45 protein-coding genes (2 of these 45 only partly in view) are annotated in these 53,628 nt (G+C 49.4%); 39 read left to right on the top strand and 6 right to left on the bottom strand.

Going from position 1 to position 53,628, the window contains the following annotated elements:
• The 3 genes in view from ACUUHJ_RS24635 to ACUUHJ_RS24625 are tightly spaced (each overlapping or abutting the next) and all read right to left on the bottom strand, a layout consistent with a single transcriptional unit that may run on beyond the window.
• Nucleotides 1-844, bottom strand: partial view of an NAD(P)/FAD-dependent oxidoreductase gene (locus tag ACUUHJ_RS24635; protein ID WP_472300177.1) — the 5' portion only. 362 nt of this gene lie to the left of the window's left edge; the window shows 844 of its 1,206 coding nt (coding positions 1-844); its start codon is at nt 842-844; the stop codon falls past the left edge of the window.
• Complete coding sequence (locus ACUUHJ_RS24630) at nt 841-1,176, bottom strand: (2Fe-2S)-binding protein (protein ID WP_188069611.1); 336 nt, start codon at nt 1,174-1,176, stop codon at nt 841-843. Before ACUUHJ_RS24630 ends, ACUUHJ_RS24635 begins: the two co-directional genes overlap by 4 nt.
• Nucleotides 1,173-1,445, bottom strand: a complete 273-nt coding sequence (locus ACUUHJ_RS24625; RefSeq protein ID WP_289674219.1) for a (2Fe-2S)-binding protein — start codon at nt 1,443-1,445, stop codon at nt 1,173-1,175. The genes ACUUHJ_RS24630 and ACUUHJ_RS24625 overlap by 4 nt, the downstream gene beginning before the upstream one ends.
• Nucleotides 1,446-1,594: 149 nt before the next feature.
• Here ACUUHJ_RS24625 and ACUUHJ_RS24620 point away from each other — a divergent pair, with 149 nt between their 5' ends.
• The 3 genes from ACUUHJ_RS24620 to ACUUHJ_RS24610 all read left to right on the top strand — a co-directional run bounded on the left by ACUUHJ_RS24620 (nt 1,595) and on the right by ACUUHJ_RS24610 (nt 4,979).
• Nucleotides 1,595-2,662, top strand: a complete 1,068-nt coding sequence (locus ACUUHJ_RS24620) for a M24 family metallopeptidase (protein WP_472300176.1) — start codon at nt 1,595-1,597, stop codon at nt 2,660-2,662.
• Nucleotides 2,663-2,882: 220 nt separating this feature from the next.
• On the top strand, nt 2,883-4,538 hold the full coding sequence (locus tag ACUUHJ_RS24615) for a peptide ABC transporter substrate-binding protein (protein ID WP_472300175.1): 1,656 nt from the start codon (nt 2,883-2,885) through the stop codon (nt 4,536-4,538).
• Between the two features lie 21 nt (nt 4,539-4,559).
• Entirely contained in the window at nt 4,560-4,979 is a 420-nt protein-coding gene (locus tag ACUUHJ_RS24610; RefSeq protein ID WP_472300174.1) for an ABC transporter substrate-binding protein, read from the top strand.
• A 605-nt stretch (nt 4,980-5,584) separates the two neighbouring features.
• Here the strand turns inward: ACUUHJ_RS24610 and ACUUHJ_RS24605 are convergent.
• Nucleotides 5,585-7,285, bottom strand: a complete 1,701-nt coding sequence (locus ACUUHJ_RS24605) for a sigma-54 interaction domain-containing protein (RefSeq protein ID WP_472300173.1) — start codon at nt 7,283-7,285, stop codon at nt 5,585-5,587.
• Between the two features lie 193 nt (nt 7,286-7,478).
• On the opposite strand from ACUUHJ_RS24605, the gene ACUUHJ_RS24600 reads away from it, so the two are divergent.
• The 17 genes from ACUUHJ_RS24600 to ACUUHJ_RS24520 all read left to right on the top strand — a co-directional run bounded on the left by ACUUHJ_RS24600 (nt 7,479) and on the right by ACUUHJ_RS24520 (nt 31,226).
• Complete coding sequence (locus tag ACUUHJ_RS24600; RefSeq protein WP_472300172.1) at nt 7,479-8,672, top strand: NAD(P)/FAD-dependent oxidoreductase; 1,194 nt, start codon at nt 7,479-7,481, stop codon at nt 8,670-8,672.
• The gene (locus ACUUHJ_RS24595) at nt 8,669-9,694 is read left to right on the top strand and encodes a 4-hydroxyproline epimerase (RefSeq protein WP_472300171.1); all 1,026 of its coding nucleotides are present in this window, start codon (nt 8,669-8,671) and stop codon (nt 9,692-9,694) included. The genes ACUUHJ_RS24600 and ACUUHJ_RS24595 overlap by 4 nt, the downstream gene beginning before the upstream one ends.
• A 33-nt stretch (nt 9,695-9,727) precedes the next feature.
• Nucleotides 9,728-10,612, top strand: a complete 885-nt coding sequence (locus tag ACUUHJ_RS24590; protein ID WP_472300170.1) for a dihydrodipicolinate synthase family protein — start codon at nt 9,728-9,730, stop codon at nt 10,610-10,612.
• Between the two features lie 14 nt (nt 10,613-10,626).
• A complete protein-coding gene (locus ACUUHJ_RS24585) occupies nt 10,627-12,066 on the top strand; it encodes an aldehyde dehydrogenase family protein (RefSeq protein WP_472300169.1) in 1,440 nt (479 codons plus the stop codon).
• 43 nt (nt 12,067-12,109) lie between these two features.
• A complete protein-coding gene (locus ACUUHJ_RS24580) occupies nt 12,110-13,114 on the top strand; it encodes a proline racemase family protein (RefSeq protein WP_472300168.1) in 1,005 nt (334 codons plus the stop codon).
• 152 nt (nt 13,115-13,266) lie between these two features.
• Nucleotides 13,267-13,632 carry a YisL family protein gene (locus tag ACUUHJ_RS24575; RefSeq protein WP_016741391.1) on the top strand — a complete coding sequence of 122 codons (366 nt, stop codon included), beginning with the start codon at nt 13,267-13,269 and terminating at the stop codon, nt 13,630-13,632.
• Between the two features lie 162 nt (nt 13,633-13,794).
• Nucleotides 13,795-20,349, top strand: a complete 6,555-nt coding sequence (locus ACUUHJ_RS24570) for a carboxypeptidase regulatory-like domain-containing protein (RefSeq protein ID WP_472300166.1) — start codon at nt 13,795-13,797, stop codon at nt 20,347-20,349.
• Nucleotides 20,350-20,468: 119 nt separating this feature from the next.
• The gene (locus ACUUHJ_RS24565; protein WP_289674207.1) at nt 20,469-21,362 is read left to right on the top strand and encodes a MurR/RpiR family transcriptional regulator; all 894 of its coding nucleotides are present in this window, start codon (nt 20,469-20,471) and stop codon (nt 21,360-21,362) included.
• 44 nt (nt 21,363-21,406) lie between these two features.
• On the top strand, nt 21,407-22,171 hold the full coding sequence (gene nagB / locus ACUUHJ_RS24560; protein ID WP_289674206.1) for a glucosamine-6-phosphate deaminase: 765 nt from the start codon (nt 21,407-21,409) through the stop codon (nt 22,169-22,171).
• Between the two features lie 120 nt (nt 22,172-22,291).
• Complete coding sequence (gene hemQ / locus ACUUHJ_RS24555; protein ID WP_015892794.1) at nt 22,292-23,044, top strand: hydrogen peroxide-dependent heme synthase; 753 nt, start codon at nt 22,292-22,294, stop codon at nt 23,042-23,044.
• A gap of 121 nt (nt 23,045-23,165) precedes the next feature.
• Complete coding sequence (locus tag ACUUHJ_RS24550; protein WP_472300164.1) at nt 23,166-24,833, top strand: YcdB/YcdC domain-containing protein; 1,668 nt, start codon at nt 23,166-23,168, stop codon at nt 24,831-24,833.
• 141 nt (nt 24,834-24,974) lie between these two features.
• Nucleotides 24,975-25,964 carry an aromatic acid exporter family protein gene (locus tag ACUUHJ_RS24545; RefSeq protein WP_472301240.1) on the top strand — a complete coding sequence of 330 codons (990 nt, stop codon included), beginning with the start codon at nt 24,975-24,977 and terminating at the stop codon, nt 25,962-25,964.
• A gap of 223 nt (nt 25,965-26,187) precedes the next feature.
• Nucleotides 26,188-26,565 (top strand): DUF2642 domain-containing protein, encoded by a 378-nt coding sequence (locus ACUUHJ_RS24540; protein WP_472300163.1) that lies wholly within the window; start codon nt 26,188-26,190, stop codon nt 26,563-26,565.
• Nucleotides 26,566-26,579: 14 nt separating this feature from the next.
• A complete protein-coding gene (locus tag ACUUHJ_RS24535; protein ID WP_015892790.1) occupies nt 26,580-26,777 on the top strand; it encodes a hypothetical protein in 198 nt (65 codons plus the stop codon).
• Between the two features lie 29 nt (nt 26,778-26,806).
• Nucleotides 26,807-28,300 carry a glycosyltransferase gene (locus ACUUHJ_RS24530; protein ID WP_472300162.1) on the top strand — a complete coding sequence of 498 codons (1,494 nt, stop codon included), beginning with the start codon at nt 26,807-26,809 and terminating at the stop codon, nt 28,298-28,300.
• Nucleotides 28,301-28,330: 30 nt separating this feature from the next.
• Nucleotides 28,331-29,038, top strand: a complete 708-nt coding sequence (locus ACUUHJ_RS24525; protein WP_289674202.1) for a glycosyltransferase family 2 protein — start codon at nt 28,331-28,333, stop codon at nt 29,036-29,038.
• 4 nt (nt 29,039-29,042) lie between these two features.
• Nucleotides 29,043-31,226: a polysaccharide pyruvyl transferase family protein gene (locus ACUUHJ_RS24520; protein WP_472300161.1), complete on the top strand. Its 2,184-nt coding sequence runs from the start codon at nt 29,043-29,045 to the stop codon at nt 31,224-31,226.
• 83 nt (nt 31,227-31,309) lie between these two features.
• On the opposite strand, the gene ACUUHJ_RS24515 is transcribed toward ACUUHJ_RS24520, so the two are convergent.
• Entirely contained in the window at nt 31,310-31,498 is a 189-nt protein-coding gene (locus ACUUHJ_RS24515; protein WP_289674198.1) for an H-type small acid-soluble spore protein, read from the bottom strand.
• Nucleotides 31,499-31,643: 145 nt separating this feature from the next.
• On the opposite strand from ACUUHJ_RS24515, the gene ACUUHJ_RS24510 reads away from it, so the two are divergent.
• The 6 genes from ACUUHJ_RS24510 (at nt 31,644) to ACUUHJ_RS24485 (ending at nt 36,011) form a co-directional block, all read left to right on the top strand.
• Nucleotides 31,644-32,120, top strand: a complete 477-nt coding sequence (locus ACUUHJ_RS24510) for a MarR family winged helix-turn-helix transcriptional regulator (protein ID WP_289674197.1) — start codon at nt 31,644-31,646, stop codon at nt 32,118-32,120.
• Nucleotides 32,121-32,196: 76 nt separating this feature from the next.
• Complete coding sequence (locus ACUUHJ_RS24505; protein WP_472300160.1) at nt 32,197-33,381, top strand: ArsA family ATPase; 1,185 nt, start codon at nt 32,197-32,199, stop codon at nt 33,379-33,381.
• A gap of 67 nt (nt 33,382-33,448) precedes the next feature.
• Complete coding sequence (locus ACUUHJ_RS24500; RefSeq protein WP_289674195.1) at nt 33,449-33,799, top strand: DUF6463 family protein; 351 nt, start codon at nt 33,449-33,451, stop codon at nt 33,797-33,799.
• A gap of 92 nt (nt 33,800-33,891) precedes the next feature.
• Nucleotides 33,892-34,635, top strand: coding sequence for a YwqG family protein (locus ACUUHJ_RS24495; protein WP_472300159.1), 744 nt, complete (start codon nt 33,892-33,894; stop codon nt 34,633-34,635).
• Nucleotides 34,636-34,656: 21 nt separating this feature from the next.
• Nucleotides 34,657-35,208, top strand: a complete 552-nt coding sequence (locus ACUUHJ_RS24490) for an NADAR family protein (protein ID WP_064203275.1) — start codon at nt 34,657-34,659, stop codon at nt 35,206-35,208.
• Nucleotides 35,205-36,011, top strand: coding sequence for a metallophosphoesterase family protein (locus ACUUHJ_RS24485; RefSeq protein ID WP_289674193.1), 807 nt, complete (start codon nt 35,205-35,207; stop codon nt 36,009-36,011). Before ACUUHJ_RS24490 ends, ACUUHJ_RS24485 begins: the two co-directional genes overlap by 4 nt.
• Nucleotides 36,012-36,174: 163 nt before the next feature.
• On the opposite strand, the gene ACUUHJ_RS24480 is transcribed toward ACUUHJ_RS24485, so the two are convergent.
• Complete coding sequence (locus tag ACUUHJ_RS24480) at nt 36,175-36,342, bottom strand: hypothetical protein (RefSeq protein ID WP_289674192.1); 168 nt, start codon at nt 36,340-36,342, stop codon at nt 36,175-36,177.
• A 213-nt stretch (nt 36,343-36,555) separates the two neighbouring features.
• Here ACUUHJ_RS24480 and ACUUHJ_RS24475 point away from each other — a divergent pair, with 213 nt between their 5' ends.
• The 13 genes from ACUUHJ_RS24475 to ACUUHJ_RS24415 all read left to right on the top strand — a co-directional run.
• Complete coding sequence (locus ACUUHJ_RS24475) at nt 36,556-37,278, top strand: amino acid ABC transporter ATP-binding protein (RefSeq protein ID WP_289674191.1); 723 nt, start codon at nt 36,556-36,558, stop codon at nt 37,276-37,278.
• Between the two features lie 217 nt (nt 37,279-37,495).
• Nucleotides 37,496-38,308: an ABC transporter substrate-binding protein gene (locus tag ACUUHJ_RS24470; RefSeq protein ID WP_472300158.1), complete on the top strand. Its 813-nt coding sequence runs from the start codon at nt 37,496-37,498 to the stop codon at nt 38,306-38,308.
• A 64-nt stretch (nt 38,309-38,372) separates the two neighbouring features.
• Nucleotides 38,373-39,062 carry an amino acid ABC transporter permease gene (locus ACUUHJ_RS24465; protein WP_472300156.1) on the top strand — a complete coding sequence of 230 codons (690 nt, stop codon included), beginning with the start codon at nt 38,373-38,375 and terminating at the stop codon, nt 39,060-39,062.
• A 30-nt stretch (nt 39,063-39,092) separates the two neighbouring features.
• Nucleotides 39,093-39,824 carry an IclR family transcriptional regulator gene (locus ACUUHJ_RS24460; protein WP_289674189.1) on the top strand — a complete coding sequence of 244 codons (732 nt, stop codon included), beginning with the start codon at nt 39,093-39,095 and terminating at the stop codon, nt 39,822-39,824.
• Nucleotides 39,825-39,954: 130 nt separating this feature from the next.
• Complete coding sequence (locus tag ACUUHJ_RS24455; protein ID WP_289674188.1) at nt 39,955-41,004, top strand: ornithine cyclodeaminase family protein; 1,050 nt, start codon at nt 39,955-39,957, stop codon at nt 41,002-41,004.
• 33 nt (nt 41,005-41,037) lie between these two features.
• Nucleotides 41,038-42,159: an aminotransferase gene (locus ACUUHJ_RS24450; RefSeq protein ID WP_289674187.1), complete on the top strand. Its 1,122-nt coding sequence runs from the start codon at nt 41,038-41,040 to the stop codon at nt 42,157-42,159.
• Nucleotides 42,160-42,346: 187 nt separating this feature from the next.
• Complete coding sequence (locus ACUUHJ_RS24445; RefSeq protein WP_289674186.1) at nt 42,347-43,228, top strand: LysR family transcriptional regulator; 882 nt, start codon at nt 42,347-42,349, stop codon at nt 43,226-43,228.
• Between the two features lie 661 nt (nt 43,229-43,889).
• On the top strand, nt 43,890-44,168 hold the full coding sequence (locus ACUUHJ_RS24440) for a hypothetical protein (RefSeq protein WP_015892771.1): 279 nt from the start codon (nt 43,890-43,892) through the stop codon (nt 44,166-44,168).
• 1,827 nt (nt 44,169-45,995) lie between these two features.
• On the top strand, nt 45,996-47,174 hold the full coding sequence (locus tag ACUUHJ_RS24435; protein WP_289674183.1) for an ROK family protein: 1,179 nt from the start codon (nt 45,996-45,998) through the stop codon (nt 47,172-47,174).
• A gap of 23 nt (nt 47,175-47,197) precedes the next feature.
• Nucleotides 47,198-48,322, top strand: coding sequence for an extracellular solute-binding protein (locus tag ACUUHJ_RS24430; protein WP_289674182.1), 1,125 nt, complete (start codon nt 47,198-47,200; stop codon nt 48,320-48,322).
• 124 nt (nt 48,323-48,446) lie between these two features.
• Nucleotides 48,447-49,523, top strand: coding sequence for an ABC transporter ATP-binding protein (locus ACUUHJ_RS24425; protein WP_199928392.1), 1,077 nt, complete (start codon nt 48,447-48,449; stop codon nt 49,521-49,523).
• 14 nt (nt 49,524-49,537) lie between these two features.
• Nucleotides 49,538-51,265, top strand: a complete 1,728-nt coding sequence (locus ACUUHJ_RS24420) for an ABC transporter permease (RefSeq protein WP_472300153.1) — start codon at nt 49,538-49,540, stop codon at nt 51,263-51,265.
• Nucleotides 51,266-51,318: 53 nt separating this feature from the next.
• Nucleotides 51,319-53,628 carry the 5' portion of an NEW3 domain-containing protein gene (locus ACUUHJ_RS24415; protein WP_472301239.1) on the top strand. The gene runs 210 nt beyond the window's last position, so 2,310 of the gene's 2,520 nt are visible here — the first part of the coding sequence; the start codon lies at nt 51,319-51,321; its stop codon lies off the right edge, out of view.

The raw sequence follows: 53,628 nt of genomic DNA, 5'->3' as shown, positions 1-53,628 counted from the left end.
CGATACAGACGAAATCAGCTGGAATGACTTGTTCGGTTCCAGCTATGGGTGAACCATCGGCTGCAACTCGGGCGATACGGACACCCTCGACTTGAAAGGTTCCGACGATTTCCAGTGCTGCTGTTCGCAGTTGAATCGGGATGTCCCACATAGAAAACCCGTTGGAGGGATAGAGGGAAACTGCCAGTTTTTGCATCCATGGACTTCCCATCAGTTTGCTCCCCAGTCGAATCATCAAAGAAGGGGCAAGATGGGCGACGCGCAATAAGGATTGCATCACGGCTTGTGGTTGCCCTGCAGTGCCACTGATAGCCGTACTAGGTGGGAGAATCATTCGATCCACCGTAATTCCAGCCAACTGCAATTCCCGGGATATCGCCACCGATAAGATATTGATTCCAATGACAACTCCGCGCTGTCCTACTCGCACGCGCTGCACATTCGTCATGACTTGAGCCGCTCCGATGGACATCACACCAGGTAACGTCCACCCTGGCACGGGTACGGCTGCCTCAGAAGCCCCCGTTGCGATCAGGAGCAACGGGGTTATCATTTCCCCCACTGTGGTAGAAACAATCCAGCCATTTTGAGATTGGGTCAAATGGAACACGGAAACGCCGCAACGGATCTCTACGCCAAGCCCAATCGCTTCTTGCGTGAGACGAGCAGCCTCATCCAGTCCATTCCACCACACACCGTCCGGTTCTTCGTGAAGCTGTCCAAGCAAGCGGCCCCCAGGGCGATAAAACTCATCGACTACACGAACAGCCAATCCCTGCCTTGCACTAGCAATTGCTGCGGATAAGCCCGCGGGTCCAGCCCCGATGATGAGAAGGTCGATCATGTACCATGACCTCCTTTTTTCAAGGGAGTCGGAAGGAGAGAACCCGCATTTACTTGCATGCCTTCCTGCACAAGCGTCATACAAGCACGCACGGTTGGAACACCGTCTACATGGACGCGACATTCGTAGCAGTGACCGATATTGCAGTAAATGCCTCGCGGTGTTCCTTTTTCCTCGTGCACCCGAAGCGTACGGACCCCTGCGGCCAATAGGGCTCCCGCAATCGTTTCGCCTTCGAAAGCCGTATAGACAGAGCCGTTATAATAAAAAGGAAGCTGCTTTCTGTCCCCGAGTGAACCGAGGACCGGATGGTGATCAATTCGTTGATTCATGCCCGTTGCCCCCCAAGCGTTTGAAATGAGACAGGACGGATAGGCGGTTGGTATCCAAGAGGTACAGTATGAGAAGGCACTTGGCCAGTTACTTGCTGAATGACCTGATCGATCAATGTACGGCAGGTTCTCCCACCGCAGCAGCCCATGCCGGCTCTGGTCCGTAGCTTCAGCTCGCGTGCGGTACATTGGTAGGTTTGGGCGGTCGCTACCAATTCAGCGAGAGTTACTTCTTCACAACGGCAGATAATCAATGGATGCGATTCCATGATGATGCCTCCTTTCATTCTTGCTTGATGAAAAATGCAAGTGTCGTGCCATAGGAAAGAGACTGAGATCGTCCTGGCTGGCACAATACTTGCTGAATATTCTTAAAGAAATAGCCGAATCACGACAAAACAAAAGAGGGATGACAGAGATGGAAAAAGTAACAAGACTGCGTGAGCAATTCGATTCAATGGGGATTGACGGAATGTTGATCACCAATGGACAAAACCGCCGATACCTCACAAACTTTACAGGTACATACGGAGTTGTCCTCATTTCCAGAGACCAGGCCAAGCTCTTCACAGATTTCCGTTACACAGCCCAAGCGGAAGCACAAGCAACGGGGTTTGAGATCGTTTATTTGCCGACAAAAGAATCCGTTTACAGCGAAGTAGCGCGTCAAGCGGAAGCGATGGGAATTAATCATCTCGGCTTTGAGGAGGAGAATGTCTCGTTTGCCTTACATCGTAAATACAGCGAGGCCGTCCAAACAGCATTCATTCCGACGTCAGGTGTCATTGAGGGATTGCGGATGATAAAGACAAAGGAAGAACTGGCGATCATCCGAACGGCTGCGCAAATCGCCGATGCGGCATTTTCCCATATAACGTCCTTCCTGCGTCCTGGGATCAAAGAGCTCGCGGTGTCTAATGAATTGGAAATGTTCATGCGAAAGGAAGGCGCGTCGGGCTCTGCTTTTGACATCATTATTGCTTCTGGCTATCGTTCCGCACTTCCTCATGGCGTAGCGAGTGAAAAAATGATTGAAGCGGGCGATATGGTTACGATGGATTTTGGGGCATTGTACCAAGGCTATCGCTCAGATATTACCCGTACGGTTGCTGTTGGCACTCCGGATGAACAACTCAAAGCCATCTACGAGATCGTTTTGGAAGCACGCAATTGGGCTGTTGCAGGCATTCGTCCCGGCATTACCGGGAAAGAGGCAGACGCCTTCGCGCGGGACTACATCACGGAGCACGGTTATGGCGAGCGTTTTGGACATGGAATGGGGCATGGAGTGGGTCTCGATATTCATGAGGAGCCATTTATGTCCACACGTTGCACCGCTGTTCTCCAAGAAGGCATGATTTTGACCGTAGAGCCGGGGATTTATATACCAGAGCTTGGTGGAGTCCGTATCGAAGACGATCTGGTTGTCACAGAGAGCGGCAATGAGGTGCTTACACATTCACCGCGCGAATTGATCATTTTATAAATCGAGAGACAAAGTCTTGGCCGAGTAAGTGGGCTGAGGCTTTTTTTGTCTAACAGCAGTGTCTAAGATTTGAAACACGATAAGTAATGCTGTGTACAAAAAAGTTTACAACAACCAACTCTAGAACGAAGCTACTGCCGCTTTCATTTTTGGCACATCTTTTGCATTCTGATAATTCTGAAAACCAACACATAACGACTGAATAATGGGGGTTGATCCAATGAAAAAAAGTGTGTTTGCGGTAATGAGTAGCGTAGCAGTCATGGGATTATCGTTGGCAGGATGTGGAGGAGGACAGCCAGCCGAGCAAGCAGCACAGAGTGGACAGTCGAGTACGCAGACAGCACCTGCCACCACGGCTAAAGAACCAGCAAAAGCACAAGTCCTCCGCTGGAATCTACACTCCGTACCACCTACAGGTGATCCTGGACTTGCGGAAGACACGACTTCTGCTGCCATCGTTAAAGCAGTTTTTGATGGACTGACACGCATCGGGCCTTCGGGCAAGCCAGAGAAAGCAGTAGCCGAGAAGATTGAAGTATCGAGTGATATGAAAACATATACCTTCAAACTGAGAGATTCCAAGTGGAGCAACGGAGAACCAGTAACAGCCCACGATTTCGAATACGCGTGGAAACGAGCTCTCGATCCGAAGACAGCGTCGAATTACGCCTATCAGCTCTATTACATCAAGAATGCGGAGAAGGCCAACAAAGGGACTGGCAGCTTGGATGATGTCGGCGTAAAAGCATTGGACGACAAGACCCTCCAAGTAGAGTTGACGAATCCAACTCCGTTTTTTCTGGAGCTAACGGCCTTCCAAACTTATTTCCCGGTAAATAAAAAGGTAATCGAGACTCGTGAAAAATGGGCCGGAGATGCTAAAACACACGTAGGAAATGGTCCATTCAAAATGGAGTCATGGGAACACAAAAGCAAAATGATACTCGTGAAAAACAACAACTACTGGGACAAAGATAGTGTCAAGCTGGACAAGATCGAGTTCTCGATGGTGGGGGATGAAAACACAGAGCTGTCCATGTTCGAAAACGGAGAGATTGATTGGGCAGGCAGTCCGTTAAGCTCGCTGCCAACAGATGCAATGCCAGCGCTTAAAGATAGCGGTAAGCTGCAAGTGAAGCCTGTCGGTGCTACCTACTGGTACAAGTTCAATACAGAGAAATCCCCGTTCAATAACGTGAAGATTCGTAAAGCCTTTGCCTACGCCATTAACCGTCAAATCTTGATCGACAACGTACTCCAAGCGAATCAGCAGCCAGCGATGGCAGCAGTTCCTCCGACAATGGGACTCAATACGGGTGGTTATTTCAAAGACAATGATCAAGAGACAGCCAAAAAGCTGTTAGAGGAAGGAATGAAAGAGCTGGGCATTTCTAAACTGCCGCCGATCAAGCTCAGCTACAACACGTCCGAAGGGCATAAAAAGATCGCAGAAGCGATTCAGGACCAATGGCGCCAAAACCTTGGAGCAGATGTGAAGCTGGAAAATCAGGAATGGAAGGTGTACCTCGAGACCATGCACGAGGGCAACTATCAGGTCGGGCGTCTCGGCTGGTCGGGTGACTTCAACGACCCGATCAACTTTCTGGAGCTGTTCAAGGAAAAGGACGGAGGAAACAATGACACGCGTTGGGAGAATCCGAGATTCAAAGAGCTGTTGAATCAATCCGCCACTGAGAGTGATCCGGAAAAGCGTAAGGCGATTCTACGTGAAGCTGAGCAAATCATGATGGATGAAATGCCGATTATGCCGATCTACTTCTATACGCATACATGGGTGAAGAATGACAAGGTAAAAGGAATTTTCCAGGACGGTCTAGGGGCAATCGACTGGAAATGGACATCAATCGAATAATATTCGAATGGGGGATGGGCAATGAAAAAATGGGGAAGTGTGATAGTGAATTTACCAGTAAATGGTAACAAAGCAACGGATGGAAAAGACATGCAAAACGCTATTGAAATGGCTGTCAAAAAAATAAATGACAGAGGTGGAGTGATTGGGAAAAAATTGAGGATTGAAGTGACTGATGATGGCTGTGATCCACAAATGGCGACGACAGCAGCCAACTCAGTCAAATTACCCGCCCAAGGCTATGACACCCTCTTTTTGATCAATGGTCTAACCCCAGATCAAGCACGAACCCCAGCAGATTACATGGCAGCGAACCAAGCGAAAAAAGTCGTGCTCATCCAGGACAATTGTGCCTACGCCCAAGCATCCGTTGAAAAATCCGGCGGAGCCGTCATTGCGTATGAAGCAATCAACCATGGAATTGATCCGTATTTTGTCTGAGGTGTTGCCGCCAAAAGAGGGGCGAAGGTTTCCAGATTTTTGTTCGCGTTGGCGTGCGTTTTTTGCGTGTAAAAAGCGGCTGTAGTGGAGGGAAGAAGCGGATTTCCAGTCTACGCTACGGCCTACGCCCCGCAAGAGGGGATTGACTGCTCGCTCCGAAATGAATGGCGGGAGCGCTTCAAACGTAGAAGTTTCGAAGAAGTATTCCATAAGTGAAGCTTAAATTCCCCGACATTCATTCCTCCGCTGGGATGGGCTCCAGAGGCGCTTGGACTGGAAATCCGCTTCTTCTTACGTAGCTTTTGTAAAACATGATTGTAAGTCGATCCAAGAAGGAAGATGAAGATGAACAACTCGCGATCATTTAGTCGTAAAAACGAAGCAAAAATGCTTCATAATCATGCTTCGATCACTCAAGATGATTAGCTAGTACAGAAAAGACACCTTGACCAACCCCAAAAACGGTTTAAAAGCCGCAAGAGCACTTACAGCTCGAAAGCCCTGTCACATGTTTGGAAGGAGACCGCCCGAACGAAGAGAGGATACAGGCGACTGGAAAACATGTGGCAGGGCTTCCCCAACACAACCGCTATGAGACAACATTTTTACTTCCCCAATTTGTTATACAGAGTGGCCCGCGATATGCCAAGTCTTTTCGCAGCGGCTTGCTTGTTGCCGTTTTCAAGCTCGATGGCTCGCAAAATGACACGGCGCTCATGCGCTTCGATTTCCTCTTGCAAGGAAAACAGATCAGGAGGAAGCTCAATCGGTACCTGTTTCGTCTGACCTTGCAAGGAATACGGCAAATCCTCTTCTTTAATAATACCGTCCGTCGCGAATACCACCAATCGTTCAATGGCATTTCGCAGCTCGCGAATGTTACCTGGCCAGTCGTATTGAAGCAGGTTTTGCATCACATTTTGCGAGATGGCATGAATGGGACGGTTGTAACGTAAAGAGAATTCATAGAGAAAAAAGTGGGCAAGCTCAATCGTATCTTCAATGCGTTCTCGTAGCGGAGGAATTTTCAGCGTCACGACATTGAGCCGATAGAACAGGTCTTGGCGAAACTTCCCTTCCTTCACTAACTCCTCCAGATTTTTATTCGTGGCAGCAAGCACGCGGAAGTCCGCCTCAATCTGCTTGGTCCCTCCGACCGAATAATACTTTTTCTCCTGAAGCACGCGAAGCAGCTTCACTTGCATATCGAGCGGCATTTCTCCTACTTCGTCGAGAAACAGCGTTCCTCCGCGAACCAGCTCAATCATTCCTTTTTTCCCTTTATGATCCGCACCAGAAAAGGCACCTTTTTCGTAACCAAACAGCTCGCTTTCAAACAAAGTAGGCGAAATCGCACCGCAGTTGATGGCGATAAAGGGAGCATTGGAGCCTTCCCGCACATCATGTACGGCTTTGGCGAAAAGCTCCTTGCCGACGCCGCTTTCCCCTGTGATCAAGACGGTTGCTTGCGTAGCGCTGAGCTTTTGGATCATGGACTTGATATGGCGAATGGGGAGACTCGTTCCCTTGATCTGAGCAAATGGATCGGGCGTCGGGCTGAGCTTTGCCATTTCCTGCTGCAAGTGATTCACTTTTTTATTGGCGTTCAACAGCTCCTGGTTCAGTCGGACTTGGCTCGTGATATCGGTTTCCGCCGCAACAGCACCGATGATTTTGTCATGCAAATAGATCGGATTCGTATTGATGAGAACGACGAGATCCTCCCGCGGCTGATGCTGATGGCGGTAGAGAGATTGTCCGATTTGCAGAGATTTGAGTGTTTCAAGCATTTCGAGTGGGAAAAATTCGGTGATCGGGTGACCAATCGTTTCTTTTGCTTTCAAGGAAAAGATTCGTTCAGCGCCTTCTGTCCAAACCATCACACGCGCTTTTTCATCGATGACGGATATGGATGCATCCATGGTTTTGATCATCGTCTCGAAATACGCTTCCAAGATCTCATACGAGGAAAAAATGGCTTGTATGACTGTACCTCGATGAAGGTAGCCGACAGGGATTCCAGGTTGTTTTTCGATTAGGAGATAGTTGTGAGTAGCTAGCAGGCGGATGGCATCGGCCAATGTTGAATCCCGTGTCGTCACAGCAGCTGGTTCCCAAGGGGCATGTGTGCAATCGAGCGTCAAATTGGCGGTGAAATGAGAGGAATCGGCGACATACCAGCTGGTTTGACGCTGGGCAAATACAGGAACGGTTTCGTCCAACTGAGGAGGGAGAAGCTCTTGATCGTTGAGAATCCGCATGTTTGTCTGGATCAATTCAGTTAAGGCAGGAAGTTTGTGATTCAACTCGATCATCCCTTTTTAAAGAGGTAGTTCAAGTGTATAAAATTTTGAACATTTTCTCATTTATTATACATTCACCCTTTTAATTGTCAAAGAATTTAGACGGAAATTTTGGAGTTCTTGCTTGGAACGATTGGCATGGCTTTTGCAAAAAAGAGTAAGCAAGTAGCAGAATACGCATTTGAGGAGAATCAGCATGACAGTACAAACCCATGCGCAGATTGCAGTAATCGGCGGTGGTATCATCGGCGCGGCGATTGCGTATTACGCTGCGAAGGCTGGATTGGATGTCGTTGTCCTGGAAAAAGGCGAGCTGGCATCAGGGACATCCTCACGCTGTGACGGGAATATTTTAGCGATCGATAAGGACCCCGGCTTTGACAGTCAGATGTCCCTGAAAAGTCAGATGCTCGTTGATCAGCTAAGCCGGGAACTGGACCATACGTTTGAATATCGGGCACCGGGGAGTATTCTCGTCTGCGAATCAGAGGCTGAGATGGAAGCCGCTCATGAATGGGTGCAACGGCAAAAAGAAGCAGGATTGCCGTTTCGGATGCTGGATAGGGCGGATATTCGGCAGGAGTCGCCTTACTTTGCCGACGACTTGCTGGGAGGCTTGGAGTGCGCCACCGATTCTACCGTCAATCCGTACATGCTGACCTTTGCCCTGTTTGAAGGCGCGAAAAAGCATGGAGCGAGGATCATGCGCCGTACTGAGGTCCAGTCGCTCAGACGTGATCAGGCGACGGGAACGTTTCACATTGGGCTTGGTACAGGCAGCATGACAGCCAAGCAGGTCGTCAATGCCGCGGGGGTGTGGGCGCCAGTCATTGGCAAAATGGTCGGAGTGGACATTCCGATCGTTCCGCGCAAAGGGCATTTGATCGTCGCCTCGAGACAGATGCCTGTCGGTGTACGAAAGGTGATGGAATTCGGCTATCTCATCTCGAAGTTTGGCGGCGTGCGACAAGTAGACGAGGAGACAGAGAAGTACGGAGTCGCGCTCGTATTTGAACCGACAGAAAGCCAAAACTTCTTGATTGGTTCCAGTCGTCAGTTCGTAGGCTTCGATACGCAGATTGACCTGAATGTCGTCAGGTGTATGGCGAGAAGAGCACTGCGCTTTTATCCGAAGATCGCCGACTTCGCTATCATCCGCACCTATTGCGGTTTGCGCCCGTGGACTGAGGATCACTTGCCAATTATTTCTCGCGTCGAGGAAGTACCCGGTTACTTTATCGCGGCTGGTCATGAAGGAGATGGAATCAGTCTGGCTGCGGTCACAGGCAAGCTGGTGTCCGAGTTGCTAGTCGATCAGACAGACACCATCATTCCGACAGAGCCACTGCGCTTGGACCGGTTTACGAAAAAAGGAGTGTTGCATCCATGAAAGCAACGAGGGTGTTTACCACCATTGACACGCATACCGGGGGAAACCCTACCCGCACAGTAATCAGTGGTCTGCCAAAGCTTACCGGAACCACGATGGGAGAAAAAATGCTCCAGATGAAGGCCGAGTACGACTGGATTCGCACGTTTTTGATGTATGAGCCGCGCGGGCATGATGTGATGTCCGGGGCCTTGATCGTTGATCCTTGCCATCCAGATGCCGATGTAGGAGTGATCTATATCGAGACGGGCGGATATTTGCCGATGTGTGGCCACGATACGATCGGTCTTTGTACCGCGCTGGTGGAGACAGGTATGATCCCTGTGACCGAGCCGGTGACAAAGCTTACGCTTGATACGCCGGCAGGATTGGTCGAGGTAGACATACAGGTAGAGGGAGGGAAAGCCAAGGAAGTATCGTTTGTAAACATTCCGGCCTTCCTCTATCAAAAAGATGTGACTGTAGAAGTAGAAGGGATTGGAGTCGTGACCTGCGATATTGCGTACGGTGGAAACTTTTATGCCATCACAGATGCACGCAAGCTCCATCTCGAACTGACGCCAGCCCATGCATCCACCATTGTTGATACGGCCGTTGCGATTCGAAAAGCGTTGAATCAGGCGATGGAGATCGTTCATCCAGAGAAGCCGTTTATACGCGGATTGACCCATGTGGAATTCTATACGGCCCCTGACAATCCGGGAGCGGATGTGAAAAATACCGTCGTCGTACCACCGGGAGGAATAGACCGATCACCATGTGGAACAGGCACTTCCGCCAAGCTGGCGACCTTGTTTGCCAAGGGGGAGATCGGGATAGACGAACCGTTTGTACATGAGAGCATCGTCGGTTCTCTGTTTACAGGAAGAGTACTGCAGGTGACGGAGGAAGGCGGGCTGCCTGCTGTCATCACCCGAATTGCAGGCTCAGCCTGGCTGATGGGCAAGCATACGATTTTTTATAATCTGGAAGACGAGCTGGCGAATGGCTTTTTGCTCATCCCAGCTGCAACTGATCACTAAAACAAAGCCCAAAATGGGAGAGGAGAATGAAAAATGGCAAGATTTGAAGGAGTGTACGTGGCGATTGTCACGCCGTTTACAAACGATTATGAGGTGGATTACAAGCGTTTGGGGGAATTGTGTGACTGGTTGATTCAGGAGGGAGTAGACGGACTGGTTCCGTCCGGTTCACTGGGGGAATACGCGACGATGACAGGAGAAGAGCGGGCCAAAGTCATTCAAACCGTAATCGCTGCTGCAAAAGGTCGAGTCCCGGTGGTCGTTGGCTCTGCTGCTCCGTCTACCCGTCAAGCAGTGGAATGGGTGCAATTCTCCAAGGATGCGGGAGCAGCAGGTGTGATGGCTTTGCCTCCGATTAACTACAAGCCATTGGAAAATGAAGTATTTGCCCACTATGAGGCACTGAACACCGTCGGGCTGCCGATCATTGCCTATAACAATCCTCACGACTACAAAATCGACCTGACACCGGACATTTTGGCAAGATTGGCGAAGTTCGAAAATATCGTCGCTATAAAAGAATTCTCCGGTGATGTACGCCGTATGCAGGACATTCTCGCGCAGACGGACCTGGAAGTTATGGTCGGTGTAGACGATCTCGTCATGGAGGGCGGCTTGATCGGGGCGACAGGTTGGATTTCGGGTGTGCCAAATGCACTGCCAAAAGAAGGAGTGGAGCTGTTCCGTCTGGCACAGGCGGGTAAGATCGGTGAAGCACAAGCGCTTTATCGTCGTTTGTTGCCACTGTTCCACTATGATGCAAGTCCACAGCTGGTACAGTCGATTAAATACATGATGGAGCTGGCGAATTTCCCTGTAGGACCGACTCGTCCGCCGCGTCTACCGCTGACTGAAGAATACTACGCAGGTATTAAAAAGGCGTTTGACTACGCTGTCGGCGCTGCAAGTGGACGATAAGGGGGATGGGCAAAATGCAAAGCAAAAACTGGATTGGCGGCGAATGGATGACGCCGTCAGGGAAGGAACTAACCGTCAAAAACCCGTCGCGTACCACAGAAGAAGTCGGTGTTCTGCATCTGTCTGATCGGTCACATGTTTTTGCAGCTGAGCAGGCAGCCCGTGCGGCACAGATCGGCTGGGCAAAACAAACGGGTGCGGCTCGTGGCGAAATCCTTTTTCAAATGGCTGCTGCATTAGAGGCAGAGGCAGACAGCTTGGCACAGCTGGCAAGCCGGGAAATGGGCAAGCAGCTTGGTGAGATGCGCGGAGAAGTGGCGCGTGGGGTCAGTCTGTTGCGCTATTATGCCGGAGAAGGGATGCGTTCCAACGGTAACCTGATTCCTTCTTCAGATACGAACGTGCTGCAATACAGCCGTCGTGTCCCGCTCGGAGTTGTGGCGGTCATCACACCATGGAACTTCCCGGTCGCGATCCCCATCTGGAAGATCGCCCCTGCACTCATTTGCGGGAACACAGTGATTTGGAAGCCAGCGGAAAATGGTTCGCTCACAGCGACACGACTAGCTGAAATATTTGCGGAAACAAAGCTGCCTGCGGGTGTGCTGAATCTGGTGATTGGCAAGGGCCGGGAGATCGGCAACACACTCACGAATGAAGCCGAAGTCGATGCCGTCAGCTTTACGGGTTCATCAGAAACAGGCAGACAGATTGCCATCGCATGCGCGGGTCGGAACATCAAATATCAAACTGAAATGGGCGGAAAAAATGCGGCAGTCGTTTTGGCTGATGCCGATTTGGATAAAACCATTCCGATTTTGCTCAGCGGCGCGTTTCGATCGGCTGGTCAAAAATGTACGGCTACCAGCAGGATCATTGTCGAAAAAGCGATCTACCAGCCACTTGTTGAGCGATTGCAATCGGCTATGGAGACATGCCGGGTAGGAGATGCCAGCGATCTGGAAGCGTATCTGGGGCCAGTTGCCTCGGCTGCACAGTATGAGACGGTTGGGCAATACATCGCCTTGGCGAATGATGAAGCGACAGTCATTGCCCAAAGCCCCTCCTATGCAAAAGAGGAGCAAGGCTATTACATCCGTCCCCAAATTGTTGAGGGTGTCGCTGCCAGTCATCGCCTCGTTCAGGAGGAAGTGTTCGGACCATTGGCTGTGCTTTTGACAGCAGACGGTTTTGAAGAGGCGGTGGAGCTGTGCAACCAGTCTATATACGGACTGAGTGCATCGCTGTTCACCCGAGATTTGGCGAGTGCCCATCGCTTCTTGGATGTGGTGCAGGCGGGCATGGTTCGGGTCAATCAGGAGACGGCGGGTGTGGAATACCAGGCTCCATTTGGCGGCATGAAGCTGTCCAGCTCGCATACACGAGAGCAGGGTCAGGCGGCGCTTGATTTCTACAGTACGACGAAAACATGCGCGATCAAATACGCGTGGTGATCCAACAAGCTTTTCGCCAATCGCATAAAAAGGTGAGGATGTCATGCACATCAATCAGTTGTTTACGACGATCGAGGCCCATACAGGTGGCGAACCGCTGCGTATCATAACAGGCGGCATCCCACCGCTCGCGGGCGAGACGATTTTGGAGAAGAGACGATACTTTCGGGAGGAGCTGGACCATATCCGGCGAGTACTCATGTATGAACCGCGCGGCCATCATGGGATGTACGGATGTGTCATGACAGAGCCCATCAGCCCAGATGCGGCATTTGGCGTGCTGTTCATGCATAATGAGGGCTACAGTACTATGTGCGGGCATGGAATCATTGCAGTTGTGACCGCTGCGATTGAGACTGGAATACTTCGGCTGGAAGGTCCGACAGAGCGAATTGTGATTGACAGTCCGGCAGGAACAATTATTGCACACGCCACTGTGAAAGAATCGCTGGTCCATTCCGTCTCGTTTGAAAATGTCCCTTCCTTTGTTTTGGCACATGACGTTCCCATTGAATGGGGAGGACGTACTTTTTCGGTGGACATTTCTTTTGGCGGCGCATTCTATGCAGTCGTACAGGCGGAAGATATCGGGGTTCAGGTGGAAATGGAGCAATTGGCCGAGCTGCAAGAATGGGGCAGACGAATCAAGGAACAAATCGAGGCGAAAATGGAGGTCGTTCATCCGTTAGAGCCTGAGCTCAAAGGAATTTACGGGGTGATTATCTCGGATAAGCCGAGAGTGGAAGGATCGGATCTGCGCAACGTGACGATTTTCGCCGATAAGCAGGTCGATCGCTCCCCATGCGGAACAGGTACTGCGGCTCGCGTAGCCACCTTGCATGCGCGAGGCAAGCTGGCTCTTGGAGAATCGTTTGTCCATGAAGGAATTGTCGGGAGCCAGTTTATCGGCAAGGTGGTAGCAACAACCCAGGTGGGAAGTTATCCGGCTGTCATTCCGAGCATAGAAGGCAAGGCGTTCATCACAGGTCTGCATCAATTTGTCGTTGACCCTACGGACCCGCTGAAAGACGGATTTTTACTGCGATAGGATCGTTTGCTAGAAAAAAGAGGTTGCCGATCACAGGCAGCCTCTTGTTCATCCCCAAAAAGCCTAGTCACAATACTGCCACGCATTGGGGCATCAGCATTTTTTCCCTTCTTCTGGTATAATGGACAAGATTGAATTTAGGAGTAAAGGGGTTGAATTTTTTGCCGTACAAAGCGTTAATTGAAGCGCATGTGGGTAGCTGGGAAGTTGCATTCGTGCTCTTGATCGTTGCCTACATTCTGTATCGCGTGGGCAAAGCAAAAGCAGGCAAGATCGTACATATGCTGCTCAGACTCATGATGGTCATCATTCTTGTATCGGGAGCTTGGATGCTTTTCGTGGGTCACGCAACAGATTTCTATTACTACGTGAAGGGCATTATTGCGGTTATCGCCTTTGGGTTGATGGAAATGTCCCTGGGTAAAGCAAAGAGACAAGAAGGCAGCATCGGCTTCTTCATCGGCTGTATTGTCGTTTTGGTGCTGGTTATTCTGCTTGGTTATCGCGTACTTATGTAAGATAGGCAATACGGAAAGGAAGAGGGTTTCCTCGCGAGAAATATTTGCGGGTGAAAGCCCTTTTTTGTTTAGATGGGCACAGACAAGCCAATTATCAAAGAGAGAGCGGGGGCCATATCACTCTATGTACATATGTTAGAGGAGAGAGGTGAGGAAAGAAAAATGGCCTATCCTTCTGACAGTCAATTCATCCCGTTTATGCTCGGGGGAAGTCCATTCGTAGACGTCCCGAACGATGAAAGTCCCGGCTCTGTCGACATGGTAGGAAACGCTACGTTTCCCGTTGCCTTTTTGGCGTACGATGGAACATATCTCTACTTTCGGATGAGAGTCAATGAAGATCCAAGAAATTCGCCAAAAACAGGGTTTCAAAACTTTGCTTGGGGATATTTGATAAATACAACCGGAGTGGCTGGCACATACCAATGGATGTTGGGCGTGCAAGGCTTGCGCAACCGAGTTGCCTTGATTCAAAACACCATTGTTGAATTTAACTCTTGGAACGATCCGGCAGAGGGCACAAACGGCAGTGGAGCACCCAACTGGCAAGCGCCGATTATCAATTTTGACACGGCTCGTGTTCGGCTGACGAATGACGGCTCTAATTTTAGCGGCACTCCTGATTACTTCATCGATCTCGTCATGCCGGCTGCTACTTTTTTTTCCACGATCGGTGTTACCTCCCTTACTTCCATTCGCTTCCTCCCTTTTACCTCTGCAAATGACAATAATTACAACAAAGACTCTCTGCGAATCAGTGAAGGCTTTAGCTTTGAAAATTCCTTGAGCAATACGACTACGGTGGCGACAGGAGACGTTCGGGCCAGCCTTGCCATCGATAAGCAAGTAACAGCAGGACCAACCGTCGTTACTACAGGACAACTATCGCAATGGACGGGATCGATCACTGTCACCAATACCGGGAAGAGCCAGGCAACGACAGTTGTTGTCAACGATTTGATCGAGCTGGATCAGGTAACGGCTTTTACGGTGAACGCAACAAGTATCGGCTCTGTCATCTACAATCCCCTCACGAAGGTGCTCAGCTGGACGATTGGCAATTTGGCCGCTGGTTCTACTGCCAGCTTGTCATTTGCGGTCAGTGGGGTTTTCGCAGTCTCTCCCGGCGGAACACGGCGCTTAAACACAGCGACAGTTACTGGCGTAGACAGCTTTTCTGGCGGGACGCTTTCTCCTGTTCAGGACAATATTGTCATCACGGTTAACTTGGCTGGTAGTGTTGCTGGCGTGGTGCTTGACCAGTCCACGAACTTGCCTGTTGCAGGTGCGCAGGTCGCGCTGTATGATTCGATTCCTGTCCTAATCGGAACGACGACAACAGACACAGATGGTGCCTATTCGTTTACCGGATTGGCTCCTGGTCTGTATTCTGTGTCGGTGACCGCGCCGACTTATGATCCCAAAATCCAATTCGTGAGCGTTTTGGCAGGGCAGACCACAAGAGCGGACATTTTGCTTCCTCCGAGTCCGGGTCAGGTGAACGGGACGATAACAGATACCGGTTTGGCCCCCATCGTAGGAGCAGTGGTAAAGCTAATAAATACGACAGGTGTGACAGTAAACCAGGCAGTGACTGGGGGCGGGGGGACCTATCAGTTTACGAATGTCGTGCCGGGTGCCTACACCCTGGCAGTCAGTGCGGATACATTCCAACCAGCAACCGTTGCAATCAATGTTATTCGAGCCCAGACGACTACACAAAATGTAGCGCTCCAAACATCCGTTGCCCAGCTCTCCGGACTTGTAACAGGTCCTGGCGGCATACCGATTGCCGGGGCATTGGTGGAAGTGCTGAACCAGACAGGAATTACGCTGACGGAAACGACTACAGATGGAGCTGGCACGTATCTGCTGACCAAGCTCGCAGGAGGTATTTATCAAATCCGTGTCAGTGCCGCGGGCTTTTCCACACAATTAGCTGGAATCAGTCTGCAAGCGGGCGATGCCAAGGTTCTTCATTTTTCTTTGATGACTTCATTTGGAACGGTAAGTGGAACCATTTTCGATGCGCAAACGGGTGAGGAAATCCCAAATGCGAGCATCAAGGTGGTAACTCGCTCGGGGATTGCTGTAGGAGAGACATTAACCGACGCGAATGGAGACTACACTTTATCCTTGCTTGGTCCAGAAAACTATGTCCTTACGGCTTCTGCAGAGGGGTATGCGGGGAAAACAGTTGGGATCGGGATCAATGTTGGAGCAACTACACCGGTTGACCTCCAATTGGAAAAACTGGCAGGGATATTGAATGGGACTGTCTCGGACACAGGGAGCAATCCGCTTGGTAATGCTACTGTCATTGTTATGAAGGGAATTGTTCCTGTGGCGCAGACCATTACCGACAGCACTGGCACCTTTTCCTTTCCGCACTTGGCCCCAGGCACGTATACCGTAACCGCTTCGGCTTCTGGTTATTCCACTATTGTGTTAGGGGCAACTGTACAGCCACAGGAAATATCGTCCCTTGCTTTTGTCTTACAAGCTTCTCCGGGATCAATCGCAGGACAGGTGGTCGACAGCGGCAATCAGCCGATTCAGGGTGCGGCTGTGGTCGTAAGGGATAATACGGCAGCAGGTGCTGTTGTCGCTACTGTATTGACTGATGGGAACGGACAGTATGTGGTACCTAACTTGCTACCGCAGGCGTACGTTGTCATCGTATCTGCTCCGAATAAAACGACAGTAAACACTGGGGCAATCGTCACCTCATTAACGACAACAATGGTGAATGTGCAACTGGCAGACTTGCCGGGAAGCATTTCAGGTTCGGTTTTTGATGCTACCTCTGGTCTGCCGATCACTGGTGCTTCGATAGCGGTTAGCGTGTTGAACCAAGCAGGGGCAATCGTCGCCCATGCAAATAGCGATCTGTCGGGCAATTACCAGATCACAGGGCTTGCACCCGGAGCTTATACCATTACGGCTCGTGCAACCAATTATGAAACAAACAGTGCTTCCGCTCCTGTGCTTGCCAACACAAATACGCCTGTCAGCTTGGCGTTGTTTGCGAGTCCGGGTGAGATCCAAGGACAGGTGCTTGCTGCAGGGACGTTACAGCCGATTGCCGGTGCACAAGTAAATGCACTCGATTTCAATGGCTCCGTCGTGCATTCGGTATACAGCGATAGTCAAGGAAGCTTTACGATCACGGGCTTGGCGCAAGGTCAATACGTCATCAGTGCTTCGGCGGATGGTTTTCAGTCCAATCATGTCGGAGCCATTGTATTCGCGAATACAACTACTCCTGTCCAGGTTCAGCTCAATCAGGATTTCGGCACAATTAACGGTACAGTAGTTCCTGTCGTACCGGGAACGACCATTCAATTGTTCGATAACAATAACCTGTTGAAAGATACATTCGTTGCAGATGGAAATGGGGCATTTTCATTTTCAGGGGTCGCACCAGGCTCTCATATCCTTATCGCTACCGCTCCAAGCTACGCTGTTCAATCTGTTGGAGTGATCGTACAGCCAGCGCAGACGACCATCGTTTCCTTTACGCTTATCCCGAATCCGGGCAGTATTTCTGGAACGGTGCAAGACACAGGTATGCAGCCGATTGTCAATGCCGTTGTTCGTATTCTGGATTTGAATGAGACGACAATAGGCTTTGGTTATACGGATTCAAACGGGGCCTATACAATTGGCAACCTGCCTGCCGGATCATTTGTCGTGGTGGCAAGTGCCCCCGAATATGTTACGGGCTCGGTTGGTGTTACTCTTGAACCCGGTGAAAATAAGACTGGAGTAGACTTTGCTCTTGAGGCGAATGCAGGCGGGATTAGTGGACAGGTGACGGACACGACGAATCCCACGGTATTCATTGCAGGCGCCGTTGTACTGATTCGTTCCATAAGTAACGGAAATGTAGTGGCTACAGCAAGCACCGACCAGACGGGCAGCTATTTAATTCAACATCTTTTGCCGGGTGCTTATACTGTCACAGTTAGTGCGCCTAGCTATGCAGATCAATCAGTAGGGGCCAATGTAGTCAGTGGAGAAACGACAGGGGCTAGTGTGGTGCTCTTGCCTTTGCCTGGGTCCATCGTGGGCAGTGTCATAAATAGTTTGGGTGTACCAGTTACGGGAAGCGAAATCAGCGTCAAGCTGTTGGATAGCAATCAAGCCGTCAAACAGAGCCTGCTCGCGAATCAATCGGGCGTATTTTTCATTGGGAGTGTTTCTCCTGGCGTTTATACCGTGATCGCATCAGCGTCTGGATATGCCGTAGGAACTATTGGCGTGATCGTTGCAGCCAATACCGCAACTCCGACGACAGTCACGTTACCTGACTTGCCAGCGGCTATTTCGGGTGTAGTGACCAATCAGATGACAGGATTCGGCATTCCGGGAAGCACCGTGCTCATTACAGATGGCCATGGCGTTGTGCTTGCTCAATTGTTGACAGATAATCAAGGCAATTTTTTGGCTGAGAAGCTTCCGCCGAGTGTTGTAAATGTAACTGTTTCTGCGCCGAACTTTGTATCCGTCTCGCAGGCGGTTATTTTGCAAGGGGGCATTACCACCACCTTTCAGCAGGCATTAGTTCCCAATCCCGGAAGTTTATCCGGCGTTGTGACTGATCAGGAGACGGGCTTGCCGATCATTGGCGCAACACTAATCGTCTTCGACAGCACTCGTGCCGCTGTGGGCTCCGTACTGACAGATGCAACGGGAAACTTTTCGCTTGATAGGCTGGCTCCTGGAGGGTACACCATCAATGTCAATGCAACTGGATATGCAAGCGATGTAGCTGGTGCACTAATACAAGCAGGGGCGGCGTCCGTACTTAGCTTTGCCTTAAACGAGTTGCCCGGTGGAATCGCTGGTACAGTGCGAGACGAAGGTACGGCTTCACCGATTGCCAGTGCGGTCATTACGGTTCGACAAGGAAGTCCGTCTGGAACGATACTGGCTATTGTCCTGACGAATGCGCAGGGTCAGTATATGGTGAGTGGACTATCTCCTGGGAGCTATACACTAATCGCAAGTGCGACGGGATTCGCTGCTGAGGCGTCAACAACTATGGTCGGGATGGGAGCGACTACCGGTCTTGATTTTTCTTTGCCGAGTCTGCCTGCAAGTGTCACAGGAAAAATTAGTGACGCCATTCTCGCCACACCCTTGCCGAATACGCTCATCCGTTTGCAGGGCAACAATAACACGATTCTCTTTGCAACGCAGACAGACGCCCAGGGGATATACTTCATGGATGGATTTGTGGCTGGAAATTACACCATTTTGGCAAGGAACGAAAGCTATCAGAGGGAGAGTGTTTCCTTTGATGTAGCCGCTGGAGGAACAGCTACAGTCAATATCCCACTGGACCCGAACCCTGGTGATTTGCTGGGCACCGTCAGGGATGCGCTTGATGGCACGCCACTGGTAGGGGCGGAAGTATTGATCTATTTTCCAGGCACAAACAACTTGTTGTCTCGGACGATTACAGACGGTCTCGGTCAGTTTAAAATCGACGGCTTGGCGCCATTAACTTATACGCTCGCGATAAGCGCTCAAAACTACACCACCCAGCCTGTTGGTGCGACGATCTTTTCCGGACAGACGACTGCGATTGATGTGGGGCTTCCTCCCTTTCCAGCTACGGTAACAGGTCAGGTTCAGGCTGCTGGTGGAGCTGTCGTTCCCAATGCATTGGTACAGGTGAAGGATTCACATGGAACATTGTTCGGCAGTGCAATTACAGATGACTTGGGCCATTTCTCAGTTGGTAACCTCCCGCCTGGGACATATTTGATTACCGCAAGTGAAAATAGCTACGCAACTGCAACACAAAGTATAACAGTGCCGGCTGGGCAGACAATAAGCGGAGTTATTCTCACGATGTCTCCTCTTCCAGGCAACATCTTCGGACAGGTAACCAATCAGTTGACGGGACTCCCGATCACAGGGGCGGCCGTTGCGATTCAGCTGTTTGCAAACGGCTTGTTTGTTGCCAACACCGTTACGAACCAGAGTGGGCAATTCCAGGTGAAAGGCTTGACGGCCGGAGAGTACAATGTCATCGCAAGCGCAGATGGCTTCGGTACACATTACAGTACCGTTACAGTAGCAAACGGGCAGACGACTGTGGCGACAGTCGAGCTATTGCCATTCGTCGGAACGATATCCGGGATTGTCCTCTTGCCAGACGGAAATCAAGCCAGTGGTAACAATATTCAATTGTCGCTATTCCATTCAAAACAGATTCGCCTGCAAAATATCCTGGCTGAGCCGGATGGCACATTCCATTTTGTCAATGTCGCTCCGGGGACGTATACCGTTATCGGGACCATCCCGGGCATTGGTACCGGTCAGGCAGAAGCAGTCGTTTTGCCGAACCAAACAACCTTTATCATCATCCGCCTTTCTCAAACGGGTACGATACAAGGAACGGTTCGATCTGGTTTAACAGGCTTGCCAATTGCTGGAGCGACTGTATATGTGCAAACGGTAAATCAATCGAACAGAACGACTGTAGTCGTTCAAACAGACAGCTTCGGCAGGTACAAGGTGACTGGTCTTACTCCTGGCACCTACTTGGTTGTAGCCAATGCGATGGGGAGTGGAGAAGCGAGAGGGACAGTAACGCTAGGTGCAGGGGAAGTCGTGACGCTCGATCTAGTTCTAGTTCCAGCAGCCATGAGCGGATCTTTTCGAGTCGCTACATGTCCGACCATTTTATTTACCCCATTTTGATGATTTGGAGAATTGCTCCACTTAAAAATATAAATATGGCGGATAACTCCTTTTTTGGTATAATAGCTGTAGAAATACGGCTATTTTGTTTTGGGTAAAAACAAGGGGGAGCGGGCCATATGATGAAACAGCAAGAGGAGCAGTCCCATCCATTGACAGCTACCATCACGAAGACAAATACGCTTTTGCATATTCAGAGTCTCCTTCCCTCCTTTACGAAATCGGAGCAAAAGGTTGCCCATATTGTCTTACAGCAGACAGACAGCGTGATTTATTCATCGGTGATTGACCTTGCCGAAAAGGCTGGAGTGGGTGAGACGACCGTTTTGCGATTTTGCAGGAAAATAGGCTTCCATGGCTATCAGGAATTCAAGCTGGCATTGGCGCAGGAATTGGTCAATCCGGTCAAAAACTTGCATGGAGAAGTAGGAGAAGACGATTCGCTGGACATCATCACGCACAAAGTAACCGCAACCAACCAACAGGCGATAGGGGATACCTCGGCGCTGTTTCAGTTCGAACAGCTGGAGCGCTGTGTAGACCTTTTGCAAAAAGCAAACACGATCCATTTTTACGGGGTAGGCACGTCTGCGGTAACAGCCCAGGATGCCAAGTACACGTTCTTGCGGATTGGGCTTCGCGTGGACGCTTTTAATGAATCGCATCTGCAAGCGATGGCTGCAGCGACTCTGGGACCAGGGGATGTCGCGATTGGTTTGTCTGTATCAGGCAGTACGAAAGACACGATCGATTCATTGAAAGTCGCTAAACAGGCAGGCGCAGCTTGCATTTGTCTGACGCACTATCGACGCTCGCCGATTACGAATGTAGCGGACATTACGCTTTTAACCGCAGCGCAAGAAGGTCCGTTACAGGGGGGCTCTCTCGCAGCCAAAATTGCTCAGCTGCATGTACTGGATGTTATCAGTACGACAATCACGATGCGCAACAAGGAAAAGGCCCTGTTATATAAAGAGAGAACAGCGAAGGCTGTCCTAGAGAGAAAATACTAACTGGTAGTTCAAAAAGTCGTCTTTTGAAATAGGAGTGGTTGGAAATGAAGCTCGTGATCGTGAAAGATTACGCGGAGCTCAGCAGAAAAGCTGCTGAAATGCTCGTAAGCGAAGTAAAAGCAAATCCGCAGACTGTCCTTGGCCTTGCAACCGGAGGCACGCCAGTAGGGATGTACCGTGAGCTGATCAAGCTGTCGCAAGCACAGAGCATCGATTTTTCACAAGCGAGCAGCTTTAATCTGGATGAATACGTCGGACTTTCCTCGACTCATCCGCAAAGCTATCGTTCGTATATGGAAGAAAACTTGTTCAATCACATCAACATTCCTGCGGAGAAAACACATGTGCCAGTTGGGAATACGACAGATCATTTGGCAGAGTGTGCACGCTATGAGGAAGCGATCCGATTGGCAGGCGGGATTGATATCCAGGTGCTGGGGATCGGCAATAACGGCCATATTGGCTTCAACGAGCCTGGCTCTCCTGCTGACTCATTGACGCGCGTGGTCCAGCTCACTGACAGTACGATTGAAGCAAATGCCCGCTATTTTGATAGTGTGGAACAGGTGCCGACTCAGGCGGTTTCCATGGGGATCAAGACGATTCTTGGCGCTAAAAAGGTTGTACTTCTCGCAAGCGGAGAGGCAAAAGCAGAAGCCGTGCGATTGATGCTAGAGGAAGAGCCTACGGCAGATGTCCCAGCCTCCTTATTGCAATTGCATCCGGATGTAACCGTTATTGTAGATCAGGAAGCAGCGAGCAAGCTGACCACCTCCATACTTGCAGGAACCAAACCAAGCGGCAGCTAATGTACCGCTTGGTTTTTCTTTTGCTTGTTCACCAATCTGTTCCGAATACGCACTTGTTCCTTATGCTATACTGGGAATGTTGCAAGAAGGTCACCAGATTTTTCTAAGGAGCTGATTTTAATGAGCGCAAACGAAGCGTTGCTTACATTAGAAGGTTGGTATACGTATCATAATTTCCGCACCATCAATTGGGAAAAGTGGAAAGCAGCGTCCGCAGCAGAACGCAAAGAAGCGTTGGACGAGCTGAATGCTTTGATCCGCACATGGGAAGCGAATGAGGGAGAGAACCAAGGAAGCACGGCTGTGTACTCCATTCTCGGACACAAAGCAGACCTCGTGTTCATGTTCCTGCGCCCAACTATGCAAGAACTCGATGAGATCAAAACAGTGTTCAATAAAACTCGCTTTGCTGCTTATACAGAAGCTCCTTATTCGTATGTATCCGTAGTTGAGCTGAGCAATTATGTAAATAGCCCAGGTGAAGATCCAAAAGCGAATCCGCATGTGCGCGACCGCCTCTATCCAATCCTGCCAAAATGGGAGCACATTTGCTTCTATCCAATGAACAAAAAGCGCGATCTGCAAGACAACTGGTACATGCTCTCCATGCAGGAGCGCCAAGAAATGATGCGCTCCCACGGCTTGATCGGTCGCTCCTACGCTGGCCGCGTGAAGCAAATCATCGGTGGCTCCGTTGGTTTTGACGATTGGGAGTGGGGCGTTACCCTCTTTGCCAACGATCCGCTGGAATTCAAGCATATCGTCTACGAAATGCGCTTTGACGAAGTGAGTGCGCGCTTCGGCGAATTCGGCAACTTCCTCGTAGGAAACATATTGAATGAAGAAACACTGGTGAAAAAGCTGGAAGTATAATCTACATGCCCAAAAATCCGCTGTGCGAGATCGTCGCATTGGCGGATTTTTTTATTTGAGCCTTTGTTATTCATAAATGGTAAAATAAGGTTGTTTGAAATTGGAGAGGAGAGGTTGATTTGTGTTAAAACGTACTACATCGTGGGGACTTTCACTGGGAGTGTCATCTACCCTTTTGATGACAACTGTATTTGCTCCAGTAGGGGGAGAAATTCTGACGCCAGCCGTACATGCTGCCGAGAAGACGCTTTCGGAGAAAGAGGCAATCGCACTTGCCCAGAAGCAGTTGACGATGCTGAGCGAGTATAAGTTAAGAGATGCCCAATTCGTAGACGGCATTGAAATGTTATGGGGAAAATCCATATGGTATACCAGGTGGGATAAAGAAAATGGTGGAAGTTTAGGTGTGCAACAGGATGCAACGTCAGGAAAAATATGGAAATACGAGTATCTTGGGGAAGAACAGGACTTGGATGCAAACCAAAAGAAGCTAACGGAAGATCAGGCGTTTCAAGTGGCGACTCAATTTCTTAAGCAAGTAGCGACAGAAGAAGAACGGAGTCGTTTATCCAAGCCTAATGAATATCCTGATTCGGAGATTTTCTATACGCGTGATAAGCAGGGAATAGATGTAAATTTTACTCGTATCGAAAACGGGGTTCCTTTTCTAGAGAATGGGTTTCGACTGATAGTGGGTAATGATGGGGAAGTGATCTATTTTGAACGGCGCTGGTCCGAGGGGAAACTTCCAGATGCTTCGAAAGTCATCAAGATAGCGGAAGCGGAGAAGAAATGGGATGAAGGGGCGATTCCAACATTTTTGTACAAGGATATGGCGTCCGTCTCTCGTAAGGAATCTGAACCATACCAGCTCGTGTATGAATTCCAGAGAATCGACCCCCAGTATGTCGATGCGATCACAGAAAAGATGCTCGATTCGTACGGACAGGTTGCCCAAGAAAGGAAGATACAGCCGTTAGGGAAAACCGTTCCCCCATCCACTGCAGAAAGAAAGCTCATTACGAAAGACGAGGCGCAAAAAATAGCAGAGCAACAACTCAAAAAGCTCCCCGGTACATATCGTTCGAATGGCAAAAGCTCTGAATCAAGCGATGGATATGATGAGAACGAAATAAAGAGCTGGTATTTTGAATTTGTTTCGCAACCAGAGGAGGGCAAAAAGTCAGATACTGTAAAAATAGGGATTAACGACAGTGGCCATTTAGTCCATTACAGTGTGAATGCAAAAATCAGGTTCAACGAAGAGAGCAAGAAAATAGAAAAAGGTATTACCTGGGTACAAGCACAAGAGAGTGCGCGAAAACTCGTACAAACATTCTATTCCGATCAGTTAGGAATAATATATGCGGTCGATTACGCTCCAAGTGAGGAAAGGATTAAAGAAATATGGCAAAATGATGAACCATATGAGATCGAATTTGGCTATCTGATAAACGGCATACCGGTAGTTGACACCATCTTTCAAGTCAATGTTGACGCTGAGTCAGGGGAAGTAGTGGATCTGTATAACCATCATTATAACCTTGGACCTTCGGGTGATTCATCTCTTCCCAAAAATGAAGATGGTATCGACCTGAATACGGCGAAAAAAGTCGTGAAAGAGAACAAGAAGCTCATGCTTACTTATTTTCAGCCAAAAGTAAGGGGGAGTAATGGACTAATGAAAATGCTCGAACAACCACTACTCGTCTATCGTTATGTGGGAGAGAAAGGGCTCGTCACAGCAGATGGCAAGTGGCACAGCTTTACCAAGGAACGAAAGCAGTAGCCGAGTGGGTGGCTCAAGCCAGACCGCATGAATACCCTTGCCGACATTCCTGCGAAAATTTATGAAACCTTGTCTTTGGTTCCCGCACACTTTTTGTTAAAGTAAACAGGAAAGCATTTTTGACAGCGGAGGGGAACAAGACTGGGCTTTCTCAAGTTTAAAATTGGTTATCGTACGTTAAAAACAGCCATTGGAACGGCTATCTCGATTCTGATCGCCCAGCAGCTAGGCTTGATGTTTGCTTCTTCTGCGGGGATCATTACGATCTTGTGTATTCAGGTAACAGTCAAGCAATCGTTTCAGACAGCATGGAATCGGATTCTGGCCAGTTTACTGGGTCTGGGAATCGGTGTTTGTCTTTTTTCCCTTATGGGCTATACGCCGATTGCCATTCTCCTTTTCATTTTGCTTTTCTTGCCGCTCGCCGTGCGTTTTGGCATTCAAGAAGGCTTCGTCAACAGCATGGTTGTGCTTATGCATCTGTATTCTTCAAAGAGAATCGATGGGATGCTATTGCTAAATGAGGTCGCTTTGCTCGTCATCGGTGTGGGTGTAGCCCTACTGGTCAATCTGTACATGCCGAGTCTCGATAAAGAGCTGAAAGGGATGCAAGTAAAGGTCGAGAAGCTGTTCAGCAAAATTTTGCGAGAGTTCTGCTACTACTTGCGTCACGGGGAAAGTGATTGGGACGGGAAAGAATTGATCGAAACAACCGGTGTATTGGAGACGGCGATTCGTTTAGCCTCACGAGATGTTGGCAATCGATTGGGACGTCGTAACGATTCGTACTACGAGTATTTTGTGATGCGGCAAAAGCAGTTCGAGTTACTGGAACGCATGATGCCAATCGTCTCTTCCTTGGACAATCAGGTGGCAGAGAGCCATCGGATCGCAGATTTTCTTGAGAGAATTAGTGACTCGGTACATCCGGGCAACACCGCCTACCGCTTCATCGACCAACTACGTCTGATGCAAGAGGAGATCAAGGCAGCAGATTTGCCGCGAACGCGAGAGGAATTTGAGACGCGTGCCTCGCTTTTCTACCTCCTGCGGGAAATTGAGAGCTATTTGTTCATCAAGCATGAGCTAGGCAAGAACAGGGACGAAAAGGCACAGGTGGCAAAGAGTTAGCCAAAACAGTACGTAACAATGAAAGAGTTGTAGAACACCGAAGGAAGGGCTGCGAATACTTTTCGCAGTCTTTTTTTGTTTTTCGGTAAAAACTCCGTGAACTTTTCATTAAAACCAAAAAGTTACACAGTTGTCCTAGTACGTTTTTGAACTTACTTGTATACCGTGTACAAGCGGCGAAAAAAAATCAAAAGAGTAGGATCAAGGAGATGAGAGTGACCAGATGAAATTAATTGTGAATGAAAAAGAGTTGAAAGAGTATTTTCAAGGGCTGCGACGTCTCGTTTGGGGAAAAGACCAAAGAGACGAAGAAGTCGAAAATGACAAGGAAGAAGCTATTCGCTGTTCGCTTCGCAAAGAGCTGTATGCAGAAGAATTCGCCGCGTTTCTACAAGAAAAACACAGTAATTTGCTGCGACAAGATTCTTTTCGTAAAGTGCTGCTGAGGTATTTGCATGAAAACGTCGAGCTGGGAACAGATGCAGGAAGTGTCACAGGGGTCCTGAATGAGGTTGGTCGGGACTATGCTGAAATCATAGAGTCAGGCGGTTCACGTGTGCTGATTCGTTTCACACAAATTAATTATGTTCATGAGGTGTAAGGAGGAGAAGACAAATGAACTATGTTCAGAAATTGAGAACGTTTATAGGCGATAGTGTACAAGTCGTAATCGGATTAGACGTGATTAACGGTGAGTTGCTTGGCGTGACCAATTCGACATTAACCGTGCTTGCAGCAAGTGATCCCGGCTATGGCGGTGGCCAAACAGTAGTATTTCAACTCGATCGCATCACGTACGTGCGCGTTCTCTAATGAAAGAGAGGCAAGGGATAAGGGGCCTAGTGCCCCTATCCATTCTAATCTCTGCCATGCATGGGACAGCTCATCTGCCAAAGCTGATCGCCGCATGCAAACAGCTTGCACCTCTGGAGATCATTGTGATTTCGACAAGGGTCCTGGAACTTGACTCAGGTGTCCGCGTGGTTCTTGCAGAGGCTGCTGAGAATCTATTCTCATGGCGGAGCGAGGCTGCCAAGCATGCAAGAGGGAGTGTCCTGCTCTTTCTCGGTGAAGAACAAATCGATTCGCTGTCTGGATTGCAACGCTTCTTGTTCCCGATTTTATATGGAAAGACACAGATCGTTTTGCCCCAGCAGGATATACGACACAGGAGGCTGACAAAAGGAAGGCCTATCCACAGTTTTTCCCTGCTGCTAAATAATCTCTTTGGCCGCACTGATCTGCGTGAAGCTTCCTTACTAGACACCCCTCACGCGATGACCAGAGAGGCACTTTCCAAAATCGGGGTGGAACAGTTGGCACAGCCTGCCCAAGCGCACAAGAGGGCGGTTATGTGCGGGCTGTCCATTACCGCGCAAACCTTTGGAACGGGGACGGAAGAACAGATGTTTTTGCCACAGCTTCACGGTTCGTTGCTCAAAGAGCTCTCCTTGTATGAAAAGCTGGTGATTACTGAACAGCTTGATCTCGTCTCGCGTCTTCCTTTTCGCGGCGGACTGTCCGATGGAGGCCGGCGAAGAGATATAGCCGAGAATGTGAGTAGTAAAAACAGTGGTATGTCTGTTACACAGGTAGGGAAATGGCCTTTGCGACGAACAACTCTTTACGGTGGGAAAACGGTATCCGTGATCATTCCAGCCCGGAACGAGGCAGCGACGATTCAGCAAGTGATCCGTGAAGTTCTTCGACTGGACCCTGCGGAGATTATCGTGGTCGTCAATGGCTCGGTTGATCAAACAGCACAGCTTGCCCGTGAATGCGGCGTGACGACCGTAGAGTTCCCATTTGCATTGGGCGTCGATACTGGACGGGCAATTGGAGCAAGTCTGTCGAAAGGCGACATCCTGTTGTTTGTCGATGCGGATATGATTATGACCGTCCATGATCTGTACCCATTTGTTCTCGCTTGCGAGTGCGGCGTGGATGTAGCCTTGAATGATGTTTCTGTTTTTTTGAATCAACCTTATGCAGACAATGTCTTTGTGGCTTGCCGCCAAGCGCTCAACTTGGCTTTGAATCGTAAGGATTTGGGGATCGGGTCTATGGTGACCGTCCCCTTTGCCTTACGCAGGGAAGCGGTTGCTCCGCTCGGATGGCACATACTGCTTTGCCCGCCAAAAGCACAAGCAGCATACGCCCAGGCAGGTGTAAAGATGGAATTGGTTCATCAGGTGAACAGTTTCACCTCCAACCGACTCCGGCCAGAAAAACACTTCGCCAGCTCCGGAATGCCCCCTGCCGTCGAACAGATTGCGGGTGACCACGTGGAAGCTTTGCAGTTTCTGGCGAAAGGACGGCAGCGAGATGAGATGTGAAAACAAGAAGACTGGAAGGAGGAAAAGAATTTGGCAAAAGAGAGAATAGAAGGTCTAGTAAGTGTCGTCATTACCAATTTCAACAGGGCTGCTTATATACGTGAATGCTTGGATAGCATCCTTCAGCAAACCTATGAGAATTGGGAGATTATCCTGATCGATGATGCATCGACAGATCATTCCGTTGAAGTGGCCAAAGAATGGCTGGAAGAGAGTAAAAGGCTTTTTCCAAGAGAGAATCAGGTGCTGATTCATGAGCTCCCTCGCAATATTGGCTTTTCGGGTGCGATCAATGTCGGGCATTACCTGAGCAGAGGCGAATTCATCGCGATTCAGGACTCGGATGATTTCTCCCATATCCTGCGTCTTTCGCGGCAGGTTGAATATTTGAAAAATCATCCCCAGATCGATTTGGTTGGTACGAATTACTATGCGTTTTCGGCCGATAATCCGGAAAAAAAGCAGCTAGCTGGATGGATCAAGTACGGCGATGACATTCGCAAAGTATACGGAAACGGGGGACACTGCGTCTGTCACGGAACCTGCATGTTTCGAGGGCGATTGTTTGACCAGATTGGTGGCCCGACACGCCGGATTGAGGGTGCAGAAGACTACGAATTTATCGCCAAAGCTTTGAATGCGAGAGCAGGCGTGAACAATATAGCAGAAGCATTGTATTATTACCGGACCCACGCTGAGCAGCGTTCGGCCCACTATTATCGGAAGAAGGGAGGGTAAAAAGTTGACTAGCAGTAATGATCGGATATTGATGGTGCTGGACAGTTTGAGGACAGGCGGAACGGAGACACATGTTCTTAGCATGGGGAAAGCATTGAGGAAAAAAGGAGTCCAACTGTTTTATGCAGGTGGTAATGGCCCCTTCTACCAAGAATTTGTTGATGCAGGCTTTTTGGTTGAACCGATAGAATCCGCTGGTGAGCCGCTTTCGGCACGCAGACAGCATCTGATCGAATGTTACCGTGCATGTATGAAGAAGCATCGTATTACCATCGTCCATGTGCATCAAACGCCTTCAGGCTTTCTTGCCGCTACGGCAGCCAATGAGCTAGGCATTCCTGTCGTGTTCACCTTGCATGGAACGTACTACCCAAAGGATGAGGCGATAAAAGTAGCCCAGCTCTGCTCCGCCGTTATCAGTGTGAGCAAACCTGTCCAACTATTCTGGCAAAAGCGCGGGGTAAAAACCACACTCATTTCCAATGGGATTGATATGGAAGAGTTTCAGTCAGGCTCAGCAAGTTGGGCTGATGTGCCGTCTTTGCCGCCTGATGCCACAGTGGTTACGTACGTGAGCCGGTTGGCTTGGCAAAAAGCGACGGTGTGCAACATGGTATTGCGGGCAACCAAAACACTGCGGAATGAAATCCCCAACCTGCATATCGTGGTGGTGGGTTCGGGTGCCCAGGCCATTCATGTTCATGAGCTGGCAAAAGTGCTGAATAAAGCCGCAGGTCAGCCCTATATTCACATTGTGGGGGAGCAAACGGATGTCCGGCCGTATTACGCCATCAGTGATTTGGTGATTGGAACAGGGAGGGTCGCACTCGAAGCGATGGCATGCGGAAAGCCTGTGCTTGCGATCGGAAATCATGGCTACGTTGGTTTGGTCGAACCTTCGTCCTACGATTTAGCTTGGGATTGTTACTTCGGTGACCACTCCTCTGTGCAGAAGCCGTCTCCTTCGTTGATTGATAGTGCTTTGCGTCAAGCATGTAGCGACCGGAGTCAATTGAAGGAAATAGGAGGTCAAGGAAGGGTGTGGGTTCAAAACCATTTTCATATCACGCAAAAATGTGCCTCCTTGCTTACTATTTATGCACAAATAAAGAATGGAGGGGGGACAACAAATATGAAAAAAGTCTTGTACGTTGGGTGGCTGGGGTTCAACAATTTGGGCGACGAGCTGATGTGGCATGCCTTTTACGATTTGTCTTGCAAATACCTCGACCCTACACAATACAAGGTAATACCTTCCTTGCCCGGGGTTGATCTGAAGGATTTAAGCGAGTATGACACCGTCGTTTTGGGGGGAGGATCGCTTCTCATCCCTGGGTATGTGGATGTAGCTTATCGTGCTGTTGAACAGAAAAAAAATCTTTGGGTCTGGGGAAGCGGATTTGACTCGCAAGATCGAGTCGAGCTGGATTCTTCCGGCAGAATGACGAACAAGCTGATAACTGGCCAAGATAAAATGAGCCACATGCTGCAAAAAATCACCGAGCACGCCACGTTTTTTGGTGTACGCGGACCACTTACGCTCCAATACCTCCAGCAAGCGGGAGTAGGAGATAAGGCAGCGATTAGCGGAGACCCGGGGATGCTGCTTCTCCCTGCATCATTGCCAATAGTTGTAGATAAAAGCAAGCGACCCACGATTGGCATCAACTGGGGCACTTCCTATAACCGGATTTATGGGAAAAACGAGACCGCAGTAGAGGATGCGCTGGCGCATGCAGCCAAGAAGCTAATCCAGTCAGGCTACGATATCCACTTGCTCACCATGTGGGGACCGGATCGGGAAGCCATTAAAAGACTGTATAACAAAATCAACGATCCAGCGCATACGATTCTCGACCTTGAGCTGCACGATCATACGCAAATGCTGCAGTTGATGAAAGGCTTTCAAGCGACGATTAACTTTAAGTTGCATGCCAATGTGCTGAGTGCCGCTGCGGGTGTTCCGTTCGTTTGTTTGGCGTATCGCATTAAGGGCATTGACTTCGCTTATTCACTGGATCTCCCGGAGCTCATCGTGTCAACAGACGAGCCGCGATTAGGTGAACGAATTCTTTCCTGCACCTGGGAGGCCATCGCACGCAAGGAGCAGATCACAGCAAAATTGGCGGCGAGTCAGAAAAAAATGATCGAGAATTTGGAGCTGCCGTTCATTCAGGGCTTGTTGTAAGACCATTTGTACGATAAAAAGGAAAAAGATGAGGGGACCTGCGGATTCACTACAGGTCCCCTCCATCGTTGTCGTGACAAAAATCAGTACTCACCGTGCTCCCGCAAGCTGGCTACAGGAACGCTCATCTCCTGATCCGGCTGGTTGAGCGGGTAAATCCTCGCCATGTCGCTGTCATCATCGATGTGCTGGATGTATACGGGCATTCCATCGCAGGTCACATTCGCCATAACGGGCGAAGCGGCGATTTCTTTCGCGCGCTGTTTATTCATTTTGATTCCTCCTGTCAGTTGTAACAACTTTAATATGTACGTTAGCCCAGCGCAGTATACTTTTTACCGTTGTTGACATTCCCTAAAATATGTAATAAATTGAAGGGGGAATTACTACGAAATCGTACTAAAAGGAGTCACCGGTATGCAGCAACTATATGACCTCTTTCTGAAAACCGGTTTGCGTCCGTTCGCCTTTATGTCCGATACGATGCAGCTTGAAGAAAAACTGACTCGCTCTGATTTGACGACCCTCCTCCTATTGCTGTTCCGCGGAGATTTGACTATGTCAGAGTTGGCGCAAGAGATGGGGGCGCCGCTTAGTTCGATGACCAGCATCGCGAAACGGCTTGAACGCAAAGGCTACATCGCGAGGGCTACCTCCGTAGAGGATCAACGGGTGAAGCTCGTAACACTGACACAACCAGGCAAACAGCTCGCAAAAGAATCAGAGCAAATGATGCTGACGATGCTGGGGAGGCTTCAGGAGGCATTTACACCGGAGGAAATGGAGCAATTCACTGCCCTTTTACTCAAAGCCGCCAAGGTATTTCAGGACGGAGGACCTGTCAAGCCTCGTGAAACAAAGGTTCGTTCCATCAAGATCAACATTGAGGAATAGTCTGATCGAGCCTGCTTCTTTTTTTGGTTAATTACTACGAAATCGTACTAAATGGATCGTGAAGGAGAGAATCGAGATGAGAATCATCATCTACACGGGCAAAGGTGGCGTTGGCAAGACAAGTGTTGCAGCAGCAACGGCTGTTAAGCTGGCAAAGCAGGGAAAGAGGACGCTCGTACTCAGTACGGATGCCGCACACAGTTTGGCAGATTCATTGGGGACTGTGATCGGACCAGACCCCGTACTCATTAGCGAAAATTTATGGGGCCAGGAAGTAAACAGCTTGCGGGAAACCGAGCGCAATTGGGGAGCCGTTCAGGGATGGCTGACAACACTGCTCGACAAAGCACAGCTGACTGATATTACGACGGAGGAGATGCTTGTTTTTCCTGGCATGGAGGAAATGTTCAGTTTGCTACAGATCAAGGAACACGCGGTGAGCGGGCAGTTCGACGTCTTGGTAGTAGATTGTGCCCCAACTGGAGAAACCCTACGTCTGCTCAGCTATCCCAACGTATTGAATTGGTGGTTGGAGAAAATTTTTCCGACGGAACGCAAACTGATCAAACTGGTTCGCCCAGTGGCCAAGATCGTCAACAAAGTAGAGCTTCCTTCTAATGATGTGCTAGACAGCGTCGAGCAGCTCGCTCGGGGGCTAGAGGAAATGCAACGCATTGTTTTGGACCCAGAGATTACATCAGTTAGGATCGTAGTAAATCCAGAAAAAATGGTACTTGCGGAAGCAAAGCGCTCGTTTACGTACTTGAATCTATTCGGGTTCAATACGGATGCCATCATCGTGAATCGGGTGCTTCCGGATGAAGCGGGAGAAGGATTTTTTGCCCACTGGCGGGAGCTGCAACGCAAGTATGAGAACGAAATCGTGGAAAACTTTCAGCCGCTGCCAATTTTGAAAGCCCCGATGATGCCAAAAGAAGTGATTGGGCTTCCCGTGTTAGAAGAATTGGCTGATATCGTTTTTGGAACAGAAGATCCATCCGCCAAGCTTTATCAGGGCAGAACGGAACTGATTCGAGAAGTGGACGGCGAGCTGCATTTGGAGCTGATGATTCCTTTTGTGGATAAGGCAGCGCTGGATTTAACGCAAACAGGGGATGAATTGACCGTAAATGCTGGCGCCTACAAGCGAAAAGTCATCTTGCCACGAGTGTTAATGGGACGGCAGGTAACGGGAGCGAAATATGCGGAAGATCGACTGATCATTCGTTTTAGCGCAAGGGAAGGGGCTGCCCAGCATTGAGAGGTACTGGATTGAATCGGGTGCTGACGATTCTCGGAATAGGCCAACTTGAGAGGAGAGAATTGACATGGTAAGTGGGATCAAGCGCCAAATGGGTTTCACTTTAATCATTACAGGACTGCTGCATACGGTTGTTGGTTTCTTTTTATACGCGGAGCCGCTTCAGCAGATCGTCGCAAACGGCTTTTGGAATGCGGTAGGGAAAGAAGAAGTTGCTGCTTTCTGGTTTCTGATGTTTGGCTTTTTGTTGATGTTGCTCGGATATATGGCGGATTGGCTGATGAAAAAGAAGGGTATGGAGCCGCCGGCTGCCTTTGGGTGGACGATACTCGGGATTTGCGTGGTCGGGGTGATTGCCATGCCTGCCTCCGGATTCTGGCTCGGATTACCACAGGCTGGCATTCTGATTCGCAAGTGACGTAAGAAATTTGCGGATAGGTAGTTGGTTCAGATAAAATAAGGTAACTATTTACTATTTTCCATATGTTTCAATATCCGAGGTGATCTTCCGTGAACTTCTTAGATGCAAATAATCAATGGACCCCAGAGTTTTTGGAACACATCCAAAAATCCGCAAAGTCATCCATCAAGCTCACGCTGACGAAAAAAGCGGCTACCGTAACGGATAGCAAGGTGGGCGGAAAGCCTTGGCTGCCGCCACAAATGCCATACCCACAGGATGAAGATGGAAACGACTACTTGTTTCTCGCACAAATCAACTGGGCGCAAATGCCGCAGCTCGATGGCTACCCCACTAGTGGATTGACCAGTTTTTTTGTCAAGGAGGATGATACCTTCGGACTGATGGATCAATCCTTTCACGTGCTTCATTTTAAAGAGGTCATGGACACACAGGAAATAGACCCCTTTCAACCAGAGGACCCTGACGTGTACAGTCCGGTACTAGGTGGGCCATATAAAGTGACAGGAAAACTAGAGTCGCAGTACGTCCCTCATCGAGATCCACAGGCGGTGAATTATCAGCTACCTACCGACGGGGATGAGGTGGCCTACTCCAAATATTGGGACCTCGCCGATGCAAGCGGTTCACGGATCGGAGGATATCCCTACTTTACCCAGGAGTATGTGAATCGAGATGGGTGGGAGCCGCTCCTTCAACTGGATATGGAAGGCGACAATTACGATTACTATGTCTCGTGGGGAGATAGCGGAGTGGGCAACTTTTTCATTCGCAGGGAGGACCTGCTTCGTCTGGATTTTTCAAAGGTTTCGTATTCATGGGATTGTCTATAAAAGAAAGATGGGGATACAACGATGGCGCACATACATGACGTCCAAAGCTTACTCAAAGAATCGCAGAAGACCAGAGTGAAATACTTGTTCTTTTGGGGGCATACACAGAAGGATTCAGGCACGACCGATAAATCTTGTTTCAGCCAATGGTATCCGGCCGCTTTTGTAGAGGATGGTATCACGTACCTAACCGCTGAGCATTACATGATGGCGAAAAAGGCTGAGCTGTTTGGTGATCTTGCCATCCGTGATGAAATACTCAGGAAAAATCATCCGAAACAAGCGAAGGATTTGGGACGAAAGGTACATTCCTTTGACGAGGCTGTGTGGAATGCGAACAAGACGTCGATTGTTCGACAAGCAAATCTATTAAAATTCAGCCAGCATGCCGATTTGAAAGCATACCTCTTGGACACCGGTGACCGCATTATTGTCGAAGCAAGTCCTTATGATCGGATATGGGGAATCGGGATGGCCCAAGATCATCCGCATGCGGAACAGCCCGAAAAGTGGCGGGGAGAAAATTTGCTCGGTTTCGCATTAATGGCAGTCAGGGAGCAGCTGCGTTCGTGATCCAGATTACCAAGATCGGAGAAGAACCCGTCGAGCAGGTTCCTTATCTAGCAGCAGGCGCGAATGGCAAAGGTGTTGTTCCGAGCAGGTTGCCCATCTTTTTTGGGGAAATGGTGAATATTCCTGATGCTTATGATGCGATCATCATTACTTCCGATCTGCAAGGGGTGATAGAGCACGAGCAGCAGGTACTGCTTGGCGAAGCGTTGCCAGAGATGGTTTCACTGTTACTCCAAATCGAAAAGCCATCCATTTCAAGGGAACGCGTTCTGGTCTTGCTATGCGGTGACTTGTATGCCGATCCATGGGAACGGGGAAGTAGCGGCGATCCCTCTTCCGTGTGGAAAGCTTTTCAACGCGAGTTTGGAGAGGTGGTCGGGGTTGTTGGCAATCACGATTTGTTTGACTCGGGTTCATTCGCACAGCTTCAACACATGGCAGATATCACCGTAATCAATGATCCTGAAATAGTGCAAGTCAGCCAGCTCCGTATTGCGGGCCTGGGCGGAATCGTAGGTCGTGCGGATAAACCGAATCGGAGGGAAAGGAAGGAGTTCCTGAAAGAAATGCGGGAGCTGCTTCGGAAGCAGCCTGACATATTGTTACTTCATCAAGGTCCGGATGAGCCTTCATTTGATCTGCAAGGCTTACCTGAAATTCGTGAGTGCTTGCAGCAACATTCTCCAGTACTCGTCTGCTGTGGGCATGTACACTGGGCGCGATCTTGGATCGAGCTTGGCCAAGGGACACAAGTGTTGAACGCGGATGGGAAACTATTTGTCTTTACGCGAAAAAGTGGTTGAGCAGACTCTGCGCTGCTAACCACTTTTTCTATTACTGAACGGAAAACGCATTTTTTACTTGTTCAAGGGACATGACCATTTGCCCATAAAGCTTCCCGTCTGGAGTTACGGGGTCATAACGTAAATGTCTCGGTGATCGGGATCGGAACCGTGAACTGATTGTTTATGATTCGACCTTTGATCTCATCAATAGCTGGTCTTTTGACTTCCGGCTCAGGGTCAGATAGTGCCGCTTGCTGTGGGGTGGTGCTGCTTGTGGACCTGGCAGCGAACAGGCGGAGAGCTGAAAGATGATGATGAGTCCTACATAGAAGTACGTTTCTACTTTCATCCCAATCCTCCTTGATGTATAAAACACTCTCATTTATTCATTCCAAGCAAGGAGGAAAACTATTCCATATCCTTATCATGAATATTTATTCAATAAAACATATTTTTCTTGAATATCAGAAAATATATAATTATAATTTAAATCAGAAATCGTTTCCGGTATTCGGAAAAACTAATGCGCAATTCATCCGGGAGATAAATGGGGGATAGCAGGATGATTGAGGTTAAGCAGCTTGTCAAATCTTTTGGCCCGTTAACCGTGTTGAAGGGCGTTACGCTCACGGTGGAAGAAAAGGAAGTTGTCGTCTTGCTTGGGGCCAGTGGTTCAGGCAAAAGTACTTTACTCCGATGTTTGAATTTTCTGGAATTTTATGACAGCGGAGAGATTCAAATCGGAGGCCAGCAGATTGATCCACACAAGACGAATCTGAATCAGTTCCGCGCCGAGGTCGGCATGGTTTTTCAGCACTTCAATTTGTTTCCGCACAAGACCGTTTTGGAAAATGTGATCGAGGCACCTGTTCACGTCAAAGGGATGAATGCAGCAGAAGCCAAACAATTAGCGTACGAGCTCCTGAAAAAAGTAAATATGCAGGACAAAGCCGATGTCTACCCGGACATGCTCTCTGGTGGACAAAAGCAGCGGGTTGCCATCGCTCGGGCTCTTGCGATGAAGCCGAAGATCATGCTGTTTGATGAGCCAACCTCTGCACTCGATCCCGAGCTCGTCGGTGAAGTGCTACAGGTTATGAAGCAGCTCGCCAAAGAAGGAATGACGATGATCGTCGTGACACACGAGATGGGGTTCGCTCGTGAAGTAGCAGATCGGGCGGTGTTCATGCACGATGGGCAAATCCTGGAGCAAGGACCGCCGAAAGAATTCTTTGAAAACCCGCAGCATGATCGTACCAAACAGTTTTTACGCAGCATCCGTTAAAATCATGAAAAAGGTAGTTCAAAAAGTCGTCTTTTGATCACGAAGTAGTCCTGAAAGCTAATTCGACATCGAAAGAGGTGTTCACCTTCGAAGTCCGGTGCTCATGTAGGTCCGCTACATTCCGCTCCTCCTTCTTCAGGTTCTCACCACTTTCTCGGTGCTGAAAAGCCAACTTTTTGAACACGAATAGTAGAGATGAATACAGGGGGAATCACCAATGAAAAAGCGTGCAAAATGGTCCGGAATTTTGTTGTCCACTGTCCTAGTAGGCTCGTTGTTGCTCTCTGCTTGTGGATCACAGGGAAGTGCACCGGCAGCAGGTGGGCAAGCTGCTGGAGACGGTGGAAAGAAGGATTTTACGTACGCCATGAGTGGCGTGTACAAGCCGTTTAGCTTCAAGGAAAACGGGCAACTGACTGGCTTTGACGTAGAGATTGGACAAGCGCTGGCAGAAAAAATGGGCATGAACGCGGTGCCGATCACCAATCCATTTGAAACGATCATCCCTGGCCTGGACGCGAAAAAATACGACGCTGTCATCGGAAGCTTGACCGTCACACCTGAACGACAAAAAGCTGTTTTGTTCACGAATCCATACTATCGTTCCGGTTCGCAAATTTTCGTACAAGAGGGCAATACAACGATCAAGAGCAAAGAGGATTTGAAAGGCAAAAAGATCGGCGTCGTGAAAGCATCCAATTACTTGGATTGGGCGAAAAAGCTGACGGATGAAGACAAAATCACTCAATACGATAGCGATATCACGGCTTTGCTCGACCTGCCGACAGGGCGTCTCGATGCAGTGATTACCGACCAGGTAGTAGGCTTGCGATTCATTAAAGAAGGCGGCGGAAAAGTGATTGATGTAGGTGAACCACTCAGCTTTGACGAGCAAGCGATTGCTGTACGCTTGGGTGACCAGGAGGCAGTGGAGCGGATCAACAAGGCATTGGATGAAATCGTCAAAGACGGTACCTATGAAAAGATCAGTCAAAAATGGTTTGGTCGCAATATCTTGCAAAAACAGTAAGTGGGCAACGGGGTGTCCGTGGTGGACGCCCTCCTTTTAACGCTTCATGTGAGGAGGATGAAACGTGATTATTGATATTTTTCTATCCAGTTATCCCCTTTTTCTAAAAGCGACATGGCTCACGGTTCAGTTGACGGCAGTTGCCCTGATCCTCGGTTGTGGGGTAGGTCTTGTCATTGCCTTTTTCCGAATATCCGATTCCAAAGTGTTGAACTACATCGCACACACCTACATTACCGTCATTCGTGGAACGCCTTTGATCGTGCAAATCTGTATTCTGTACTTCGGCTTGGCGAATATGGTGACGCTGTCCCAGTTTTGGGCAGGAGCCATCGCGCTTGCGGTTCATAATGGTGCGTACATTGCAGAAATCTTCCGGGGCTCCATCCAGTCAATCGATCGCGGGCAGATGGAGGCTTCCCGATCACTCGGAATGTCGTATCCGTTGGCGATGCGCAGAATCATTTTGCCGCAGGCATTCCGTCGGGCGATCCCATCGCTTGGCAATCAGTTTATTATCGGGTTGAAGGATTCGTCGTTGGTCGCCTACGTAGGGATGCAGGATTTATGGGGAACGGGTCTCGGTGAAGCAGCTTCCAACTACAAGCAGTTGGAGACGTATATGGTCGTCGGGTTGTACTATCTCGTGCTGATCATGATCTTCTCGTATTTCGTGAACAAGCTGGAAGCAAGGCTTGCCAAAGGAAAAGCCCCCACTAAACAAACGAAAGAGAACACGAGCGTTGCAGCGTAATTTTTTGTCATGATGGAGGACGAAAGAAGGATGGTTCAATCAGTCGAACGGGCGATGAAAATTATTCGGGTACTGATTTCAGACGAAAAACATGCTTGGCCGATTTCGGAGCTGGCGAGCGCAACAGGTCTTCCAATCAGTACGCTCCACCGTTTTCTCGAATCCATGATCCAGTTCGGATTGGTTGAGCAGGATCCAGTCACCAAGCATTACAAACCGGGATATACGTGGATGGAAATCGGTTTTATCCTGCATGAAAAGCTGAACCTGCGGGCTGTGGCGAGACCTTTCATGGAGGAACTGGCGAATGAAGTCGAGGAGAGTATCTTCCTCAACGTATTGGCCGGAACGGATTCGATGCCGATCGAAAAAGTAGAAAGTCCACTGAAAATACGTATAGACGAAAACCTGGGGGAGCGAATACCTCTCACAATTGGCGCCCCCAGTAAAATCATTCTCGCGTATTTGAAGCAGGATGCGATTACAAAGGTCGTTTCCGCCCAGCTTGCACGAGACAAGCAGCCGTCATTTTTGGAGCTGCTGAGTGAAGCCAAGAAAAGTGGCTATGCGATCAGCTACGAGGAGAAGACGGAGGGCACCATGGCAGTTGCCGCTCCGATCATCGGCTACGGAAATCAACTCGTCGGAGCGCTCTCGATCAACGCCCCATGCTTTCGGGTGACAGAAGATCGATTGCCCCTACTCATCGAAAAAGTGAAGCGTCAAGCTACAACGATTTCGGCAAGAATCGGTGGAGCATAAGCAAATCCTCCATTCCAGCATCTGTTGGTGGAGGGTTTGCTTTTTTTAATAGGAACCATTGGATCTTTCAATTTTTTCGCCCTGAAAAACTGTGTTAGTGTGAAAGAAACAGCAGGGAGGGAAGATAGACATGTTTCCATTTCGCGTCATCAATCAGGAAACCACGGAAGATGTGCTGGATATGGCCAGTGTGATTGAAGTGGTCGAGCAGGCCTATCAAATGAAATCGAGTCAGCAGGCGACGTTGTTTCCGCTCATTTTTCATGAGTTCGTAGAGGGTAGAGCGGACATGGATATCAAATCCGGTCATTTACCGCAAGCTGATATATTTGGACTCAAGCTCGTCTCGTGGTTCGGTGACAATGACACGAAAGGTCTGCCACAATTAGTTGGTACGGTGATGGTATTGGACAGCCAAACTGGCGTACCACAGGGGATTTTGAGTGGAGAGCACATTACTTGCATGCGTACGGGAGCAGCCGGTGGAATCGGGGCAAAGTATTTGGCACGTCCCGAATCGGAGAACCTTCTAATTGTCGGGACGGGACACCAGGCTCCTTTTCAAATCATGGCGACACTAATGACGATGACAGAGATCAAGCGGGTGTACATCTGCAATCCGCGATCACCAGAGAAGGCACAAAGCTTTGCCGCCAATATCAAAGAAAACCTTTTGACCAGATTCGTCTCCAAATACGCAGGAGAAGAGTACGAGTGCTATGCCAGCCGTTGTGACGTGCAGTTTATTGCAGTGGACAACCTCGAAGAAGCGACTAGAAAAGCAGATATTATCATCACCGCAACCCCTTCTCGTGAACCGATGATCCAGACGGAGTGGGTAAAGCTAGGGACGCATATTACCTGCATAGGGGCAGACATGGAAGGAAAGCAGGAAATCGATGAACGGCTTTTTGCAAAAGCGCGCGTCTTCGTTGATGATGTAGGACAGGCTGTACGCGTGGGAGAGACAAAGGTAGCTATAAAAAAGGGCCTGATAACCGAAAGCAATATCGCAGCAGAGATCGGGAATGTCATCCCCGGTCATGCCCAAGGACGACAACATGAAGAAGAAATCACGATTTTCGACAGTACCGGGATTGCGTTTCAAGATTTACTGACAGCTGCACACATTTTGAAAGTGGCGGATAAGCGCGGTGTAGGTACGATAGTTGATCTGTAAGAATGAAAGGATAGGATAAGGAGAGGAACGCCGATGAGAATTGCACCTTTTAAAGTAGAAGAATGGATGAATGCCTACGAGATGGAGGCTGTTTACAATATTGCCGAAACATGCGTCGATTCGCTGACGGTAGAAGAGTTGATCCGCCTTTCCGATGAGCCGGAAGATTTTTTTCGCGAGATGGCCCAGAAGAAGCTTACGTACGGTCATATCGAGGGTTCGCCGGAATTCCGCAGCCTCGTCGCGAGTATGTATCAAACGATGAAGCCAGAGAACATTTTGGCGATGAACGGGGCGATTGGAGCGAATTTTCTCACCTTGTTCTCGCTCGTTGCGCCTGGCGACGAAGTCATTACCGTTCATCCGACCTATCAGCAAATTTATTCGGTACCGGAGTCGTTCGGAGCGCAGGTCAAGCTGCTCAGACTCTTGCCGGAAAATGATTTTCTGCCTGATCTGGATGAGCTGCGCTCGCTCGTTACAGACAAGACCAAGCTGATCTGTATCAACAATCCGAACAATCCATCTGGAGCTTTGATGGGTGAAGGGTTGCTGCAAGAAATCGTAAAGATTGCCCGCTCCGTTGACGCTTATGTGCTGTGTGACGAGGTGTATCGTAATTTGCACCAAGACCCGGAGGTTGTGGTGCCATCGATCGTCGACTTGTACGAAAAAGGGATTGCGACAAGCAGCATGTCCAAAGTGCTTTCATTGGCGGGCTTACGTCTGGGATGGATTGCAGCACCTCAGGACGTGATCAAGAGCTGCTTTACGCACCGCGATTACACCACCATCAGCTGCGGGATGCTGGATGACATGCTGGCTGTCCATGCGCTGAAAAACCGCGACAAGATCATGGAGCGCAACCTGAAGATCGTGCGTGACAACCTGCAGATTCTCGATGAGTGGGTGGCGAAGGAGCCGTTGGTCTCCTATGTTAAGCCGCAGGCAGGAACAACAGCAATGCTCAAGTACGAGCTGGATATCCCTTCGGAAGCGTTTTGCATTGACCTGTTTAAAACGACAGGGGCGTTTTTGACACCAGGCAGTTGCTTTGACATGGAAGGGTGGTTACGAATCGGGTACGCCTGCTCGACGGAAGTACTTCAAGTGGGTCTATCAAAAGTATCGGAGTTTTTGGAGTCACGCAAATAAGGGATAAAGTAGGAGACGGCTCACAAGCTGGCGGAGATTATAGGGAAGTACGCATAGGGTATCGGTTGAACATAAAGCCACTCTCGGCTACACTTTTTCTAACTGAGGTTGTTCAAAAAGCCGACTTTTTGAACACGCACTTACACGAAGAATGGGTGTCGCTCGGTGAGGGAGTGGATAATTAATCATGGAGTTACGCAATCTGAAGACATTTCAGGTCGTTGCCGAGCATTTGAACCTGACGAAGGCCGCAGAGCAACTCGGATACAGCCAGCCTACGATTACACTCCAGATTCAAGCATTGGAGCGGGAGCTGGGACATCCTTTACTCAATCGGGTAGGCAAGCGCACGTTTTTGACACCGGCCGGAAAAATAGTGAAGCAGCATACGGATCAGCTTTTCTACGTTCTCCAGCACATGGCGGAGGGACTTAATCACTTAGACATGCCTGTAGGACCGCTGGTCGTGGCGGCCCCGGAGTTTTATTGTATCCAATACATGCCCCAAATTCTGAAAGCTTATGTCGAGACACATCCACAGGTCAATCTGCAGGTCATTTCATGCACCAGTCAGGAGACTTTGAGAAAAATCCAGGCTCACGAGGCGGATATTGGGATCATTGCGGGCACCACCTCGCAACCAGGTATTCATTCCAGCGTCGTGGACTTGGAACAATTTACTTTGATTGCCTCTCCTGATTTGATGAAGGACAAAACACTGGCAGACGCACTCGTGACCTTTCCTTTTTTGTCCTATCAGGAGGGGTGCAATCTCGACGAATTTATTACCCAATGCCTGTTGGAGTTAAACTACAGCCCACCCTCTGTCATAAAATGTAGCAGCGAAGAAACGATCAAACGGTCAGTCCTGAATCAAACAGGCATAGCCCTGCTCAGTAAGGTTCTCGTGGAAAAAGAGCTTCGAACAGGAGAACTAATCGAGCTGTACCGCTTTTCCAAGAAAGCAGAAACATCGCTGGTCTGTTTGGGTCGCCGACGAGAAGAACCGGCAATCCAGACCTTCATGGAACTAGTCAAAGACGTCTGGTTATCCGTAAGAGAAGAGTAGTCATGACAAGGGATTGTCTAAGAAGTCCCTTAAAAGTAAAGAAGAAAGGAGCCCTTAGAGGCTCCTTTTATGCTTAGAATTGGGTTACAAATGGTTTTGTCCATCTGTGAACTATTATCGATGCGGTGACGGTGACGGTATTGTACCTCCCCCTTGGGGTTCCGTCGGTATTAAACCTCCTCCAGGCTCCGGTCTCGTAGGTGTTGTAGGAGTCGTAGATGTTGTGGGGGTTGAAGATGTAGTAGACCCTGTCGAAGGCTCTGACTTTGGCACCGGTTTCCCCGAGCCGTTGTTATTATTCTCCAAGAAAAGCATCTCCTTTATATAGGTGTAGATCCAACATGTAACTGTTTTATACGCCTAGCATAAAGTCAGGATAATTATTTATATAGCATAAGCATGATATTCCCAATAGTTAGTTTGGAAAATATAGGAACCGATGCTTTTCATTCAAAAATTAGCTCTTCGATATCGAAGATGACCTGAGTCTGACGTTTATAAAAATTGAATGTGGGGCAAATTGTCTCTTGGAAACAATATTTTCTCTTCTTGCACCTCTAGAGCGAGGTTGTTTGCGTGATATAATTTTGATTTCTTTCATTTGGAACGGCAATGATAGTGTAAAATGACAAAAGGTAAGAGAAATAGGAGATGACTTTAAATGAGTAAGCAAGTAAACGAAACCGAACTCGTGGCGCATGTAGCTGCGAAAACAAAAGTTGACCCGCAAAAAATCATGATCGTACTCAAGCATGAGCAAGCGTACATGAACAGTGCGAAGGCAGATGCAAAAGGTGATGTCGACGTTGATTTTGATGATCTCGTAGATTACGTCATGGGTAAGTCAGATGTGAAGCTGGATGAGATCACCGTCGAGAAGATCCTGGATGTAGAGATGGAATACTTGATTAAAAAAGGAGTCGCTGGATACATAGACTAATAGAGGACGTCTGATTGTCAGGAAAAGAAGAGTAGTGTTCCAAGCACATTCCCCTGTAGAGGGTGATGTGCTTTTCTATTCCCACAACGAAAAAGGGTAATCATGGTAAATCTGAAAGACAGTGGCTGCGGTGGGGAGAAGAATATTTCCAGACTAGGCTCAGTGCTCCGTCCCGCTGAGGGTTGGGACTGCCCGCTCCGAAGGGATTAGCGGGGAAATGCAAAAGTGGTAGCCGCTTCGTGGTATGGGCACGGTTGCATTTCTTTTGCCCGCTACTCCCTTCTCCGCTCGGTAGGACTCCACAAGTCGCTACGTCTGGAAATATTCTTCTCTGGCGTTACTGAATACGTTCTTCGTTCTTTTAAGGCTTTTAAACCCCGTTTAAGCATGGATAGCTCGTAGAGGAAACAGGAGAAAACAGCGAAGATCTTTGGTACACCGACCGAGACGGAATGCAAAAAGCGAAACACGCTCTTAAGCCGTCCACCTCTGAAACACATCCTGAAAGGACCACTTTGGACGCGGTTTCGCTTTTTGCATGGAGTCGGGCAGTGAATCCCACAGCGGGTGGGACAAGAATCTGAGGGTTTTCTCCTGTTTCCTCCCCAACACTACAGCAACAACTCAAGGTCTCTAAATATGCATCTGCCGTGGGGAGAAGAATATTTCCAGACTAGGCTCAGTGCTCCGTCCCGCTGAGGGTTGGGACTGCCCGCTCCGAAGGAATTAGCGGGGAAATGCAAAAGTGGTAGCCGCTACGTCGAATGGGCACGGTTGCATTTCTTTTGCCCGCTACTCCCTTCTCCGCTCGGTAGGACTCCACAAGTCGCTACGTCTGGAAATATTCTTCTCTGGCGTTACTGAATACGTTCTTCGTTCTTTTAAGGCTTTTAAACCCCGTTTAAGCATGGAAAGCTCGTAGAGGAAACAGGAGAAAACAGCGAAGATCTTTGGTACACCGACCGAGACGGAATGCAAAAAGCGAAACACGCTCTTAAGCGTCCACCTCTGAAATACATCCTGAAAGAACCACTTTGGACGCGGTTTCGCTTTTTGCATGGAGTCGGGCAGTGAATCCCACAGCGGGTGGGACAAGAATCTGAGCGTTTTCTCCTGTTTCCTCGCCAACACTACTGCAACAATTCAAGGTCTCTAAATATGCAGCTGCGGTGGGGAGAAGAATATTTCCAGTCTAGGCTCAGTGCTCCGTCCCGCTGAGGGTTGGGACTGCCCGCTCCGAAGGAATTAGCGGGGAAATGCAAAAGTGGTAGCCGCTTCGTCGAGCGGGCACGGTTGCATTTCTTTTGCCCGCTACTCCCTTCTCCGCTCGGTAGGACTCCACAAGTCGCTACGTCTGGAAATATTCTTCTCTGGCGTTACTGAATACGTTCTTCGTTCTTTTAAGGCTTTTAAACCCCGTTTAAGCATGGAAAGCTCGTAGAGGAAACAGGAGAAAACAGCGAAGATCTTTGGTACACCGACCGAGACGGAATGCAAAAAGCGAAACACGCTCTTAAGCGTCCACCTCTGAAATACATCCTGAAAGAACCACTTTGGACGCGGTTTCGCTTTTTGCATGGAGTCGGGCAGTGAATCCCACAGCGGGTGGGACAAGAATCTGAGCGTTTTCTCCTGTTTCCTCGCCACCACAACAGCGTGTTGACCGTATTTTTTAGTATTTTTTAATATTGAATATATACACTAAAAAATCCAAAAAATATCTGAAAGACAAATGTAAATTGTTTGACTATTGATGGTCGCTGTGTCTATAATTTGGTTATCTTTGTTAGTAATGTTAACTAACTGTGTGGCGGTGATCGATGACGCGTGCAAGCTCCCAAAAAAACAGGTAACAGCAAACTCGTGAAAAAACTGAATAAGGAAGAAGTATTGCAGCAGGTCGTCTTGCACGGGCAGATTTCCCGCGCAGATATCTCCAAACAGACACAGCTCAGCCGTCCATGTGTTTCCGCCCTCGTAGATGAAATGATCCAAGAAGGACTCCTGCAAGAAGTAGGAATGGGTGATTCCAAAGGCGGCCGCAAGCCGATTTTGTTGGAGTACAACTACCAGGCGTACGCCATAGCCGGCGCGATTTTTGAAGGCTCTACCTTGGATATGGCCATCGCAGATATGAAAGGCGAGTTTTTGGCTCGCTATCGCAAACGGCTGGCACAACCAGCGAATGGCGAAACCGTCATCGAAGATTTGGCAGCTGGACTGGATCGTTTGCTGCGTGAAAGCGGCATCCCGCGAGAGCGACTGCTCGGAATGGGAGTCGGTTTGCAAGGGGTCACACAGCGTGGCAGTGGAACCGTCAGCTTTTCACCTAGCACAGGCTGGATGGGTTCACCGATTCAGCAAACCATCGAAGCTCGACTCGGACTGCCCGTCATTATCGACAATGACGTGAATATGATGACACTGGGCGAGTACGTCCGTGGAGCGGGGGTCGGCCATACCAACGTCGTCTACATGTACGTAGGAACGGGGATTGGGGCCGGAATCATTTTGGATGGACAGTTTTATCGGGGGAGTCGTGAGGCAGCAGGAGAAATCGGCTTCATGATGATCGGCCCGGTACATAATCGACCGAATGGCGCGTCAGGCGTGTTTGAGACGCATTATTCGATTCCGGGCATCCAAGAGCAGGCTAAGGGATTTCTCTCTGACCTTCAGGAAGGGTCGAGTGTCATAGAAGAGCTAATTCGGCACGCCAAACATAATCCGGAAGCAAAGGAGCTTCTTGCAGATGTGTATCGACATTGGGCGTACGGAATGGCGAACATCATCAGTATTTTGAACCCGGAAATATTGATCCTGAGCGGGGAGATGGTCCACGTCGATGGTGAAGGGGTGAAGCAAATTCAGGAATGGCTGAGAGAATGGGTGCCCGAGGTGCCTAATCTTGAAAAAGCAAGTCTGGGGGAGCGAGCTGGATTAATTGGTGCTGTCCACAGTGTTTTGGAAGCGTTTCCTTTCACACGACTGCTTGACAAAGAGTGAGAAGACAAAAGGGGGAGTTCGTTTTGAAGAAGACAACTAGCAAGCTGAAAACATGGATGAAGGGCGTTTTTGTCAGCTCCTTGGCTCTGACTGTAGCTGCGTGCGGCACTGGGGGACAGGAAGCAAAGCCTGCCGACAACAGCGCTGGCGGCCAATCTGGCACGGCTGCCCAACCTGCTGATTCATCGGGTGACCCACAAAGACTGGTGATTTACACCGGACGGGACAAAAACATTTTTGAAATCGTGTTGCCAAAATTCAAAGAAAAGTACCCGAACATTGAAGTGGAAACACTCGAAATGGGTGCCCAACAAATTTTGGAGCGCGTTCGTGCAGAGAAGGCGAACCCGCAGGCTGACTTCTGGTGGGGCGGTACCCAATCTGCTCTAGCAACAGCGGCCAATGAAGATCTGCTGGAGCCATACAAGCCGACTTTTGCAGACAAGGTTCCAGATTTGTACAAAGATCCGAAAGATCGCTGGTACGGCGAAATGCTTTTGCCAGAGGTCATCATGTACAACTCGCAGGTGATGAAGCCAGAAGAAGCACCGCAAGATTGGGACGAATTGATTGATCCGAAATTCAAAGACAAGATCGTGATCCGAAACGTACTGCCGTCCGGCACCATGCGTACCATTTATTCCGCAATGATCTTCCGTCAAGGGGCGGATACTCCTGAAAAAGGTTTTGAATGGCTGACCAAGCTCGATGCCAATACAAAAGAGTACACACAAGACCCGACAAATCTGTATCTGAAGCTGGATCGTCAAGAGGGCGTCATCTCCTTGTGGAACCTCCAGGACGTTCTGATCCAAAGCAAAAAGAACAACCATCCGTATGACTTCATTTATCCGAAGAGCGGGGCACCGATTCTCGTAGACGGCGTGGCTCTCGTAAAAGGCGCGAAGAACCTGGATGGAGCGAAAAAGTTCATGGAATTCTTGATGAGTCCTGAAATAGCTGCCCAATTGGCGAAGGAACGCTTCCAGTTCCCATCTCGTACAGACATCAGCAAAGACCAATTGCCAGACTTCATGAAAAATCTCGAGCTGAAGCCAATGGAACTCGATTGGGCTGTCATGGCTGCAAAAGAAAAAGAGTGGATGCAGCATTGGGATGAAAACATCAAGGGGAAAGGCAAGAAGTAAGAAAGATTTTTTCCAAGCAGCTAGGCGGGAAGGCGTTGTCCTTTCCGTCTAGTCACTTATAGAAGTTGTTTGAAAACGGTCGTCAGCTTGAAATGACTTGCGATGAAGGAGGAAACACAACCCGATGAGCAGCGTAACACTTGATCACGTTTACAAAAGGTTTGGTCAGGCAAAAGGGGTCGAAGATGTTCACATTCATATCGAATCAGGAGAGTTTTTTACTTTTCTCGGCCCGAGTGGCTGCGGCAAAACGACTACTCTTCGCATGATTGCCGGCTTTTATTATCCAACGGAAGGCCATATTCGCTTTGGATCACAGGAGGTTACATCTCTTCCTCCCCATAAGCGCAATACCGGGATGGTATTCCAAAACTACGCATTGTTCCCGCACATGACTGTTTTTGAAAATATCGCGTTTGGCTTGCAGGTTCGGAAAGTGAACAAAACAGATGCAAAAGAGCGTGTAGAACGAATCATGAAGCTGGTCCGTCTGGAAGGCTATGGCGAACGCCGCATTGATCAGCTTTCTGGGGGACAACAACAACGGGTAGCATTGGCACGGGCGCTGGTCATCGAGCCGCAGATTCTGCTGTTGGATGAGCCGCTGTCCAATCTGGATGCGAAGCTTCGTGAAGAGACGCGCTTCGAGATCAAGAGACTCCAGCTAGAGCTGGGGATTACGACGATTTACGTCACGCACGATCAGGCAGAAGCGATGTCGATGTCAGATCGAATCATGGTCATGCAGAGTGGAGAAGTGCAGCAGATCGGAACACCGCATGAGATTTACCATCGTCCTGTAAACCGTTTTGTCGCTTCTTTTATCGGCGAGACGAATCTGTGGGAAGGGACGGTTGCAGGATTTGACGGCGATGAAGTGCTGGTTCGCACGGCTTCTGGACAAATGCTCAGCGGATTGAAGGAAAATGCTTCTCCACGCGCACAGCTGTCAGTTGGGGAGAAAGTAACCATGTCCATTCGTCCTGAATCCGTTCTGGAGAGTACAGGCAACGAGGGACAAAATGTAGTGACAGGCTCTGTTGTCATGTCTGAATTTACAGGGGCGTGTGTCAATTACGTCACGGAGGTAGGAACGGAGAGCCTGCGCAGCATGTCTATCAATCTGGGACGACCGATTAAACAGCGCGGCGATGCCATCGGCCTACATATACCGAAAGAGAGCATTTATTTTGCCGGATAAGGGGGAAGAAGCTTTTGAGAGCAGAATTGCAGCAAGCGCCGACAGCAGCCAGACGAAAGTCCATTACCGCTTCACCCGCCTTCGTCTACGTGCTGGTATCGCCACTCTTTTTAATATTGTTGGCTTATGTCGTTTATCCATTGTTCGAAACGTTCGTTGCGAGTATCAAAATCGATGAAGAAATTACATGGAAAAACTACATTCGCTTCTTCAGTCTGGAGCATACCGCCAACCTGGAAGCGTTGTGGAACAGTATCTACATATCGGTTCTGAGTGTCATTACGTGCGGAATCGTCGGCGTCACAATGGCGTTTTTATTGGAGCGCTATGAGTTTCCTGGACGAAAAATTCTTTCTGTGCTGGCTTTGGTTCCGATGGCGTTGCCTCCACTCATTGGTGTTCTCTCGTTTACCTTTTTGTACGGAGAAAGCGGAATCGTTCCACGGGCAATCAAAGAGCTGTTCGGGCTTGCCCAGGTTCCTTTCGCGTTAAAAGGAATGTGGGGGGTGGTCGTCGTTCATACGTTTACGATGTACACCTACTTCTTCATGACCGCTACAGCAGCAATCAAGGGACTCGACCCGTCCTTGGAAGAAGCGGCTGCCAGTCTTGGAGCGAATCGCTTTACCGTTTGGCGGCGCATTATTTTGCCGATGCTCACGCCAGCCATGGTCGCGTCTTCTCTGTTGGTTTTCATGATTTCGATGGCTTCTTATACGGCACCGCTCATTTTCGGCATTGACCGGACGATGACGATGCAAATCTATCTGTCTCGCACCAATGGGGATTTGGACATGGCTGCGACACAGTCTACGATTCTTTCGATTGTTTCTGTGGCTTTTCTTTTGATCATGCGTTGGTACCAAGGCGCGCGCAACTACCAGAACTTGAGCAAAGGGGTTAGCGTGCACCGTACTGAGATCAAGAGCAAAGCGGGACGCTACACCACGATTGTGCTGTCTTTTATCGGTACAATCATTCTGATGCTGCCAATTCTCGTATTGGTACTCATCTCCTTCTCAGTGGATGGTACCTGGACGGTGCAAATATTACCTCCTGAGTATACCTTGTCGCATTACATGGATTTATTCACGGATAGTAAGACATGGCGTCCGATTCTCAACAGCTTGCAGTTGTCTGCTATCGCGGTAATCGGGATCGTCATTTTCGGTGTAGCTGCGGCATATGCCATGGTTCGCCTCAAGTTTCGTGGGAAAACGCTTCTTGATGTATTGATCATGCTGCCATGGGCATTGCCAGGGACAGTTGTGGCGATCAACCTGATTGCAGCGTTCAGCGAGCCGAATGCATTTAGCTTTGGACAGGTTTTGATCGGAACATTCTGGATTATCCCGTTGGCTTATTTTGTCCGACATCTGCCACTTGTGTTTCGCTCTACCAATGCGACCTTGATGCAGATGGACCCATCTGTTGAGGAGGCTGCGCGAAATCTGGGTGCTTCCTGGTGGTACAGTTTCAGGCGTGTCGTGTTCCCGATGGCGTGGGGTGGGATTCTCGCAGGTACGCTCTTGGCATTCGTCCAGTGTATCGGGGAGTTCGTGGCTTCGATCCTGATCTTCACACCGAAGACAACGCCATTGTCTGTCGCTGTATTCCAACGCATGTACAGTAATGAATTTGGCACCGCTTGCGCCTATGGTGTCTTGCAAATCGTGGTCATCATCATCGTGTTGTTCATCTCCAGAAAACTGACCGGAGATAAAGCGGGAACTGCCGTGTAAAGCTGGATGCCTTCGTGAAAAAGGGGGGGCTTCACGTGGATGTCAGTGAATCGATGGACAAGAAATCACCGAAAGTGCAGCCGACCAAACTACCCTGCCCGACTATTCCCGCATCTGTTCGCACCATGCAGGGGGAACATGGACTGCTCGATCTGTGGAAAGCGATCAAGCCACTCGCTACCATTGCCAGTGCCATGAATACAGGTGCCCATCCGGACGATGAGCACAGTGCCATGCTCGCTTACTTGGCCCTGGGGAGAGGCGTGTATACCACCAGTGTGATCGCGACGAGAGGGGAAGGCGGCCAAAATGAAATCGGCTGCGAGCAAGGTACCGCGCTGGGGATTATCCGGACGCGCGAGCTGGAGGAAGCCTCCTCTCTTAGCAATGTGACGCTTGGCATCTTAAGCGAAGAGCTGGAAGATCCCATTCATGATTTCGGGTTCTCCAAATGCGCCGAAGAAACCTTCCGCAAATGGGGCGAAGAGGTCGTGTATGAGCGATTGATTCGAAAAATCAGGGAGCTGCGCCCCGATGTCGTCATCGCTTGCTTTGAAAATGAACCGACGACACACGGACATCACCGGGCGATTACGTTACTGACAAAGCGAGCTTTCCACGAAGCAGCCGATCCACAGATCTTTCCTGCGCATAGGCAGGCTGGACTTTTGCCGTGGCAAATGAAAAAGCTGTATTTGCCTATCATGGACAATGATGATTATCACGTCGCGGTACCCGTGGGGGAATACGACCAAATCTACGGCTCATCCTATGTGCAGCTTGGTGAGCGATCGAGGTTTATGCATAAGACACAGGGGATGGGTGTTCATTACGATGAAGGCCCGACCTACAATTACTACCGCTTGGATGCATCGATTTTTCCGGCACCTGAAAAAGAGCGCGACTTTTTTTCTGGACTGCCCGTCAGTTTTGCTGATCTGGCGCAGGGTATCGCTGCAAAAGGCGGACAAGAACTCGCGGAAGTGCTGCACCGTTTGCACGATGCGGCAACAGATGTATTGAATGCCTACCCGCGATTTGCTGAAGTGGCCCAAAGGGTTCACCGCATGAAAGCTTTGCTTGCGACTGCACAACAAGAAGTGCGCAAGGCTCCACTCGATGAAGAAACAAAGATGGACTTGATGTATCGGCTAGGACTCAAGGAAGCGCAGCTCAACCGTGCGAGTGCCGAGGCTCTGTCTTTGGTCGTGAAAATCAAGCCGGAGACGGGCGAGTGGGTGGCAGGTCAGACGACAACGGTTACCGTAACGGCGTACAACGGCGGCTCGCTGGAGGTTGAGCATGTGCAGCTGCGGATGCGTGTCCCTGCTGGATGGACGGCGAAACCACTGACGCCAACTGCGTTTCCACGACTTGCTTACAATCAGACGGTCTGCACCGTATTTGAGGTATCGATTCCTGCACAGACGGAGCTGTTCCATCCTTACAAGCCGCCCGTGCTCGATGTCGAGGTGCTCTATTTCGCCTTCGAGACAGCCAGTACCATTCGTGTGGAGCCGGAAAGCCGTGTAGCTGTGCTTCCACCGTATGCGGTGACGCTGACCCCGTCAGCTGTCGTGAGAAACACGTTGCATACGGATGAGACGATCCCGGTTAAGGTAACACTGAAACAGTACCGTCCGGGAAGCTCTACAGCCAAGGTCGCTCTCGTTGTCCCGGCAGGCTGGACAGCGGAGCCAGCCTTTGTCGATGTTCCGTTTTCTTTTCGCAGCGAGACGAAAACAATCGCTTTTACTGTTCATACCACACCGCAGGTGACGAATGGCAAATATCAGATTAGCGCTACGGTCGCGGGGACAGACGGTGTGACAGAGATAGCACAGGATGTGCAGGTCATTGAATACCCGCATGTCGGTCGCACGTATTTCATCCGGCCCGCTACGCTGACTGTTCAAGCCTTTGATCTGGCCATCCCGACAAACCAGCGGATCGGCTACGTATCCAGCGGCTTTGACAATCTGGATAAATACTTGCGCGCGGTTGGGGTGAATTGCCTCAATCTGGACGCAAACGAAATACAATCGGGCGATTTGTCCCGCTACGACACGATTGTTCTCGGTATTCGTGCATACGGATTCCGTCGCGAATTAATCGAGAGCAATCAGCGTCTTTTGCACTATGTAGAAAACGGCGGAAATCTCGTCGTTCAATATCATAAGCCGGAGGACAAATGGAAGCCGCAATTGGCGCCATACCCCATTTTTATCGGCGAGTCGCTGATCGATTGGCGGGTGACCAATGAGCAATCAGACGTCCGTATGCTGGCCCCTGACCATCCGATGTTCCAGGAGCCAAACGTCATTACCCAAGGAGACTGGGATGGATGGGTGCAGGAGCGCTCC

The sequence above is a fragment of the Brevibacillus schisleri genome (assembly GCF_055685845.1).
Note: the sequence above shows the minus strand (reverse complement) of the source record. Positions and strands in the feature narration are given on the sequence as shown.

Coding starts and splice junctions, on each gene's coding strand:
- ACUUHJ_RS24630 (WP_188069611.1), bottom strand. CDS start 1,176: ATGAATCAACGAATTGATCACCATCCGGTCCTCGGTTCACTCGGGGAC.
- ACUUHJ_RS24625 (WP_289674219.1), bottom strand. CDS start 1,445: ATGGAATCGCATCCATTGATTATCTGCCGTTGTGAAGAAGTAACTCTC.
- ACUUHJ_RS24620 (WP_472300176.1), top strand. CDS start 1,595: ATGGAAAAAGTAACAAGACTGCGTGAGCAATTCGATTCAATGGGGATT.
- ACUUHJ_RS24615 (WP_472300175.1), top strand. CDS start 2,883: ATGAAAAAAAGTGTGTTTGCGGTAATGAGTAGCGTAGCAGTCATGGGA.
- ACUUHJ_RS24610 (WP_472300174.1), top strand. CDS start 4,560: ATGAAAAAATGGGGAAGTGTGATAGTGAATTTACCAGTAAATGGTAAC.
- ACUUHJ_RS24600 (WP_472300172.1), top strand. CDS start 7,479: ATGACAGTACAAACCCATGCGCAGATTGCAGTAATCGGCGGTGGTATC.
- ACUUHJ_RS24595 (WP_472300171.1), top strand. CDS start 8,669: ATGAAAGCAACGAGGGTGTTTACCACCATTGACACGCATACCGGGGGA.
- ACUUHJ_RS24590 (WP_472300170.1), top strand. CDS start 9,728: ATGGCAAGATTTGAAGGAGTGTACGTGGCGATTGTCACGCCGTTTACA.
- ACUUHJ_RS24585 (WP_472300169.1), top strand. CDS start 10,627: ATGCAAAGCAAAAACTGGATTGGCGGCGAATGGATGACGCCGTCAGGG.
- ACUUHJ_RS24580 (WP_472300168.1), top strand. CDS start 12,110: ATGCACATCAATCAGTTGTTTACGACGATCGAGGCCCATACAGGTGGC.
- ACUUHJ_RS24570 (WP_472300166.1), top strand. CDS start 13,795: ATGGCCTATCCTTCTGACAGTCAATTCATCCCGTTTATGCTCGGGGGA.
- ACUUHJ_RS24565 (WP_289674207.1), top strand. CDS start 20,469: ATGATGAAACAGCAAGAGGAGCAGTCCCATCCATTGACAGCTACCATC.
- nagB (WP_289674206.1), top strand. CDS start 21,407: ATGAAGCTCGTGATCGTGAAAGATTACGCGGAGCTCAGCAGAAAAGCT.
- hemQ (WP_015892794.1), top strand. CDS start 22,292: ATGAGCGCAAACGAAGCGTTGCTTACATTAGAAGGTTGGTATACGTAT.
- ACUUHJ_RS24540 (WP_472300163.1), top strand. CDS start 26,188: ATGAAATTAATTGTGAATGAAAAAGAGTTGAAAGAGTATTTTCAAGGG.
- ACUUHJ_RS24535 (WP_015892790.1), top strand. CDS start 26,580: ATGAACTATGTTCAGAAATTGAGAACGTTTATAGGCGATAGTGTACAA.
- ACUUHJ_RS24515 (WP_289674198.1), bottom strand. CDS start 31,498: ATGAATAAACAGCGCGCGAAAGAAATCGCCGCTTCGCCCGTTATGGCG.
- ACUUHJ_RS24510 (WP_289674197.1), top strand. CDS start 31,644: ATGCAGCAACTATATGACCTCTTTCTGAAAACCGGTTTGCGTCCGTTC.
- ACUUHJ_RS24505 (WP_472300160.1), top strand. CDS start 32,197: ATGAGAATCATCATCTACACGGGCAAAGGTGGCGTTGGCAAGACAAGT.
- ACUUHJ_RS24500 (WP_289674195.1), top strand. CDS start 33,449: ATGGTAAGTGGGATCAAGCGCCAAATGGGTTTCACTTTAATCATTACA.
- ACUUHJ_RS24490 (WP_064203275.1), top strand. CDS start 34,657: ATGGCGCACATACATGACGTCCAAAGCTTACTCAAAGAATCGCAGAAG.
- ACUUHJ_RS24480 (WP_289674192.1), bottom strand. CDS start 36,342: ATGAAAGTAGAAACGTACTTCTATGTAGGACTCATCATCATCTTTCAG.
- ACUUHJ_RS24475 (WP_289674191.1), top strand. CDS start 36,556: ATGATTGAGGTTAAGCAGCTTGTCAAATCTTTTGGCCCGTTAACCGTG.
- ACUUHJ_RS24470 (WP_472300158.1), top strand. CDS start 37,496: ATGAAAAAGCGTGCAAAATGGTCCGGAATTTTGTTGTCCACTGTCCTA.
- ACUUHJ_RS24460 (WP_289674189.1), top strand. CDS start 39,093: ATGGTTCAATCAGTCGAACGGGCGATGAAAATTATTCGGGTACTGATT.
- ACUUHJ_RS24455 (WP_289674188.1), top strand. CDS start 39,955: ATGTTTCCATTTCGCGTCATCAATCAGGAAACCACGGAAGATGTGCTG.
- ACUUHJ_RS24450 (WP_289674187.1), top strand. CDS start 41,038: ATGAGAATTGCACCTTTTAAAGTAGAAGAATGGATGAATGCCTACGAG.
- ACUUHJ_RS24445 (WP_289674186.1), top strand. CDS start 42,347: ATGGAGTTACGCAATCTGAAGACATTTCAGGTCGTTGCCGAGCATTTG.
- ACUUHJ_RS24440 (WP_015892771.1), top strand. CDS start 43,890: ATGAGTAAGCAAGTAAACGAAACCGAACTCGTGGCGCATGTAGCTGCG.
- ACUUHJ_RS24425 (WP_199928392.1), top strand. CDS start 48,447: ATGAGCAGCGTAACACTTGATCACGTTTACAAAAGGTTTGGTCAGGCA.